The organism is Afipia birgiae 34632 (assembly GCF_000308295.2).
Taxonomy (GTDB): Bacteria; Pseudomonadota; Alphaproteobacteria; order Rhizobiales; family Xanthobacteraceae; genus Afipia; species Afipia birgiae.
In genome coordinates this window covers 789916-846266 of sequence record NZ_HG326652.1, presented here as the reverse complement: position 1 = coordinate 846266, position 56351 = coordinate 789916, and the positions used below count along the sequence as shown (strand labels likewise).

58 protein-coding genes, 1 tRNA gene and 3 pseudogenes (2 of these 62 only partly in view) are annotated in these 56351 nt (G+C 60.3%); 17 read left to right on the top strand and 45 right to left on the bottom strand.

Translation table 11 applies throughout. From position 1 onward, the window contains the following. The 3 genes from BN32_RS04115 to BN32_RS04105 all read left to right on the top strand — a co-directional run. Positions 1-644, top strand: partial view of an undecaprenyl-phosphate glucose phosphotransferase gene (locus BN32_RS04115; RefSeq protein ID WP_019196842.1) — the 3' end only. 907 nt of this gene lie to the left of the window's left edge; only the last 644 of its 1551 coding nucleotides appear in the window; the start codon falls outside the window, past its left edge; it ends in the stop codon at positions 642-644. A gap of 92 nt (positions 645-736) precedes the next feature. Then, positions 737-1990, top strand: coding sequence for an O-antigen ligase family protein (locus BN32_RS04110; RefSeq protein ID WP_019196841.1), 1254 nt, complete (start codon positions 737-739; stop codon positions 1988-1990). Between the two features lie 131 nt (positions 1991-2121). Then, a complete protein-coding gene (locus tag BN32_RS04105) occupies positions 2122-2790 on the top strand; it encodes a DUF1236 domain-containing protein (protein WP_040425958.1) in 669 nt (222 codons plus the stop codon). 74 nt (positions 2791-2864) lie between these two features. Here BN32_RS04105 and BN32_RS27535 read toward each other — a convergent pair whose 3' ends face one another. The 5 genes and pseudogenes from BN32_RS27535 to BN32_RS04085 all read right to left on the bottom strand — a co-directional run bounded on the left by BN32_RS27535 (position 2865) and on the right by BN32_RS04085 (position 6083). Further along, positions 2865-3182, bottom strand: coding sequence for a hypothetical protein (locus BN32_RS27535; protein WP_244438085.1), 318 nt, complete (start codon positions 3180-3182; stop codon positions 2865-2867). A 604-nt stretch (positions 3183-3786) separates the two neighbouring features. Then, positions 3787-4236: pseudogene (locus BN32_RS04095) on the bottom strand (thiolase family protein); the annotation flags it as partial. Positions 4237-4335: 99 nt separating this feature from the next. Beyond that, positions 4336-5079, bottom strand: a complete 744-nt coding sequence (locus BN32_RS04090) for an SDR family NAD(P)-dependent oxidoreductase (protein WP_019196837.1) — start codon at positions 5077-5079, stop codon at positions 4336-4338. A gap of 181 nt (positions 5080-5260) precedes the next feature. Further along, positions 5261-5359: pseudogene (locus tag BN32_RS25955) on the bottom strand (CoA transferase); the annotation flags it as partial. An 85-nt stretch (positions 5360-5444) separates the two neighbouring features. Next, positions 5445-6083 (bottom strand): 2-hydroxychromene-2-carboxylate isomerase, encoded by a 639-nt coding sequence (locus BN32_RS04085; protein ID WP_040425952.1) that lies wholly within the window; start codon positions 6081-6083, stop codon positions 5445-5447. Between the two features lie 254 nt (positions 6084-6337). Between BN32_RS04085 and BN32_RS04080 the strand changes: the two genes are divergently transcribed. Beyond that, on the top strand, positions 6338-6862 hold the full coding sequence (locus tag BN32_RS04080; protein ID WP_040425429.1) for a winged helix-turn-helix transcriptional regulator: 525 nt from the start codon (positions 6338-6340) through the stop codon (positions 6860-6862). 127 nt (positions 6863-6989) lie between these two features. On the opposite strand, the gene gmd is transcribed toward BN32_RS04080, so the two are convergent. Then, positions 6990-8078: a GDP-mannose 4,6-dehydratase gene (gmd, locus tag BN32_RS04075; RefSeq protein ID WP_019196834.1), complete on the bottom strand. Its 1089-nt coding sequence runs from the start codon at positions 8076-8078 to the stop codon at positions 6990-6992. Positions 8079-8170: 92 nt separating this feature from the next. Continuing rightward, complete coding sequence (gene lptF / locus BN32_RS04070) at positions 8171-9325, bottom strand: LPS export ABC transporter permease LptF (protein ID WP_019196833.1); 1155 nt, start codon at positions 9323-9325, stop codon at positions 8171-8173. Between the two features lie 107 nt (positions 9326-9432). Between lptF and BN32_RS27325 the strand changes: the two genes are divergently transcribed. Then, positions 9433-9837, top strand: coding sequence for a hypothetical protein (locus tag BN32_RS27325; RefSeq protein WP_179944845.1), 405 nt, complete (start codon positions 9433-9435; stop codon positions 9835-9837). A 399-nt stretch (positions 9838-10236) separates the two neighbouring features. Here BN32_RS27325 and BN32_RS04060 read toward each other — a convergent pair. Next, a pseudogene (locus tag BN32_RS04060) lies at positions 10237-10733 on the bottom strand (hypothetical protein). 221 nt (positions 10734-10954) lie between these two features. Between BN32_RS04060 and BN32_RS04055 the strand changes: the two are divergent. Further along, positions 10955-12034, top strand: coding sequence for a D-TA family PLP-dependent enzyme (locus BN32_RS04055; protein WP_019196829.1), 1080 nt, complete (start codon positions 10955-10957; stop codon positions 12032-12034). 29 nt (positions 12035-12063) lie between these two features. Here BN32_RS04055 and BN32_RS04050 read toward each other — a convergent pair whose 3' ends face one another. After that, positions 12064-12348 (bottom strand): hypothetical protein, encoded by a 285-nt coding sequence (locus tag BN32_RS04050; protein ID WP_019196828.1) that lies wholly within the window; start codon positions 12346-12348, stop codon positions 12064-12066. Between the two features lie 195 nt (positions 12349-12543). On the opposite strand from BN32_RS04050, the gene BN32_RS04045 reads away from it, so the two are divergent. Together BN32_RS04045 and BN32_RS04035 are read left to right on the top strand one after the other, a co-directional pair. Then, a tRNA-Pro gene (locus tag BN32_RS04045) sits at positions 12544-12621 on the top strand. Between the two features lie 555 nt (positions 12622-13176). Then, entirely contained in the window at positions 13177-13446 is a 270-nt protein-coding gene (locus BN32_RS04035; RefSeq protein ID WP_019196826.1) for a hypothetical protein, read from the top strand. Positions 13447-13527: 81 nt separating this feature from the next. Here BN32_RS04035 and BN32_RS04030 read toward each other — a convergent pair whose 3' ends face one another. The 6 genes from BN32_RS04030 to BN32_RS04005 form a co-directional block, all read right to left on the bottom strand. After that, positions 13528-14184 (bottom strand): MerR family transcriptional regulator, encoded by a 657-nt coding sequence (locus BN32_RS04030; protein WP_019196825.1) that lies wholly within the window; start codon positions 14182-14184, stop codon positions 13528-13530. A 35-nt stretch (positions 14185-14219) separates the two neighbouring features. Next, positions 14220-14555, bottom strand: a complete 336-nt coding sequence (locus BN32_RS04025; protein WP_019196824.1) for an integration host factor subunit alpha — start codon at positions 14553-14555, stop codon at positions 14220-14222. 128 nt (positions 14556-14683) lie between these two features. Beyond that, entirely contained in the window at positions 14684-15661 is a 978-nt protein-coding gene (locus BN32_RS04020) for a beta-ketoacyl-ACP synthase III (protein ID WP_040425427.1), read from the bottom strand. Next, positions 15658-16719, bottom strand: coding sequence for a phosphate acyltransferase PlsX (plsX, locus tag BN32_RS04015; protein WP_019196822.1), 1062 nt, complete (start codon positions 16717-16719; stop codon positions 15658-15660). The genes BN32_RS04020 and plsX overlap by 4 nt, the downstream gene beginning before the upstream one ends. 198 nt (positions 16720-16917) lie before the next feature. Continuing rightward, positions 16918-17508 carry a YceD family protein gene (locus BN32_RS04010; RefSeq protein ID WP_019196821.1) on the bottom strand — a complete coding sequence of 197 codons (591 nt, stop codon included), beginning with the start codon at positions 17506-17508 and terminating at the stop codon, positions 16918-16920. Further along, positions 17505-18059 carry a ubiquinol-cytochrome C chaperone family protein gene (locus tag BN32_RS04005; RefSeq protein WP_040425950.1) on the bottom strand — a complete coding sequence of 185 codons (555 nt, stop codon included), beginning with the start codon at positions 18057-18059 and terminating at the stop codon, positions 17505-17507. The genes BN32_RS04010 and BN32_RS04005 overlap by 4 nt, the downstream gene beginning before the upstream one ends. 133 nt (positions 18060-18192) lie before the next feature. On the opposite strand from BN32_RS04005, the gene BN32_RS04000 reads away from it, so the two are divergent. Together BN32_RS04000 and BN32_RS03995 are read left to right on the top strand one after the other, a co-directional pair. Then, complete coding sequence (locus BN32_RS04000; RefSeq protein WP_051488434.1) at positions 18193-18669, top strand: outer membrane protein assembly factor BamE; 477 nt, start codon at positions 18193-18195, stop codon at positions 18667-18669. A gap of 158 nt (positions 18670-18827) precedes the next feature. Then, complete coding sequence (locus tag BN32_RS03995; protein ID WP_019196818.1) at positions 18828-19829, top strand: Bug family tripartite tricarboxylate transporter substrate binding protein; 1002 nt, start codon at positions 18828-18830, stop codon at positions 19827-19829. Between the two features lie 87 nt (positions 19830-19916). On the opposite strand, the gene BN32_RS27205 is transcribed toward BN32_RS03995, so the two are convergent. The 13 genes from BN32_RS27205 to BN32_RS03935 form a co-directional block, all read right to left on the bottom strand. Beyond that, complete coding sequence (locus BN32_RS27205) at positions 19917-20069, bottom strand: hypothetical protein (RefSeq protein WP_019196817.1); 153 nt, start codon at positions 20067-20069, stop codon at positions 19917-19919. A 186-nt stretch (positions 20070-20255) separates the two neighbouring features. Continuing rightward, on the bottom strand, positions 20256-22379 hold the full coding sequence (locus tag BN32_RS03990) for a sodium-translocating pyrophosphatase (RefSeq protein WP_019196816.1): 2124 nt from the start codon (positions 22377-22379) through the stop codon (positions 20256-20258). Between the two features lie 234 nt (positions 22380-22613). After that, the gene (gene thiL / locus BN32_RS03985) at positions 22614-23606 is read right to left on the bottom strand and encodes a thiamine-phosphate kinase (RefSeq protein WP_019196815.1); all 993 of its coding nucleotides are present in this window, start codon (positions 23604-23606) and stop codon (positions 22614-22616) included. A gap of 2 nt (positions 23607-23608) precedes the next feature. Next, the gene (gene nusB, locus BN32_RS03980; RefSeq protein ID WP_019196814.1) at positions 23609-24115 is read right to left on the bottom strand and encodes a transcription antitermination factor NusB; all 507 of its coding nucleotides are present in this window, start codon (positions 24113-24115) and stop codon (positions 23609-23611) included. Beyond that, positions 24112-24606 (bottom strand): 6,7-dimethyl-8-ribityllumazine synthase, encoded by a 495-nt coding sequence (gene ribH, locus BN32_RS03975; protein ID WP_040425946.1) that lies wholly within the window; start codon positions 24604-24606, stop codon positions 24112-24114. The genes nusB and ribH overlap by 4 nt, the downstream gene beginning before the upstream one ends. 112 nt (positions 24607-24718) lie before the next feature. Next, a complete protein-coding gene (locus tag BN32_RS03970; protein ID WP_244438147.1) occupies positions 24719-26290 on the bottom strand; it encodes an AMP-binding protein in 1572 nt (523 codons plus the stop codon). A gap of 377 nt (positions 26291-26667) precedes the next feature. Next, positions 26668-27339 carry a TetR/AcrR family transcriptional regulator gene (locus tag BN32_RS03965; RefSeq protein WP_019196810.1) on the bottom strand — a complete coding sequence of 224 codons (672 nt, stop codon included), beginning with the start codon at positions 27337-27339 and terminating at the stop codon, positions 26668-26670. Positions 27340-27386: 47 nt separating this feature from the next. Then, complete coding sequence (locus BN32_RS03960; protein WP_019196809.1) at positions 27387-27995, bottom strand: riboflavin synthase; 609 nt, start codon at positions 27993-27995, stop codon at positions 27387-27389. A gap of 59 nt (positions 27996-28054) precedes the next feature. Beyond that, positions 28055-29158, bottom strand: coding sequence for a bifunctional diaminohydroxyphosphoribosylaminopyrimidine deaminase/5-amino-6-(5-phosphoribosylamino)uracil reductase RibD (gene ribD / locus BN32_RS03955; RefSeq protein ID WP_019196808.1), 1104 nt, complete (start codon positions 29156-29158; stop codon positions 28055-28057). Between the two features lie 56 nt (positions 29159-29214). Beyond that, positions 29215-29700 carry a transcriptional regulator NrdR gene (gene nrdR / locus BN32_RS03950; protein WP_019196807.1) on the bottom strand — a complete coding sequence of 162 codons (486 nt, stop codon included), beginning with the start codon at positions 29698-29700 and terminating at the stop codon, positions 29215-29217. A gap of 11 nt (positions 29701-29711) precedes the next feature. Continuing rightward, positions 29712-31013, bottom strand: coding sequence for a serine hydroxymethyltransferase (gene glyA / locus BN32_RS03945; protein WP_019196806.1), 1302 nt, complete (start codon positions 31011-31013; stop codon positions 29712-29714). A gap of 770 nt (positions 31014-31783) precedes the next feature. Continuing rightward, positions 31784-32296: a transcriptional regulator LdtR gene (ldtR, locus tag BN32_RS03940; protein WP_019196804.1), complete on the bottom strand. Its 513-nt coding sequence runs from the start codon at positions 32294-32296 to the stop codon at positions 31784-31786. A gap of 297 nt (positions 32297-32593) precedes the next feature. Beyond that, on the bottom strand, positions 32594-33091 hold the full coding sequence (locus tag BN32_RS03935) for a DUF6163 family protein (protein WP_019196803.1): 498 nt from the start codon (positions 33089-33091) through the stop codon (positions 32594-32596). 111 nt (positions 33092-33202) lie between these two features. On the opposite strand from BN32_RS03935, the gene hemB reads away from it, so the two are divergent. The 3 genes from hemB to BN32_RS03920 all read left to right on the top strand — a co-directional run bounded on the left by hemB (position 33203) and on the right by BN32_RS03920 (position 36028). After that, complete coding sequence (gene hemB, locus BN32_RS03930) at positions 33203-34261, top strand: porphobilinogen synthase (RefSeq protein ID WP_019196802.1); 1059 nt, start codon at positions 33203-33205, stop codon at positions 34259-34261. Between the two features lie 256 nt (positions 34262-34517). After that, positions 34518-35081, top strand: a complete 564-nt coding sequence (locus BN32_RS03925) for an RDD family protein (protein ID WP_019196801.1) — start codon at positions 34518-34520, stop codon at positions 35079-35081. A 170-nt stretch (positions 35082-35251) separates the two neighbouring features. Further along, complete coding sequence (locus BN32_RS03920) at positions 35252-36028, top strand: arginyltransferase (RefSeq protein ID WP_040425944.1); 777 nt, start codon at positions 35252-35254, stop codon at positions 36026-36028. 69 nt (positions 36029-36097) lie between these two features. Here BN32_RS03920 and BN32_RS03915 read toward each other — a convergent pair whose 3' ends face one another. Beyond that, the gene (locus BN32_RS03915; protein ID WP_019196799.1) at positions 36098-36727 is read right to left on the bottom strand and encodes an FMN-dependent NADH-azoreductase; all 630 of its coding nucleotides are present in this window, start codon (positions 36725-36727) and stop codon (positions 36098-36100) included. Positions 36728-36828: 101 nt separating this feature from the next. On the opposite strand from BN32_RS03915, the gene BN32_RS03910 reads away from it, so the two are divergent. Then, complete coding sequence (locus tag BN32_RS03910; RefSeq protein WP_040425942.1) at positions 36829-37227, top strand: winged helix-turn-helix transcriptional regulator; 399 nt, start codon at positions 36829-36831, stop codon at positions 37225-37227. A gap of 6 nt (positions 37228-37233) precedes the next feature. Here BN32_RS03910 and BN32_RS03905 read toward each other — a convergent pair whose 3' ends face one another. The 12 genes from BN32_RS03905 to rpoZ all read right to left on the bottom strand — a co-directional run bounded on the left by BN32_RS03905 (position 37234) and on the right by rpoZ (position 50045). Then, the gene (locus BN32_RS03905; RefSeq protein WP_019196797.1) at positions 37234-38604 is read right to left on the bottom strand and encodes an Nramp family divalent metal transporter; all 1371 of its coding nucleotides are present in this window, start codon (positions 38602-38604) and stop codon (positions 37234-37236) included. A 56-nt stretch (positions 38605-38660) separates the two neighbouring features. Next, positions 38661-39155, bottom strand: coding sequence for a tRNA (N6-threonylcarbamoyladenosine(37)-N6)-methyltransferase TrmO (gene tsaA / locus BN32_RS03900; RefSeq protein ID WP_019196796.1), 495 nt, complete (start codon positions 39153-39155; stop codon positions 38661-38663). A gap of 137 nt (positions 39156-39292) precedes the next feature. Further along, complete coding sequence (gene parC, locus BN32_RS03895) at positions 39293-41545, bottom strand: DNA topoisomerase IV subunit A (RefSeq protein ID WP_040425423.1); 2253 nt, start codon at positions 41543-41545, stop codon at positions 39293-39295. 540 nt (positions 41546-42085) lie between these two features. Next, positions 42086-42835 (bottom strand): DNA repair protein RecO, encoded by a 750-nt coding sequence (gene recO / locus BN32_RS03885; protein WP_019196793.1) that lies wholly within the window; start codon positions 42833-42835, stop codon positions 42086-42088. A gap of 58 nt (positions 42836-42893) precedes the next feature. Then, a complete protein-coding gene (locus tag BN32_RS03880) occupies positions 42894-43295 on the bottom strand; it encodes a hypothetical protein (RefSeq protein WP_019196792.1) in 402 nt (133 codons plus the stop codon). After that, the gene (gene era / locus BN32_RS03875; protein WP_019196791.1) at positions 43292-44218 is read right to left on the bottom strand and encodes a GTPase Era; all 927 of its coding nucleotides are present in this window, start codon (positions 44216-44218) and stop codon (positions 43292-43294) included. Before era ends, BN32_RS03880 begins: the two co-directional genes overlap by 4 nt. Continuing rightward, positions 44211-45014 (bottom strand): ribonuclease III, encoded by an 804-nt coding sequence (gene rnc / locus BN32_RS03870; RefSeq protein ID WP_019196790.1) that lies wholly within the window; start codon positions 45012-45014, stop codon positions 44211-44213. Before rnc ends, era begins: the two co-directional genes overlap by 8 nt. After that, a complete protein-coding gene (gene lepB / locus BN32_RS03865; protein WP_040425940.1) occupies positions 45011-45769 on the bottom strand; it encodes a signal peptidase I in 759 nt (252 codons plus the stop codon). Before lepB ends, rnc begins: the two co-directional genes overlap by 4 nt. A gap of 206 nt (positions 45770-45975) precedes the next feature. After that, complete coding sequence (gene acpS, locus BN32_RS03860; RefSeq protein WP_019196788.1) at positions 45976-46395, bottom strand: holo-ACP synthase; 420 nt, start codon at positions 46393-46395, stop codon at positions 45976-45978. After that, positions 46392-47165, bottom strand: a complete 774-nt coding sequence (locus BN32_RS03855) for a pyridoxine 5'-phosphate synthase (RefSeq protein ID WP_019196787.1) — start codon at positions 47163-47165, stop codon at positions 46392-46394. The genes acpS and BN32_RS03855 overlap by 4 nt, the downstream gene beginning before the upstream one ends. 23 nt (positions 47166-47188) lie before the next feature. After that, a complete protein-coding gene (locus tag BN32_RS03850; RefSeq protein WP_040425421.1) occupies positions 47189-49468 on the bottom strand; it encodes a RelA/SpoT family protein in 2280 nt (759 codons plus the stop codon). A gap of 184 nt (positions 49469-49652) precedes the next feature. Further along, positions 49653-50045, bottom strand: a complete 393-nt coding sequence (gene rpoZ / locus BN32_RS03845; protein WP_006020886.1) for a DNA-directed RNA polymerase subunit omega — start codon at positions 50043-50045, stop codon at positions 49653-49655. Positions 50046-50389: 344 nt separating this feature from the next. On the opposite strand from rpoZ, the gene BN32_RS03840 reads away from it, so the two are divergent. Beyond that, positions 50390-51031 (top strand): LabA-like NYN domain-containing protein, encoded by a 642-nt coding sequence (locus BN32_RS03840; RefSeq protein ID WP_019196784.1) that lies wholly within the window; start codon positions 50390-50392, stop codon positions 51029-51031. After that, positions 51012-51719 carry a uracil-DNA glycosylase gene (locus BN32_RS03835; protein ID WP_019196783.1) on the top strand — a complete coding sequence of 236 codons (708 nt, stop codon included), beginning with the start codon at positions 51012-51014 and terminating at the stop codon, positions 51717-51719. The genes BN32_RS03840 and BN32_RS03835 overlap by 20 nt, the downstream gene beginning before the upstream one ends. Here the strand turns inward: BN32_RS03835 and BN32_RS03830 are convergent. The 4 genes from BN32_RS03830 to dapA all read right to left on the bottom strand — a co-directional run bounded on the left by BN32_RS03830 (position 51716) and on the right by dapA (position 54287). Next, positions 51716-52291, bottom strand: coding sequence for a peroxiredoxin (locus BN32_RS03830; RefSeq protein ID WP_019196782.1), 576 nt, complete (start codon positions 52289-52291; stop codon positions 51716-51718). The two genes, BN32_RS03835 and BN32_RS03830, sit on opposite strands and share 4 nt — an antisense overlap. Before the next feature lie 72 nt (positions 52292-52363). Then, complete coding sequence (gene smpB / locus BN32_RS03825; RefSeq protein ID WP_019196781.1) at positions 52364-52837, bottom strand: SsrA-binding protein SmpB; 474 nt, start codon at positions 52835-52837, stop codon at positions 52364-52366. Between the two features lie 125 nt (positions 52838-52962). Next, the gene (mscL, locus tag BN32_RS03820) at positions 52963-53370 is read right to left on the bottom strand and encodes a large conductance mechanosensitive channel protein MscL (protein ID WP_019196780.1); all 408 of its coding nucleotides are present in this window, start codon (positions 53368-53370) and stop codon (positions 52963-52965) included. A 26-nt stretch (positions 53371-53396) separates the two neighbouring features. Beyond that, positions 53397-54287, bottom strand: a complete 891-nt coding sequence (gene dapA, locus BN32_RS03815) for a 4-hydroxy-tetrahydrodipicolinate synthase (protein ID WP_019196779.1) — start codon at positions 54285-54287, stop codon at positions 53397-53399. 248 nt (positions 54288-54535) lie between these two features. On the opposite strand from dapA, the gene BN32_RS03810 reads away from it, so the two are divergent. Continuing rightward, positions 54536-56351: the 5' portion of a lytic transglycosylase domain-containing protein gene (locus tag BN32_RS03810; RefSeq protein WP_040425418.1), read on the top strand. 386 nt of this gene lie beyond the right edge of the window; only the first 1816 of its 2202 coding nucleotides appear in the window; the start codon lies at positions 54536-54538; its stop codon lies beyond the right edge, outside the window.

The following is a 56351-nucleotide window of genomic DNA, read 5'->3' as shown; positions in this document are numbered from 1 at the left end:
TCCCGACCCTCGATGTGTTCGAGCAACCGATCACCGACTGGGACATGGTCTTGAAGTCGGCATTCGACCGCGTCGTCGGCGCGATCATCCTCATCCTGCTTGCGCCGATCATGGCGCTTGTCGCACTGGCGATCAAACTCGACAGTCCCGGTCCGGTACTCTTCCTGCAAAAGCGCTACGGCTTCAACAACGAGCGTATTGACGTTTACAAGTTTCGCTCGCTGTTTCACGATCAGGCGGATCCGCTGGCTTCCAAGGTCGTCACCAGGGGTGACAAGCGCGTCACCCGCGTCGGCCGCTTCATCCGCAAGACCAGCCTTGACGAGCTCCCGCAGCTTTTCAACGTTGTTTTCAAGGGGAACCTCTCGCTGGTCGGCCCGCGCCCGCATGCGGTGCAAGGCAAGCTGCAGAGCCGCCTGTTCGACGAGGCTGTCGATGGCTACTTCGCACGCCATCGCGTTAAACCCGGAATCACGGGATGGGCGCAGATCAACGGCTGGCGCGGTGAAGTGGACACCGACGAGAAGATCCAGAAGCGTGTCGAGTTCGACCTTTATTATATCGAGAACTGGTCGGTCCTGTTCGACCTCTACATCCTCTTCAAGACACCGTTCGCCCTGATCAAGGGGGAGAACGCATATTGAGCAAGATGTCGAATCGCACGACGCCAGCTTTCGACATCATACTCAAATCACTGAACTGACGCGCAGAAGGCGCGAAGAGGATTCCGGTTCGTATGGCTCTAGCCGCGACAGACTACGCCCTTCCCGCGACTGCGACGCCGCCCGGTATCGCGGCGATCCAGCGGGCGTTGATGTGGGCCGTTGGTGCCGGTGGAGCGATCGTATTCATCGAACCAAGTCCCTATGAGATCGTAACACTTGCCTCGGTGATCTTCTTCTTCGCCACCGGCCTGCGCATGCGTCCCGTCTTTATCCCGCTTCTAATCCTGCTATTCCTGCTGAACATCGGTTACACGATCTGTTCCATTTATTTGATTGACAAGAAAGAGGTGCTGAACTGGATTCTCACATCCTGGTACATGGCCGTCACCGCGCTGTTTTTCGCGATGGTTCTGTGCGAGGACACCGCCGAAAGGCTTGAATCCCTTCGCCGCGGACTGATCTTCGGGGCCCTGATCGCGTCCCTCGCCGCCATCGCCGGATACTTCCATCTCGCAGGGAGCGGCGGTTACGATCTCTTCACGCTGTACAGCCGCGCGCGAGGAACGTTCAAGGACCCCAACGTACTGGGTGCCTATTTGATCCTGCCAGCAATGTTCCTGCTGCAGAGCGTCGTCACCCAGCCTTTCGCCAAATCATTCCGGAGTGCGATCGCGTTGGGAATTGTCAGCCTTGCCGTGCTGCTCGCCTTCTCGCGCGCGTCCTGGGGCCAGTTGGTGGCCTGTTCGGCCTTCATGCTTGTCCTGATGTACCTCACGACACCTTCGCCGGCGCAAAGGACGCGCATCGTGACAGTGGCTATCGCAGCAACGATTTGCGCGACTTTGCTCCTTGTTGCGCTCCTGTCGTTCGAGTCCATCGGCGGTCTTTTCAAGGAACGGGCCAGCTTTAATCAAAGCTACGACGGCGGTCGCTTCGGCCGTTTCGGCCGCCACGCGCTCGGATTCCAGATGGCGCTCGAACTGCCGTTCGGGATCGGCCCCCTTCAATTCTCGAATTACTTTCCCGAGGACACCCATAACTCATTCCTGAACGCGTTCATGTCAGGCGGCTGGATCGCAGGTATCTGCTTCCCGGCGCTCGTGTTTATTACCATGATCATGGGGTTCAAGCTGGTCTTCGTCCGGGTGCCATGGCAGCGGGCTTATCTCGCGATCTTCGCCGCCTTCTTTGGCACCGTCAGCGAAGCCTTCATCATCGACGTCGACCATTGGCGTCACTTCTGGATGATGCTGGGAATTATGTGGGCGATGTTCGCGGCAGCGCATGCCCATACGTATCGCGCCCGAACGCCAGACCCTTTCTGATCTGCAAATAATCCGCGACTTTGCAGGGAATGTTCCACATGAACAGTTTGTTCACGCAACATCTCATTTTAGAGCGGAACAGAGCAGATCGCTTCTCGTTGAAGACCCGGGCAGACAACGAGGAGGATATTATGAGGAACAAGTTTTTGATTGGCGTTGCTACGGCTGCCCTGATCGGCAGTGCGGGATTTGTCTCGGCACAGACGCCGGGCAACGCACCGAACGCCCCTGCTGCATCGCAGGCCGCACCGTCAGCAGGCGCGCCTGCGGAAAGAGCCGCGCCAATGAAGCATGGCGATGCACCCGCCGGCGGCATGAAGGGCGATCAGGCTCAGATGCCGCGCGAGGGCCGCGACGCCCAACGCGCTCAGGACAATACCAAGGATGGCATGAAGCCGAAAGCCGCAGACACCCGCGATCAAAAGTCAGGCGGCAAAGCTGCGTCCGAGACCAACATGGACAGGTCGAAGGACGGCATGAAGGCCGACCAGAAGAATACCGGCGAAGGCAAGGCCGGAGCAACCACAGGTCAGGCTGGTGCCGGCGCGAAGCTGTCAGCAGAGCAGCGCACCACCATCCGCACGTCGATCACCAAGCAGAACATCAAGCCAGCGACGAATATCAACTTCTCGATCTCGGTCGGTACGCGAGTCCCACGAACAGTGGGCTTCCACCCGCTTCCCGCTGAAGTCGTCACGATCTATCCCGATTGGCGCGGATATGAGTTCTTCCTCGTCAACGGTGAAATCGTGGTCGTGAATCCGCGGACGCTTGAAATCGTAGCTGTGCTCGAAGCGTAGACGAAACAAGACGCACCTAAAGACAAAAGGGCCGGTCAAATGGACCGGCTCTTTTAAGACTTGATCTCCAAAATCTAGCGCAGCCTTCCGCGCGCAACGTCATAGCTCCAAGAGCGGCGTCCGCTGCTGAAAACCACCCGCCTGAACTGTAAGGCCTTGGCCTGTTCTGGAATCTTCGCTGTCTCGACCAATTGCATGGCCATCTGCCGGGTCATCTGTGGCGACACAAAGCGAACCGTACTGTTTCCACGGCCTGAAGCTGAAACCTGCATTCCGTCATCGCGCATCCGCTGCCCCATCTCATGCGCATAAAGCTCTCGGTTGGCGACGGCGGCGATCTGAAGGGATGGCTGAAGAATTGCGTATTGGATCATGCGCATGGCGTTGGCCATATCAAGCGCAGGCGCGTTTGCCGGATCAGCCGCAGCGGCCATTTGAAGGCGTAATTCCATGCTCCGGTATGTGGAGAGCGATAACGGCGTCTTGTTCCTGCCGCGCCTTGAGTTTTCATAACTCGCCTTCAACGCGGTCGCTTCGGCGAGCAGCGCGTCAAGAACGGCTTTGTTATCGGCGGCTTTCTGCTCCGACGGAGACAACGGCGCTGGAGCGGGCGTCGCCTCTGGCTGGACTGGCGCGGCATTGATCGGCTCAGACTTCGACGGAATCGTACCTGTTGCCTGAGTAGCCGCGTCCTGCGGCTTGTCGGTTTGCGTCGTTTGTGCGCTGGGCGGCGGCGTTTGGCCCAAAACGAGCCCGCCGGAAACCATGGTGAGCGAGATCAGCGATAAAGCAATGCTCTTGCGTCGCAACACATCCGCACCCAATCGTTCGGGATCGATGCCAAATATGGATCAACACCTTGCAACGCATCAAGCGGAGTTTTGTTCGGGATGAACGTGAAATATTTTTGCGTTTGGGGCTCTCAATAAAGGAGGCCCGGCGACCCTTTCGATAGCCGGGCCAGCTCAGACGCGAGGCAGGGAGACCAACGTACGCTCAAGGGACGATTTCGAAGAGCCCCGCCGCGCCCATGCCGCCGCCGATGCACATCGTTACAACGCCATACTTGGCCTTGCGACGGCGGCCTTCGATCAGAACGTGGCCGGCCAGCCGCGCGCCCGTCATGCCATAAGGATGCCCCATCGAGATCGAGCCGCCATTCAGCTCCCACAGATCAATGTCATCGATCTTGAGGCCGTGCCGCTTAAGCAAACGAGGAATCGCAGCCACCGGGCCGACACCCATCTCGTCCGGCTCAACGCCCGCGGCGACAAAACCACGGAAGATGCCGAACGGCTTGAGGCCCTTCTTGGCGGCGATCTTGTCGCTCATGATGACGCAGGCTGACGCGCCATCCGATAGCTGGCTGGCGTTGCCTGCGCTGATGGTCTTGCATTCAAACACCGGCCTGATGCTGACCAGACCTTCGGCGGTGGTATCGGCACGCTCATGTCCTGCGGATAGTTTTCCGCGATAAACGCCCTCACCTCATCCCGGAACGCCGCATCCTGGCTGGACAGCTTCAGCTCCATCGGACAGCTCCCGTTACCATTTCTCGCCGAAGGGGCGGATTTCGGTTTCGAATGTCCAGGCATCCCGCGGCTGCTGATAGAGCTGCCAATAAGTTTCAGCGACGGCGGCCGGACGCATCAGACGGTTCGGATCAAGATTCTCGATCGCTTCCTTGCCTTCGCGGTTGGCAATCAACTGGCGCACCCACTCAGTATCGACGCTGGAATCGATGATGAGATGCGCGACATGGATGTTCTTTGGTCCAAGTTCACGTGCGATCGACTGTGCGACTGCGCGCAGGCCGAATTTTGCGCTGGCGAAGGCAGCAAAACCAGAACCGCCGCGCAGGCTTGCAGTCGCACCTGTGAAGAAGATGGCTCCCTTGCCACGCGGCAGCATTACGCGGGCAGCTTCGCGTCCTGCGAGAAATCCGGAATAGCAGGCCATTTCCCAAACCTTGCGGAAGACGCGTTCCGTCGTCTCGAGAATCGGAAAATTGACGTTCGCACCAATGTTGAAGATGCAGGCTTCAAGCGGCGCATGCTTGTCAGCATCGGAAATGAAGGAGATCATTTCCTCTTCCTTGCGTGCATCGAGCGAGCGAGCGAATACAGTACCGCCTGCCGCCTCGATCTCCTTGACAAGAGGGACAAGCTTTTCGCCCTGCCGCCGTCCCGCAAAGACAGTGAAACCCTCCGATGCGAATTTCTTGGCGATCTCGCCGCCGATGAAATCCCCGGCGCCGATCACCGCCACGGTCGCGTTTCGTTTCTGCAAGGTCCTTCTCCCGAGCCAGAGTAAGTTTCAAAGATCGTAGTCTGTGCCCGACGCCAATGGAGGCATCAGGTTTCCCGCAAAGATTCAGCCAGCTTATGCTTCAGGATCTTGCCCGTCGATGTTGCGGGCAGCGCCTCGAGGACGATGATTTGGGACGGCCGCTTGTACGATGTGAGCTGCGGACGTCGGCGCCCTGGTCCGCAAGAAACATTGTCGCAAATGGACCCGACACAACGCCGGTCAAATCGAGCACGCGCACACCACTCAAAGGACCGGACATTTGTTCTTCCCTATAGATGTCGCGGACGGCTGCTGCTACCTCACGCTGCATTCAGAAGAAGTCTTTCAGTGAAAGACCTGAGGTCTCAGGCAGATTTCGCTTTCGCTGCGACGAGTTGTTCGACAATCGACTCCTCGACATCGCGAAGCTGGTCCTTGCCGAAAAACATTTCCGTACCGACGAAGAAGGTCGGTGAGCCGAACGCACCGCGATTGACGGCATCTGTCGTGACGTCGATCAGCTTTTTCTTCACATCGTCCTGCTGCGCACGCGCGATCAGCTTGTCGATGTCGATGCCGGACGAAATGAACGCCGCGCGGAAGGTTTCGACGTCATCCATTTTCTTCGGCTCTTCCCACATGTGATGATAGGCGGCGCGGAAGTATGGCTCGAACACGTTTTCGAATTGGGCTGCGACTGCGCCGCGCATCAACATCAGTGTGTTGACCGGGAAGAACGGATTCGGTTTGAACTTGGTGATGTTGTGCCGGCGAATGAACCGCTGGGTCTCAAGCGCGTTGTATTCCGGCTTGTTCTTGATGCCGCGCAGTGAATCGAACGGCGACATGTTGTTGGTCGCCTTGTAGATGCCTCCAAGAAGAACAGGAACATAGTCGAACTTGACGCCGGTGCGCTGCTCGATGCCCGGAAGCGCATACTCCGCCAAGTAGGCATTGGGGCTGCCGAAATCGAACTGAAACTCGACCTTCAAGGGACTGGCCACCGCGCTTCTCCTCTGCAATTTTTCTGTCTGGCGTACACTCTTGTCCGGCGAATTTAGATCGCCAACCTTGTCGAGAGCGATGGCCATTCATATAGTTCTAAAATTGAACTGTCAATTCTAACGGCCGGGATCCACCAAATTTTGCCCACAGAGCTTGAACTAGGACTTTTGTCCAACTCAGTGCCTATTTAGAATGGTATCTGAGCCAGCTATAAGCGTATCTGACGATCTGATTTGCGAAACCGGAGACGACCATGAGATGGGACGAACTTGAGGAAGAGCCGTGTTCCATGGCCCGCACCATCGGGGTCATCGGCGACCGCTGGAGCCTGCTTATCCTGCGGGAGTGCTTCCTGCGGACCCGCCGCTTCGAAGCCTTCCAGTCCGCCCTCGGTATCACCCGGCATCTCCTGGCCGAACGCCTGAAAAAGCTGGTCCGCCTTGGCGTGCTCCGCCGGGTTGCCTATCAGGAATCTCCCAAGCGGCATGAATATATCCTGACCCAGAAGGGGCTCGACCTTTACCCGATCATGATGGCGATCGTTCACTGGGGCGACATCCACATGGTGGACGAACGTGGCCGGCCGCTGCTTCATGAACATCAGAAGTGCGGGCATCAGTTCAATCCGGTCATGACGTGCTCCGAATGCGGCGAACCGTTGCTCGCCAAGGAAGTTCACGTCCATCCCGGTCCTGGTGCCCGTCCGAAGGTTGCACCGCCGAAGCCAGCTAAGATCGCCAAGGCCAAGTCGACGCGGTCGAAAGCCCGCGCCGCGTAGCTACGATCAATCGCAGCTCCCTATCAGGCCGTGATTGGCGAAAACTGGCTGCTTTCAATCAGATACTAAAATCCTCCGAAAGGCTGCTGCATTGCCACGCTGGCGTGGTGGGGTGCCGCTCCTGAAATTACTCGTTATAATTAAAATGCTTAAAGCCGTGCTGCTTCACAAGTTCGTCTCGTTGCGCTGTCTTCATATCCTCTCTCATCATCTCCGTGACCAGATCGACAAACGATGTTGTCGGTGACCACCCGAGTTTCTGATATGCCTTTGCCGGATCGCCCAAAAGCGTTTCCACCTCCGTAGGCCGGAAATATCGCGGATCGACCTCAACGATACATCGTCCCGTGGAAGCATCGTACCCCTTTTCGTCAACGCCTTTGCCTTCCCAACGAATGGTGATGTCTACTTCTCTTGCAGCGACTTCCAGAAACTCGCGGACGGAGTGCTGTTCGCCGGTCGCGATGACGTAATCCTCTGCTACATCCTGCTGCAACATCCGCCATTGCATCTCAACGTAATCACGCGCGTGTCCCCAATCGCGCAGCGCATTCAGGTTTCCGAGATAGACCCTCTCCTGAAGCCCGAGCTTGATGCGCGCCAAAGCGCGCGTAATTTTTCGCGTAACGAAGGTCTCTCCGCGGATCGGCGATTCATGATTGAAAAGAATGCCGTTGCACGCGAACAGGCCATAAGCCTCGCGATAGTTCACAGTGATCCAGTATGCGTACAGCTTGGCGACCGCATACGGCGATCTGGGGTAAAATGGCGTCGTTTCCTTCTGAGGAGTTTCCTGAACGAGTCCGTACAGCTCAGAAGTCGAGGCCTGATAAAATCGGGTCTTCTTCTCAAGTCCGAGAATGCGGATCGCTTCGAGAATACGCAGCGGACCGAGCGCATCCGAATTGGCGGTATACTCAGGCTCTTCGAACGAAACCGCGACATGGCTCTGCGCGGCGAGATTATAAATCTCATCCGGCTGAACTTCCTGCACGATGCGGATGAGGCTCGACGAGTCGGTCAGGTCGCCGTGATGAAGCGTCAGATCGTAACCCCTGTCATGGGGATCGTGATAGAGATGGTCAATGCGGTCCGTATTGAAAAGCGATGTGCGCCGTTTGATCCCGTGGACAGAATATCCCTTGGATAGCAACAACTCCGCAAGGTATGCGCCGTCCTGGCCAGTGACCCCTGTAATGAGCGCGGTTTTCTTCATCTAGTAACCGATCTTCATTTTCGCCAAAGCGCCATCTGCATCATGATGACATCATCGACAGTCAAATGATACTGGCATGGCTTCTGCCAAAGTTACTGCGGCCTCAGCGAAGCACCGCGGCCGAACAAATCACGAATGCGCCCCAACAGGTTCGTCGGCACGTCGATAATTACACCCTGCATGATCATCCAGAAACTTGCCGCACTGACACCCGCCAACATGAAGTATTGGACGAGGATCGCAGCAGGCCGCGATGTCGATATCGTTGAAAGGCCAAATCCCGCGATACGCAAAACGAGAATGCCCACGATAAGAACCGCGATGGCAAAATTGCGATTCTGCCGCGTCGTACGAGGGGCGCCGAGAATGGCAACGGCCATCAAGATGAAGACGAATGGATAGATCGGAGCGAAAATCCGGTCGTGCAGTTCAGATCGAAACTCTCCCGGAATCCGCTTGAAGACAGGATCGTCGGGCGGCGGCGAGATCAAATCACTGGTCGACCTCTCGCGTGGGCCATACGTCACGCTCTGGACCACGTTCGAGAACTGGGACAAATCGAATGCGTAGCTGGCGAACGCAACAAGCGCTGGGTCGCGCTTGCCGGTTTCGAAACGCTGCAGATTACCGTCCTGGAGAATGAGGAACGAGCCCCGCTCATTCTTCTGAACCGTGCCGCGATCAGCGAGAATATCGATCCGCTCCGCCGGGTTGCGCTGGTCATCGATGAAAATCCCGACGAGAAGTCCGCCGGGTTGCCGCCCCTGAATGCGGATCGTCAGCGGACCGAGTTTTTGGAATTCGCCGGGCCGGAGGATATTAGTGAGGACGTCGGCACCAATCTCGGTTTGCCATCGCCGCAAGGCGCGCAGGCATTCCGGCGCGAAATAGAGCGAGAGAAATGCCACCAGCGAACTGACCACGCATGTCGCGAACAGAAACGGGCGAAGAAACCTGCCTGGCGACAGGCCTGCAGCATTCATCACGATGATTTCGGAGTCCGTTGCGAGCCTGTTGAGGGTATGCATCACCGCAATCAGCAACGCGATCGGCGCAATGATCATCGCCAGTAGCGGTATCGCCAACCCGGTGACCCCGAGGAACACAAGTATCGACTGGCCCTGCCCTGTCATCAAATCGATGCCGCGCAGCGCTTGCGTGATCCATATGACTCCCGTCAATGAGACGACAATCAACAAGAACGCCAACAATGTCGTTCGCACGATATAGCCGTCGATTGCGCTCATCCAGCTTCCGGTAAAGTCCGATTCACGGGCGATCACGACCGCCGCATAAGAGTTATCATCTTGAGCTATATCGCATATTTCCCGTCATCTGCACCTTAAAAATTGGAATGTCGAAGGATAATGTACGCCATAATCAAGCGGGAATTGTACGACGTCTGGATCGGCTTTTTTCGTTTGGACCCGGCCGAATCGGCCTGTCGCACGGGCTGCGCGGCAAAACGGCACGGAGAACTTCGCAACTATCTCCGCGCTGCGTTGCCGTGGTCAACCTCTGTCGCATCATCCGTGGCGCTTGCATTCTTTCTTGGCTTCTGAACACGGTGAGGCTGGCGGCGTTCTTTCGATCGCTAAAGCATCCCGCAAGCATGGCGGCATTAATCCTGTGCTTCATTGCCGTGCTCGGCGTATTTTGGGCGGACGGCATTTCCTGGCCCGACAGGCTTCGCGGCCTGACTCCGATAGAGAAGCTACTCGGCATCCCCATACTGATTTACTACTTCAGCCAATCGTAACGCGGCCGATATGTGTTCTACGCCTTTGTTATGTCTTGCACAGTTCTGATGCTGTACTCATGGGTCGTGCTGTATTGGCCGAACCTATCGATCTACTACAAAGCGGACCAGCCTGCATTCCGGTGAGAAACTATATCGACCAGAGTCAGGGATTTGCGTGTTTGCGGTCGCAGCCATCGCTGCCGAAGCATTCCGCAAGCAAAAGCGCGCAATCGCCATTACAGCCACTATTATTGCCGCCGCTTTGCTGTCGAGCCTTGCTTTCGTCAACGTCTCTCAGCGATTTCTATCAGGGCTGGCTTTACGTGCTCGCCGTCGGCATCGCTGCTGGAACGATAGAGAAAGAGGCAAACTCTCAACGAGAGGCAGCCGTTCCAATCTGAATCACTCTGATTTGAATCAGGTCCGCGTCAGCGTGATGTTTGCACCCTTGAACTCGCTCCCTGATGAGCGGATCATAACCGATTGGGAATTTCCCTTTGTGGTTGCTACGAGATCCGCTGAAAACGCCCCGGCGCTCACGACGACCTGAAACCGGCCACCCGCCGTGTGCCTTGAACGTCGCCGCTGACATTCCGGGTGGATTCGCTCCAGGTGCCGGACAATTTTCCACCATTGGCAACAACGTTGCTGGTCAGCTCGATCTTGTAGCTGTCGCTTGCGCAGCGCAGGATTTGTTGAAGAGCATTCCCATCCTCTCGGACGGCATAGGTTGCGCGGCAGCGAATGGCCTCCCGCGCGCCGCTCTCGAACGAGATCGTCCCCTTGCCTGACCAGACGCCCGACATGCCGGCGAAAGGATGGGCCGACTGCGCCTGCACATCGATGGAGATGAATGATAAGCCAAGAGCACCGGCCATCGCCGCGCGCCGGCCGATTAATCCAAATGAAAACATTGAACCTCGCATTGTGACAAGTCCGCGCGACGAAAGGCGCAGAAATCTGGATCGCTAACTTCGCAAGAGCGAGAACGGTTCCCATCATCGGGGAGGAATAAGTTTGAATTTGGGAGGGGCCAATGTCCGGCCAGGATCAATCACTTGTGAAACTGCCACCTATACCGGCAAAGTCGGGAATTAGTACCGACGCCTCCACGGCCGTCCGAAAGGAATTGTCCTTGACCAACCCACTCGCCTTGAAAATCGCCCGTGAATACGGAACGCCTGCCCTCGTCATCGACATGGATCGCGTCGAACGCAACATCGCGCGGGCCCAGGAAATCTGCGATACCGCCGGCGTCGCCAATCGGCCCCATATCAAGACCCACAAAAGCCCCCTGCTCGCGCAACTTCAGATCAAGGCCGGTGCAAAGGGCATCACGTGCCAGAAGCTCGGAGAAGCAGAAGTGATGGCGCAAGACGGCATCGACGACATCCTCATCAGCTACAACCTCATTGGCGAAGAAAAGATAGCGCGTCTCGGTGCCCTGCTCGCCCGAACAAACATCACGGTCGCCGCAGACAATGAAGTCGTCATCGCGGGATTGCCAGCCGCGGCAGCGATTGCAGGGCGCTCCCTGCCGATCGTGATCGAGTGCGACACCGGCCGCAAGCGTGCGGGCGTGGAGACGCCTGCGGAGGTCATCGCGCTCGCCAGCCAGATTGCTCGCACACCCGGACTCTCATTTGCAGGGCTGTTGATGTATCCAACGGAAACGGGCTGGACCGAGGCGCAGCGGTTCTTTGACGATGCAACGGCCGGCCTTCGACAGCTTGGGCTCGATCCGGCCATCGTATCGACCGGCGGATCGCCAAATCTGAAAAACGTCGGCAAGCTAAAGGGGGCGACCGAGCATCGGCCCGGCACCTACATTTACAACGATCGCATGCAGGTCGCTGCCGGCGTTGCCACATGGGACGACTGCGCGTTGCATGTCTATTCGACCGTGGTCAGCCGCGCCGCTCCCGATCGCGGAATTCTCGACGCAGGCTCAAAGACGCTCACAGCCGATACCGGCGGACTCGACGGTTACGGGCTGATCCTCGAACATCCGCAAGCCAGGATCGCCCGCTTCGCCGAGGAGCATGGCTTTCTCGATCTGGCGAAGAGCAACACTCGGCCGGCTGTGGGCGACGTTGTCCGTATCGTGCCGAACCATGTCTGCGTTGTGGTGAACATGTCCGATGAAGTCGTTATGGTCCGCGGCGATGAAATCATCGGCATCCTCCCTGTCGCAGCGCGGGGGAAGCTTAGATAATCTCAGGAAAGAAACGGGCGACGGCAGTGTCAGCGCCGATTGTATCCCGGGCTGACCATGTTCTTGAGCTGGATGAGAAGTGTAAAAATCCACGCAAGACCGTAGAGACCGGCGAGCCCGAGCGCCGTCCTGCGATCCAATAGCGACAAGCCGGCCCAATACCAGACGCGATAGATCCATAGCCCCGCGGTCGCCACTCCCATGACGCAAACGAGCAGCTTCAGACCTTGGCTGTTCGCGACGCCTACCGCGGCAAAGAGGATCGTTGCCGGGATGAGAAACATCTGGCAGGCGGAAATCAAAGTCTCGTTCATGGAAGCTCCCCGGCGAATCGCACGAATTTTAGATCATTCGCCGGCCGAGCGGCGAATGCGGCGATGTGATCCGGGGACGTCCGCAACGGGGCCTGAGTGCCCGGAAAGAGGCCTGCGGTATCATAAATCGCAGGCTTCCCCTTCTTGCGCGGTGGCCTGAAGGAGGCTACAGGATCGGGGCCTCTTGGCACGGTTCGGAGCGTAGCGCAGCCCGGTTAGCGCACTAGTCTGGGGGACTAGGGGTCGGAGGTTCAAATCCTCTCGCTCCGACCATTTATCTCAGCAAAACAAGGCTCTTTTGACCCAGAGCCGGGATTCGCGAGCCGCCCTGCAAGGATCGGCACGGAAGTCCTTGCGAACGCATGCCCGGTTTGCTGCTTCGAAAGACTCCTTCACTGTGCATACTGATTAGTCCGATTGTAACCGCGTGTAACCACAGCAGGAGCAGTTTAATGTCCCGCTGCTGCATCGTAACGGCATATCAGGGCGATGGCTTTGCCCAGTTCGCCACCCTGACGTACGGATGAAGGCCTTCGCGGCCCGCCATGGATACGAATTGATCGTCCACAAACCGGATGGTTCGGGTTTCACGGATTCCTGGATGAAGATCCCGGCGATCATAGCCGCCCTGCGTAGCGATTTTGATTTTGTTCTTTAGCTGGATATCGACGCGGTGATCCTGCGGACCGGTCGCGATATTCAGGAGGACGCTCAACCGGGCGCCGATCTTTTGGTGTCTTGGCACGAACCGGAGACCCGTGACAGTCATCGAAAATAAGAACCTGCGGTAATCCCCATTCCGTTGCGTTCACTCCGCAGACCAACCACTTGATTGTAACCAACGCTGGCAGAAATTTCTTCAGTGTCTATGAGCCGCGCAGAAGTCACTTCGGCTTGAACTGGAGTCAGGTTTCGGCGGCACAAACGACTGTTGGCGACGACCAAACCTTTCAAGCGATCAACGGGGAAAACAAGATGGAAGGTGGGCCAAAGGACCTCACGGTGCATGGAAACATGATTGCGGTTTGCAGCCCAGAGTTGGAATCAAGCTTTATTCTTTCCAGGAAGCTTTATCATCCAACCATGATTGTTGGCTGATGGCCCGGCGATCCGTTGCGCTCGCAAGCCGCGATGCCGCATTGCTCCGCTGACAGCCTGCTGGCTGCCTCGCGCAACGTCTCAATTATCCTTCAGCACCTGGTCGATCAGCGCGCGTGCGCCGATCAGGTCGTCGAGCGCTTCCTGCAGCTTGCCGCGATCGGTCGGCTTGGCGCTTTTCCGGACACTTGGGGGAGCATAGGCCTCGGCGCCGGACGGCCCGGCCGGAACCGGATGCACGGGTTTGGGCACGACCGCTTTCGGAGGCGCCATGTCCGTCAACGGCGGTCCAAGGTCCCGCAACGACAGCGGGGATGCGTAATTAGCTTCCCGAGGGTCAGCAGTTTCGTGAGAATCCAGATCGTCATCGCCGTCGAGGTCGGGGCTCGCCAGGTCCGGCGCGCCGTCGTCTTCTCTGTCCCCGTCGAACGACGGTCCATCGAACAGAGCAGTGGCATGATCGACCGAGCCATCGGTCAGGCCCTGGACTGATTTGATCCCGTGCTCGCGCAGAATGCGCTGCACACCGCGGATGGTGTAGCCCTCGCCGTAGAGCAGCCGCCGGATGCCACGCAACAGGTTGACGTCATCGGGACGGTAATAGCGGCGGCCGCCGCTCCGCTTCATCGGCTTGATCTGGTTGAAGCGCGTCTCCCAGAACCTCAGGACGTGCTGTGGCACATCAAGGTCATCAGCAACTTCGCTGATTGTCCGAAACGCGTCCGGCGCCTTGTCCAATTGCAGGCTCCCCGTTGAAAGCCGCTGTTCTAAAGTCAGTCGTCAGCGCCGTTGGCACTGTCACTGCCGCTGCCATTCCCGTTGATACGCTGCTTTAGAATCGCAGATGGCTTGAACACCATAACCCGGCGCGGCGAGATAGGCACTTCCGTTCCGGTCTTGGGATTGCGGCCGATACGCTGGCCCTTTTTGCGTACCATGAACGAGCCGAACGAAGACAATTTCACCGTCTCGCCCTTCTCGAGGCAATCAGTGATCTCCTTCAGCACAAGTTCCACGAACGCAGACGACTCTGTGCGCGAAAGCCCTACCTTTTGGTAGACGGCTTCGCACAGATCAACGCGTGTGACTGTCTTCCCGGTTCCGGTCATCGCCTGCCCCGCTCACGGCGAAAAATTTATGTTCTGAAATTATGAGCTTAGCGACCGAGGGTCAACCTTGCTCATCAATGCAACAGCATGAAATTGTTTTCAATTATCGACAAACTTTAGCAAAAGACTCACCAGCGCAAAAGCGCAGATCCCCAAGTGAAGCCGCCTCCCATCGCTTCCAGCATCAAAAGATCGTTCTTCCTGATGCGTCCGTCGTCGACGGCTACCGCGAGCGCTAACGGAATAGAGGCTGCCGAGGTGTTTCCATGACGATCGACCGTCAGCACCACTTTCTGCGGCGCAATATGCAGTTTCTTGGCCGAGGCATCGATGATGCGCTTGTTGGCCTGATGGGGAACCAGCCAGTCGACATCGTCTGCGGTCGTGCCTGTCGCCTGGAAAGCGTCGATAATGACGTCCGTGATCATGCCGACGGCATGCTTGAACACTTCGCGCCCTTCCATCCGCAGATGGCCCACGGTTTGGGTACTGGACGGCCCGCCATCGACGAACAATTTATCCTTGTGACGGCCGTCGGAACGTAGATGCGTGGTGAGGATGCCGCGATCCGCGGTGGTTCCCGCCTGCGGCTGCGCCTCCAGAACCACTGCGCCCGCACCATCGCCGAACAGAACGCAGGTTCCACGGTCGTTCCAGTCCAGGATGCGCGAAAAGGTTTCCGCCCCGATCACCAGCGCGCGCTTGAATGCACCGCTTTTCAGGAAATTGTCGGCGGTCGCCAGCGCGAAAATGAAACCCGTACAGACAGCCTGTAGATCGAATGCAGCACCGTGATTGATGCCAAGGCCGTGCTGGATCGCAACCGCTGTCGCCGGGAAGGTGTTGTCCGGGGTCGAGGTCGCCAGAACGATCAGGTCAATCGATTGTGCATCGATCCCGGCATTGGCGAGCGCCGCCTGCGCCGCCTTCAGGCCCAGATGGGAGGTGAACTCTCCCTCGGCCGCGATGTGGCGTTCCTTGATTCCCGTGCGCTGAACGATCCACTCATCCGACGTGTCGACCATCTTCGCCAATTCGGCGTTGGTCAGAATGCGCTCCGGCAAGTAAGCACCGTGGCCGAGCACAACCGAACGCATCATAGTCACGAGACAGCCTCCTGCGCATTCGGCACGATCGAAAGAGCGTGGCCGTCGCGGTTGAGTGTTTGATGGATCTTGGGCAGGAGATCGTAGCGGACCATGTCATAACCAACATCAACTGCCGACGCAAAGCCCTCAGCGTCAGTGCCGCCGTGGCTCTTGATGACCACCCCGTTCAGCCCAAGAAAGACGCCACCGTTGACCTTGCGGGGGTCCATCTTGTCGCGCAACGCGTTGAAGGCACCGCGCGCGAAAATATATCCAAGCTTGGAGCGCCAGGTCCGGCTCATGGCGCTGCGCAGATATTCCGCGATCTGCCGTGCCGTTCCCTCAGCAGTCTTCAGGGCGATGTTGCCGCTGAATCCCTCGGTCACGATGACGTCGGCAGCACCCTTGCCGATGCCGTCGCCCTCGACGAAACCGATGAAGTCAAGCTGCGACAGGTTCATGGCCCGGAGCAGTTCGGCAGCCCCGCGCACTTCCTCGACGCCCTTTACTTCCTCGACGCCGATGTTGAGCAGACCTACAGTCGGACGTTCGAGATCGAACAGAACGCGCGCCATTGCGCTGCCCATGATCGCGAGCGACGCAAGATGACGGGCATCGCCGCCGATCGAGGCACCGACGTCCAGCACAACGGACTCGCCGCGCACCGTCGGCCACACCGCCGCGATCGCCGGGCGATCAATGCCGGGCATCATCCGTAGATTGAGCCGCGACATCGCCATCAGCGCCCCGGTGTTGCCGGCCGACACCACGACATCAGCGTCGCCTCTCTTCACGGCGTCGATCGCCAGCCACATCGACGACGACTTGCGGCCCCGGCGCAACGCCTGGCTCGGCTTCTCGTCCATGCTGATCGCAATGTCGGCGTGAAAGACCTTTGAGACGGCCTTGAGGGCGGGATGTGCGTCGAGTTGCGCACCGATCAGGGCACTGTCGCCAAACAACAGGAATTCGACGTCGGTGTGTCGCATCAACGCGAGCGCCGCACCCGGAACGATGACCGATGCACCGAAATCGCCGCCCATGGCGTCAAGCGCGATTCGAACCTTCTGCGGCATAAGCGTCCCGGAAACCTGATCGTTGCGGCCTCGAAGCGACTGGCCGCGAGCTGGAAGCCATCGTTGTGACAGCGGTTGACCGAAGTCTTCGCTATTGCGAGCGCAACCCCAGCCGGGCAGCGACAATAGCGTTTTTGTGGTGCGATACAACGGCTTGACCCAAGCTACAGGTTTGGTCAAGCGCTCCCCGCAGCAGCGTCATTTTCCTTTGGGTTTTTTACCTCGGGAGACGCCCGGCTTATCCTTGAGTGCCTTCAGGGCTGCAAACGGGTGTTCGTCCGGGTCTTCAGGGGTCTCAGGCGGAGCGAACGCCACGCCCGGCTTACGCGGATAGGGATCTATTCCCAGAGCCAGAAATTCAGCTGCCAGTTGGCCGAGGTCGATAGCACCATTGACGATGGGCTCCGGAGGATCTGGGATTTCGGCATCCTCGCCCTGCTCCTTCTGGATGGATTTCCGACTTGATGAAATTTGCGATGGCGGCGCGAAAACCGCCGTAATGGCCTCATCGATATCGTTCTCGACCGGATCAAGCGATACGACGCAGTTTTGCTCCACCCGCGCCCTGACCGTGCCGGTGACAGTCACGATGCCTCCGGCCTCGGGAATGACGTCGAATGTCGCTACGGCTTGCAGGACGGCATTCACGCCGGCAGCAGCAGCCAACAGACCGCGTTGAACCGGAGTGGCCTCCAGCACCTGATGCAGCCCCGCTTCTGGCAGCTGGGTCACCAGAACGGAGAAGCTCCAGGGAAGATCGCTATTCGGCATATGACCCGCCTTGCTCATGATGCCCCGCCTTGGGAGGCGGCCATAGGCTGTGGAAACGTCCACGCTCCCTTGCGAACGGCCTCCTCAGCCAATTTTGCGAGACCGCTGCTGGCTTCACGAACGTACGATGCCAGCGCCCTCGCGCCATCCACGGCCTCTCCGTTGAAGACATTCTTGGACAACGCCTGCGCCAATTCCTCGTCACCGGCCTCAAAGGCCAGATCGTAGGCCGCAGAGCGTCCATAAAACGCCTCCCCGAACGCCTGCATGCGCTTCGGGACGGTCAGGTCGCCCACCCCCATCTCCCGGAGATTGTCGTCCATGTCAGCGCAGAATCGGTCGAAAAGCGCTTGAGACATACTGTTTCCACCCTCCACTGCTTGCAGCCGGCGCAGCACTAGCCACAGATGCAGGATCAGCATGTCGAATCGGCCATTAACCGTGTCGCGCACGCCGAGGCTCGCGTAAAACGCCGGTTCTCGCGCTTGCGCCACGATCATGCCATAGATGGCTTCAATGGTGCCGCGCGGGACTGTGGGATTCCTGAAGCGATTGAATGGCCAAAGCATTTTTGGTTCCACGTCGAAGCCGGCGGCGATCCCAGATCGCCCTGACGGCCCCCGGTGTGTTGAAATCGGAAGCTCTGCCCGGTACGTCAACGCTTCGGCTGATGCAAGAGGCAAGAGGAAGGCCACGCGCGACATGACTGTTTTCAGACGGCCCGGTCTTCAAATCACCGGAGAGCGACGGTTCGTGGCGCGGTTGCGTGCGGCGGCTGCGATGATGTTCGTCTGCGCCGCTCTGGCCGCCTGCACCGGCGAGCAGTTCCAGAAGGGCTACATCCTGCCCCCAGGCGCGCTTGAGCAAATCCCGATCGGCGCCAGCCAGGATCAGGTTCTGATCGTGATGGGAACGCCGTCCACCGTCGCCACCCTGAGCGGCGAGGTCTTCTATTACATCTCCCAGCGCTCGGAACGCAAAGTCGCCTTCATGCAGCAAAGTGTCATCGACCAGCGGGTGATTGCGATCTACTTCGACAAGAACCGTACGGTCCAGCGCGTCGCCAACTATGGACTCCAGGACGGCAAGATCTTCGACTTCATCAGCCGCACCACGCCGACCAGCGGTCAGGAAATGAGCTACCTGACGCCGATCTTCAAGCTGCTCAGCCCGCGCTGATTTGGCCGCCCAGCATACCGGCAGTTCAACTGTCGGTATTTTGCTGAGCGAAATACGCCCGCCGCGCTGCGAATAGCTGCGCTTGCAGCCACGGAACCTGCCCGTTAGCTTCCTTCCAACAGTATCTCGCAAACGAGATGTATCTGGGAGGATAACCGATGACGCGCTCACTATCGCGCCGCGCCGTGCTGTCAGGCACTGCTGCCCTCTCCACAAGCCCACTCTGGCCGCGTCCGGCAAAATCCGCCGACTGGCGTCCGACCGACACGGTGCGGATTATCGTGCCGACAGCACCCGGCGGCAGTACGGATGTCATCGGCCGCTACCTCGCGCAACATCTGCAGCAGGCGTGGGGCATATCCGCCGTCGTTGAAAACAAGTCAGGCGGTGGTGGCACGATCGGCACCGCCTACTACGTGCAACAGAAACCCGACGGCAACAGCATCCTCGTCGGCAATCCAGGGCCGAACGCTGTGGCGTTCAGCATCTTCCGCTCCCTGCCCTACAAAGCCGATCAGTTGCAACCGGTGAGCAATGCGATCCGCATTCCAAACATCGTGTCGGCGCATCCTTCCAGCGGCATCAAGTCGATCAAGGAGCTGATCACCTATCTCAGGGCTAATCCCGACAAACTGAACTACGGCACGTCAGGCGTTGGACAAAGCCCGCACCTGACCGCCGTCTGGTTCATGCAATTGACCGGCGTGAAGATGACTCATATTCCGTTCCGGGGCGCCGGCCCCGCTCTCACCGGGGCGCTGGGCGGGGACGTGGCGATCCTGTTCGACAATCTCTATCCATCGCTGCCGCAGACCGAGGATGGAAAGCTCGTCGCATTGGCCGTCACGACGCCGGAGCGCAGCTTCAAGGCGCCCAACATCCCGACCATGCGCGAGAGCGCGCCGGAGCTTGCCAACTTCGACGTCTCATCCTGGTTCGGAATGTTCATGCAGGCCGGAACGCCGCGGCCGATCGTCGATGCGTACAACGCCGCGATCAAGACGATGCTGGAACGCGACGATATCAAGAGGAACATCGCCGCGATAGGGGCCGTGCCCGATTACGGAACGCCTGAGCAATACAGCGCCTTTATCGATGCCGAGATCAAGAAGTTCGCGGGCATCATCAACAAGGAAGGCCTCAAGATGGACGTCAACTGACGTCCCCGACGTGATCCTTCCAAAGGTAAAACGTTCTTCCAAAAGTGAAACGGCCGCCCTGCAAGGCGGCCGTTCACAAGCGTGAAGTCAGACAGACATCAATCCCTGTTCGACGAATCTGTAGCCCGCCTCCCAGCGTTGATGCTGCTCGGTATTTTCCGGATACGGATTGTCTTGCGGCTCGTTGTTGAATCGCGCGAGTTTCCCCTGTTCGAACGGATCGCCATCGTCTGCTGCCATGTGTAGCCTCCCTTGTTTAACCGGAGACAACGCACGCAGTCGCGACCGGGTTTCCTCGTCTTTCAAAATTTTCGGCGTGGATAACGATTCAACCTGTCATCAAATCGCAACAATCGCGTGTGGCATCTGCGCAAAGAAGAACCCCGCGGCTCGCGCCGCGGGGTTTTCGATTCAGAAATACGACGATCAGTGCGCCAGGATCGCGAGCAGCAGGAGTGCCACGATGTTGGTGATCTTGATCATCGGGTTCACGGCAGGACCTGCCGTATCCTTGTAGGGATCGCCGACGGTGTCGCCGGTCACGGCTGCCTTGTGGGCATCCGAACCCTTTCCGCCGAAGTGGCCATCTTCGATGTACTTCTTGGCGTTGTCCCACGCGCCGCCACCCGAGGTCATCGAGATAGCAACGAACAGGCCGGTGACGATCACGCCGAGCAACATTGCGCCGACCGCCGAGAACGCTGCCGACTTGCCAGCCGCGCCGCCGCCCGCAATCGCGTAAATCGCGAAGTAGACGAAGATCGGCGACAGCACCGGCAGCAACGACGGAATGATCATTTCCTTGATCGCAGCCTTGGTCAGAAGGTCGACGGCCTTGCCGTAATCCGGCTTGTCGGTGCCCTTCATGATGCCTGGCTTTTCGCGGAACTGACGACGCACTTCCTCGACGATCGCACCGGCGGCACGACCGACAGCGGTCATGCCCATCGCGCCGAACAGATACGGAAGCAGACCGCCAAACAGCAGGCCGACCACGACGTAGGGGTTGTTGAGCGAGAAGTCAGGAATGACACCCTGGAAGTATGGATACTTCGCAGCGTTGGCGATGAAGAACTTGAGATCTTCATTGTAAGCCGCGAACAGCACCAGCGCGCCGAGACCAGCCGAACCAATGGCGTAGCCCTTGGTGACAGCCTTGGTGGTGTTGCCGACGGCGTCGAGCGCGTCGGTCGCCTTGCGCACTTCCTTCGGCAGGCCGGCCATTTCGGCAATGCCGCCGGCATTGTCAGTGACTGGGCCGAAAGCGTCGAGCGCGACGATCATGCCGGCCAGCGCCAGCATCGTCGTGGTGGCAATCGCAATGCCGAACAGGCCCGCGAGGCTGTAGGTGACGAGGATGCCCGCGATGATCACGATCGCCGGGCCGGCGGTCGATTCCATCGAGATCGCGAGACCCTGGATCACGTTGGTGCCGTGGCCGGTCACTGACGATTGCGCGATCGACTTCACCGGACGGAAATCGGTTCCGGTGTAGTATTCGGTGATCCAGATGATGAGACCCGTCACCACGAGACCGACGACGCCGCACTCGAACAGTGCAAGGCCGGTGTACTTCACGCCCGCGAGCGGACCGAAGCCGATCAGCTGATGGATCACGAAGGCCACGCCGAACAGCGACAGAATGCCGGTAGCAATCAGGCCCTTGTACAGCGCGCCCATGATCGACTGGCTTGCGCCGAGCTTCACGAAGAAGGTGCCGACAATCGAGGTCAGGATGCAGATGCCGCCGATAGCGAGCGGCAGGATCATCATGTTGGGCAGCAACGCAGGCGCGCCAGCGAAGAAGATCGCCGCAAGTACCATGGTGGCGACAGCCGTCACCGCGTAGGTCTCGAACAGATCGGCCGCCATGCCGGCGCAGTCGCCGACGTTGTCGCCGACGTTGTCAGCGATGGTGGCGGGGTTGCGCGGATCGTCTTCCGGGATACCAGCTTCGACCTTGCCGACGAGATCGCCGCCGACGTCCGCACCCTTGGTGAAGATGCCGCCGCCGAGACGGGCGAAGATCGAGATCAGCGATGCGCCGAAGCCGAGCGCCACCAGCGAATCGACCACGATGCGGTCGTTCACGGCGAGCCCGCGGCCCTGCGTCAGGTAGATGAAGTAAAGCGTCACGCCGAGCAGCGCGAGACCAGCCACCAGCATGCCGGTGATGGCACCGGCCTTGAACGCCAGTTCAAGACCGCCAGCGAGCGACTTGGTCGCCGCCTGCGCTGTGCGGACATTGGCACGCACCGACACGTTCATGCCGATGAAGCCGGCAGCGCCTGAGAGCACTGCGCCGATCAGAAACCCGATCGCCACGAGAATGCCGAGGAAGTAAGCCAGCAGCGCGAAGATCACGATGCCGACGACACCGATCGTCATGTACTGGCGCTTGAGATAAGCCTGCGCACCTTCGCGCACCGCCGCTGCGATTTCCTGCATGCGGGCGTTGCCCGCGTCTGCCCCGAGCACCGACGAGGTTGCCCACGCGGCGTAGACAATGGAAAGCGCTCCCGCGAGCACGATCAACCATAATGCTGTCATTGATTTTTGCCTCAGATCCCTGTTGTTTCCCCAGTAACGCCCCACCGGCCGTACAGGGTGGCCGGGCGCGCAAAAAAGGAGGCATGCTTCGTCAAAGGGCGAAATGCTGCCTCAATTCGGCGCGGACATTGCCAAAATCATATCCGTGACGCAACGCCGCCAAAGCCCCGCAAGCCCCTTTTCGGGCAATTCAACGAATGCCGCACAGGGCATTTGTGTGCAGTGCGAAAAATCTCAGAAATGGCTGTAGGACAGGCGTTTCAACGCCACTGGCTTGCCCGCCGCATCGAGGAACTGCGGAGCAGCCGCACCAGCCTCGACCCTGCCGATGCCTGTAACCTGCACATTGGTCAGTCTTGCGGCGGCGAGAAACGAATCCCAGCGATTCTCCGGAACAGCGCAGGCGACCTCGTAATCGTCGCCACCCGACACGATGGCTTCCATGCTGGAGCTTCCCTTAGTGACCAGCGCGCGCGCCTGCTCCGAAAGCGGAACATCTGCCAGATTGATCGCTGCGGAAATGCCAGATGCAGCGCACAGTTTAGCGAGATCACCGGCCAGTCCGTCCGACACGTCCATCGCTGCGCTCGCATGTTCGCGGATCACAACAGCGAGCGCATTGCGCGGCTGTGGTACGCGATAGCGCTGGATCAGGAATTCGCGGGACAGCATATCGAGCCCCTCACCCGCCTGCTCCTTGAGAAGACGCAGGCCCAGTGCTGCATCGCCGATTGTGCCAGTCACCGCAATCCGGTCGCCAGGCTTCGCGCCGCTGCGGCGAACCATTTTGCCCGGCGGCACGCGACCGAAGGCCGTGATCGAGATCATGAGCGGCCCGGGCGTCGACACCGTATCGCCGCCCAGCACCGGACAATTGAACGTCGCAGCATCTTCGCCGAGGGCGCGCGCGAATGGCGCCAGCCATTCTTCCTTCGCTTCGCGCAACGCCAGCGTCAGGACGAATCCTGCGGGGACTGCGCCCTTAGCCGCCAGATCTGACAGGTTCACCCGCAACGCCTTGCGCGCGATGGTGTCCGGCGGATCGCCGGAGAGAAAATGAACGCCTTCAACGATGGCGTCCGTCGTCAAGACAAGATCGTCACCCGTATGATTCAGTAACGCCGCATCATCGATAAGGCCGAACGCGCCGGGATCGGTCGCGAGCGGACGGAAGTAGCGCGCGATCAGATCGTCCTCGCCCGATGCTGCGGCACCCGGCGTCGTCATTGTTAATGCCCCGTCCGTGCGAATTCAGGCGCACGGAACTGCCGCGCGATCTGGTCGAGCACGGCATTCACCATGCCGGTTTCGTCCTTATCCACGAAAGCATGGGCAACATCGACATATTCCGACACCACGACACGCGCCGGAATATCCTTGCGGTGTTCGAGCTCATAGGCCCCCGCCCGGAGCGTTGCGCGCAGGATCGCGTCAATGCGCTTCAGCGGCCAGCCGCTTTCGAGTGCCTTGTCGATCAAAGGGTCGAGCTTGCTCTGGTCGCGCACCACACCGGACACCACGTCCTTGAAGAACGCGGCTTCAGCCGGCAGATAGGTGTCGCCCTCGACTTCGCTGCCAAGCCAATGGCTTTCAAACTCGGCGAAGATGTCCTCAATGCCAGCGCCGGCGATGTCCATCTGGTACAGGGCCTGCACGGCGGCAAGACGCGCAGCGCCGCGCCGGTTGGCCTTGCGATCGCCCGGTCCCTTGTCGCCGGCTTTTTTAGCGTCGCTCATAGCGGTTTCGCCAAACGCTTCTTGATGCGCATCATGGTGAGCGCCGCACGGGCCGCGTCGCCGCCCTTGTTCAGCTTGTCGGCGCGGGCGCGCTCCCACGCCTGTTCCGTGGTGTTGACGGTGATGATGCCGTTGCCGAGCGGCAGGCTGCGTGCCACGGCGAGGTCCATCAGTGCCCGCGACGATTCCATCGAGACGATCTCGAAGTGGATGGTGTCGCCGCGCACCACGCAGCCCAGCGCGATGGCTCCATCATATTGCCGACCATTCTTCTTCGATGCGTCGAGCGCGATAGCGATCGCTGCCGGAATTTCGAGAGCGCCCGGAACACTGATCACATCGTAGCCGACGCCCGCAGCCTCCAGCTCCTTGATCGCACCCTGAAGCAGCGCTTCCTGAATATCGTCGTAAAACCGGGCTTCGATAATGACGACGGTCGCGCCGCTAATGTCGGTTGGATCCTTGAGTTCTGCGCGGCGCGGTTCAGCCATCATTCCATCCAGTCAAAAGGGTTTCGGTGTTTGCGCGTTTGTAGTCGCTGAGCGCTACAAAGCCAAGCACAACAGCCCCTTTTCAAGGCAGGGATGCAGCTCCGAATCCGCCTCAATTGGCCTGTGTCACCTTGTAATCGAACAGATAGCCGGCCAGCGCCTTCTCAACCGCGGCGTGCTGACTTGCCATCGCACGGGGCAACGTCACCGTCACGTCGATGCCGCGTTTGCCGCCCGCTGCGACATCGATCGCAGCGTCGGCCGCTCCGGCGGCTTCCGCAATCACCTGGGCGACGAGCCGGTGGACGGCGTCGGTGCGCAATTGCGGCTTGAAAATCTTGCCGACACTGGTGACCGGAATGGCGTCGATGACAATGATCTGCTTGGGCCATGCCGGACGCTCCGCGATCAGCGGCTCGGCATAGGCTTTGAGTTCGTCGGCGGTCACCTGCGCGCCCGGCTTGAGGGCGACGTAACACACCGGCAGTTCGCCTGCGTATTTGTCCGGTTGCCCGACGGCAGCCGCAAGAGCCACTGCCGGATGGGACTGCAATGCGTCCTCGATCAGAACGGGATCGATATTGTGGCCACTGCGGATAATGAGATCTTTCGAGCGCCCGGCGATGAACAACCGCCCCTGCTCGTCGGTGTAAGCCAGGTCGCCGCTGTCGAGATGACCGTCGCGCAGCGCGCTGCTGTTATGGCTCTGGTCCTTGTAGCCCGGCGTGACGTTCGGGCCAGACACGGTCGTGACGCCAACCTCGTGCGGCGCGCAGGCCTCGCCCAGCGAACCGTCAGCGCCGAGTTTCCGAACCACGACCTGCGTATACGGCAACCGGACGCCGACAGAGCCTAGCACCGGCTCCGCAGCGGCGGGATCGATGGACACCAGCCCGCCGGTTTCGGTCATGCCTAGGATTTCGTGGATCTGGGTCCCGGTCATCTTCTGGTACTGCAGAGCAACCGCACGCGGCAGCAATGACGCGCCAGAGATGCTGTAACGAGCCGATGAAATGTCGGCATCGACCGGTACATTCAGCAGCGCAGCCAATGCGGTGGGCACACCACCGATCACGGTCGCGCGATAGCGTTCAACGATTTTCCAGAAATTCTTGATGATGACCGGATTGCGCATCCCCGCCGGCGACAGCACGAGGATGTTCGCGCCCGCGATGAAAAACGACAGCCCGCAGGAAATCGTCGCCGCGACATGAAACAGAGGCAGACCGTTGGTGATGACATCGGTCTCGCTCAAATCCTGCAATACTGTTCCACCGAACCCCGCCGCGATCTGCATGCGATGGGTATGGGTAACGAGTTTCGGCGAACCGGTGGTACCGCCGGTGTGGAAATAGGCGGCAACGTCATCGCCACCCCTTGCCTTGCCGAACGACAGCGCATTGCCGTCCTGCGACTTCAGCTCCGGGCCAAAGCCGAAGACACCTTCCGGTAACGGCGCATCAGACAGCGAGACCTGTACCAGCTTGACGTCCGGCAGCAGTTTTCCGACCTCAACCGCTTTCTGCCAGATATCCAGCTGCGGATGCGGACCCAATGCCACCAAAATCTTTGCGCCAGACGCCTGGACGAGATCGGCGATGTTCTGTGCCTGGAGCAGGAAGTTGATCGGCACCGCGTAACCGGCGGCCTCCGCGCCCCAGAGCGTGAAATGGGTCTCGACCAGACTGGGAAGGATGTAGGCAACGCCCGCACCCGCCCCCCAAGGCTCGCGAAGAAATTCGCCGCGCGGGTGACGCCATCGAGCATCTGCCGGTACGTGACGAGACGCGGCGTCTCATCTTCGGCACCGGTCATCAGCATGGTCAGCGCGATGCGATCAGGATGCTCCGCCGCACTCTTCGCAAAAATGTCGTAGACGCTGCGCGCATCGTAGCGCTGCTCCAGCGTCTTCTCCGATTCAAACTTGATGACGTCCTTGAGCGTGGCAACCGGATAATCGCTGAAAAGCGGCATCTGAATCCCCCTTGAACTGGTCTCAGTCGATCACGCGGAGCGTGTCCCCGATTTTGGGCGGCAAGCTATTTAATTAATTTAACAGCGTCAAGTTTTGCGGGAAACGGTACGCCCATTCGCAGCAATCCTGACAGGCTTTTTCAAGTTGCCTTCCGGGACGCCGGACATCCCCGCGCCGCTCGCGATGAGACGCATCGAGGCAAGATGCAATGCATCCCTCTCGCGGACCGTGCGTAACAGGCCGCTCATGTGCATCATGACGATACCATGCGCAGCGGAGAAAAATGCCTCGGCCAATGTTTTCACGTCACCCTCGATATGTCCGGCATCCACAAGTGCCTGCACGTAGGTGGTCATGGTGGCGCGGAAACGCGTCATCGTCGCCGAAAACTGCGGCGCAATCGCCTCCTCAAGATTCTCCGTAAAGAAAATCAGCCGATAGGTGTCGGGATGTTTCAGCGCAAAATCCAGAAAGGCCTGCCCGACGGCACGCGCGTTCTTGCGCGCATCCCTTGCCGGGTCGAACGCCGCCTCAAGGTGGCCGCAGAAGCGATCGAGGGCCGCCGCCCGCATCGCCACAAGAATTTCGTCCTTGTTGGCGAAATAGCGATAGGCCGCCGTCTGACTATAGCCGAGCGCTTGCGCGATCTGGCGCATCGAAACGCCCGCGACGCCGTGCATAGCAAAGAGCTTCTCGGCCGCGCGAAGCAGCCGCTCCCGGAAGACCTCGACCTGGTGATCGGTGAGTTGCTTACGCATGCCAATCCCGTCGCTCTGCCCTGCCGGCCCGCGCCATCAGGCGCCTTCTATTTCATTTCGATCAATCGCGCGGCGTAACGTGCCATCAAATCGATTTCGAGATTGACTTCCGATCCCACGCGCCAGTCGCTCAGCGTCGTGACGTGTAGCGTGTGCGGAATGATGAGAACGGAAAATACATCGTCAACGGCGGTATTGACCGTCAGCGAAGCGCCATCGAGCACCACCGATCCCTTCGCCGCAATGAATTTTGCAAGATCGCGCGGCGCATGCAACTCGAACCTCGCCATGTCCGGCAGGTCATCGCGCGTGATAATCGTCGCAATGCCATCGACATGCCCGGCAACGATGTGTCCGCCGATTTCGTCGCCGATCTTGAGCGCGCGCTCGAGGTTGAGGCGCGTCCCCTTGCCCCAGCCCTTTGCCGTTGTCAGCCGCAGTGTTTCAGCAGCCGCATCGACGTCGAACCATGTCCTGTCCTGGTCCATACCGGACTGCACCACTGTCAGGCACACGCCGTTGCAGGCGATCGACGCACCGTCCGCGATGGTCGCCTGATCGTAGCGGCATGCGATGCGCAGCCGGTGCAACTGTCCTTGCGCCGTCGGCGTGACGCTGGTGATTTCGCCAAGGTCCGTGATGATGCCGGTGAACATCTAGGTCTCTTCTTAATTGATCATGATCTAATCGGAAAACCGGTTCCCACCTTTCCGGATCATGATCGTTCATAGATCGTGAGTGTGTCTTTATCCAAGGCCTCGGTAGCACGCGCGCGCCAGCGAGGCGACTGGGTGATGACCGACAGCGGCTGCGTATCGAGCGCCGAAATACCGTCCATGCCGATGTCACTCGGCCCTCGCAGCAGCCAGACCTCGTCGACCAAGCCCGCGCTCAGGAACGACGACGCCACCCGTGCGCCACCTTCGACCATCAGCCGCGTGATGCCGCGCTCGGCTAGCGCGCTTAAAGCGGATGTGAGATCGAGGCCCGGCGTGGGTGCGTTCGCCACGGGCACGCGGATGACCTGCGCACCCGCTGCGCCCAGCTTCATTGCCGCTGGGGCTTCAGACAGATCGGACGTCATCGCCCAGAGCGGCGTCTGCCGCGCGGAATGAACCAGCTTGCTGGCGCCCGGCAGCCGCAGCGCACGATCCAGCACCACGCGCACCGGCGATTGTGCTTCCAACCCCGGCAGACGCACCGTGAGCAGCGGATCGTCGGCGAGCACCGTGCCAATGCCGACCAGGATCGCGTCGCTCTGTGCGCGCAGCAGATGCACCCGCGCCTTCGCCGCCTCGCCGGTAATTGCAACCGGCTGGTGACCCGCAGCCGCGATCTTGTCGTCGGCGGATACGGCCAACTTCAAAATAACGAACGGGCGTTTCTCGCTGACGCGCAGGAAGTGCCCGGCATGATCGCGCGCGGCTTCGTCCTTGCAAAGGCCGACGTCAACGACAATGCCTGCCGCGCGCAGCCGCGCGTGTCCCTGCCCGCCAACTTCTGGATTTGGATCTTCAACAGCGGAGACGACCCGCGCGATACCCGCAGCGATGATCGCATCCGCGCATGGCGGCGATTTCCCGAAATGCGAACACGGCTCCAGCGTGACGTAGAGCGTCGCGCCACGCGTCGCCTCGCCCGCTCGTTTCAAAGCCTCGGGCTCGGCATGAGGCCGCCCGCCGGGCTGGGTCCAGCCGCGCCCGGCAATAACACCATCCTTGACGATGACCGCGCCCACCGCCGGATTCGGCCACGTACGGCCCTGCCCGCGCCGGCCGAGCGCCAGCGCAAGCTGCATGTAACGAAAATCTTCAGCCATTGAGTCCCGCACAGCTGTCAAGCTAGCGGATTAGCGAATGCTGCGCCGTGAAAAAATCACTTGCGCACCACTGCCGGCCGCGGCGGTTCGTCCTCGCCCGACAATTCACCAAGCACAGCCTCGAAGTCCTTGGCCTCGCGGAAGTTACGATAGACCGAGGCGAAGCGGACATAGGCCACATCGTCGAGCTGACGCAAATGCTCCATCACGGTCTCGCCGATGACCTCCGAGGAAATCTCCGCCTCGCCGCCGCTTTCAAGCTCGCGCACGATGGCCGAGACCATCTTCTCGACGCGCTCGGGATCGACCGGACGCTTGCGGAGGCTGATCTGGAGCGAGCGCACCAGCTTGTCGCGGTCGAACGGAACGCGACGGCTGTTGCGCTTGATGACGGTGAGTTCGCGAAGCTGCACCCGCTCGAAGGTAGTGAAGCGGAAATTGCACGCCATGCAGACGCGCCGCCGCCGAATCACGGCCGAATCTTCCGTCGGCCGTGAATCTTTCACCTGCGTATCGAGACTGTTGCAGCTTGGGCAGCGCATTCAGCGTCCCCTTAACTGTAGATCGGGAAACGGCTGGTGAGTTCCTTCACCTTCTCCTTCACCGACGCCTCAACCAGAGGCGCTGAGCCTTCGCCCGACTGAGCGACGGCGTTGAGCACTTCCGAGATCAGCGCACCGACCTGCTTGAATTCAGCGACGCCGAAGCCGCGTGTGGTCGCAGCCGGCGTACCAAGACGCAGACCCGAGGTCACGAACGGCTTCTCAGGGTCGAACGGAATACCGTTCTTGTTGCAGGTGAGACCGGCGCGGACCAGCGCCTTCTCGGACACATTGCCCTTGAGCCCCTTCGGTCGCAGGTCGACCAGCATCAGGTGATTGTCGGTGCCGCCCGAGACAATTTCGAATCCGTTGGAGCGCAGCGTTTCAGCCAGCGCCTTGGCGTTCTCGACCACGTTCTTGGCGTAGATCTTGAAGTCCGGCTGCAGCGCTTCCTTGAACGCGACAGCCTTCGCGGCGATCACGTGCATCAGCGGGCCGCCTTGCAGGCCGGGGAAGATCGCAGAGTTTATTTTCTTGGCGATGGCTTCGTCGTTGCTGAGGATCAAACCGCCGCGCGGACCGCGCAGCGACTTGTGCGTCGTGGTCGTGGTGACATGGGCGTGCGGCACCGGCGACGCATGGACACCGCCCGCAACGAGGCCGGCGAAATGTGCCATGTCCACCATCAAGTAGGCGCCGATGCTGTCGGCGATCTCACGGAAGCGCTTGAAGTCCCACGCACGCGAATAGGCAGAGCCGCCGGCGATGATCAACTTCGGCTTGATCTCCTCCGCCTGCTTCGCCACCGCGTCCATATCGATGATCTGGTCTTCGCGGCGCACAGTGTAGTGCGCTGGCTTGAACCACTTGCCGGACATATTGACCGGCGCGCCATGAGTGAGATGTCCGCCAGCTGCGAGGTCTAGGCCCATGAAGGTGTCGCCCGGCTGCAAGAGCGCGAGGAAGACGGCCTGATTCATCTGGCTGCCGGAGTTCGGCTGCACGTTGGCGAAATTCGCACCGAACAATTTCTTGGCGCGCTCGATGGCGAGGTTCTCGGCGACATCGACGAATTCACAACCGCCGTAATAGCGTGCGCCCGGATAGCCTTCCGCATACTTATTGGTCATCACCGAGCCCTGCGCCTCGAGAACGGCGCGGCTGACGATGTTCTCCGACGCGATCAGCTCGATCTCGTGCTGCTGGCGACCGAGCTCACCCTTGATCGCGTTCGCGATCTCAGGATCGGCCTGCGCAAGCGAAGCCGTGAAAAACGAGTCGGGAGCGGAAGCAGTCTTGGCAGATGAACTCATTGCGGAATATCTCCACCGCCGCAGCCTTCAGGCGGCTACGGGCGGCTATTGAGGGTCTCAAGGGCGGCAGCCGCGAGATACCATATCTGGCGGGGGTGGCCAAGTTCCAAGCCCGTGGGCCGCTATTTATGCCGGGCAGCCCTGTTCCAAGCCGCCCCCGTGGGCGGTGTGCCAACCGTTATAGTGCCAAGTCGCTCTGGGAGCGCTGTTTGTGCTGCTTCCGCCCCCGCCCGGGGGCCGCAAGGCGCCTTTTTGCCCACATTCCCGGGCTGGAACCTTCCGGGTTGGGCAAATAAAATTCGCACCGGGAGGCACGATCCGGAAAACGGAGACGGTGTGCGAAGAAAACCGCCCAAACGGGCGACGCGCCTACAGCCGCGCGCAAAGGAACATCACGTTCAGCGAGCACGCAGCCAGCAGAACGAGCATCAGTGCGACCTGCAGCCGGTCGCCGGCAAATTTGAGAATCGGCCTCATGATTTGAGGATGATGGAAAGAGTCCGCGCAAGAGTCTCGGACGATATTTTTGGCTTTGGCGCCTCCGGATTCAGGACTCGTTTACGAGTCGATTCTCTGGAGCCTGAACGCGAAAAGGCGCCCGAAGGCGCCTAGTCGCATATCCCACACCAGGGGAAACTCGTGCGGAATTCTTCCGCGTGCATCTTCGCGCACTTCGGTAAAGCCGGAGGGCACCGGCGTAAACTGTGAAAGGTAAGTGCAGGCCGCCGGTCTTTTTAAGTTAGCCGACTGACCCGAAATTTGTGAAAGGCTCAGAGCCGATACAGGATCTGGTCGGTCCAGAAGCGCTCGAGGCGATGCAGCGACTTGTTCAGCGTCGCGAACTCGGCGTTCGAGATCCCGCCCACCTGCTCGACCGTCTTGACGTGCTTCTGATACAGCGCGTCGACGATGTGGCGGATTTCCTGGCCCTGTGCGGTCAGACGAATCCGGACCGATCGGCGATCAACGCGCGAGCGCTGATGATCGAGGAAGCCCATCTCGACAAGCTTCTTCAGATTGTACGAGACGTTGGAGCCGAGGTAGTAGCCGCGCGTACGCAGCTCGCCGGCGGTCAATTCCTTGTCGCCGATGTTATAGAGCAGCAGAGCCTGCACCGAATTGATATCGGCGCGGCCGCGACGATCGAATTCATCCTTGATGACGTCGAGCAGACGACGATGCAGACGTTCGACCAGCGTAAGAGCTTCGAGATAAAGCGGCTGCACGGGTGCAGCGGCGTTGTCGCGAGCAGGTTCAACTGCCGTAGCGGCGGCTTTGATCATGACACTTCCCCTGTTGTCGTTTTTACGACTTATTCGACGAAACTTTTGTCTCGCCTGATAGGTGCAAACTAAGGGAGGCGTTTGAAGATCAGCTTAAATAACAGCATAAAGAGATGGTTTATTTGAAACGGTGAATCGTATGTTACATCGATAAAATAAGGGCTTTTTGTTAGTTTTGATTCACCCAAACAGCCCGATGTTCACGCTTCGTCACAAGCGCTGTCGCATTCCAGCACACGTTCGTTCAAATTTGAAAGACTTCGTAAAACATCAAGGCGAGCGGCAGCCGGCGGCGTACTACGGCGGCCGTTCCCGCGCCGAAAACCACGCCAGGACAAGGTAGGCCGCGAGCAGGATCAGGGAGACGAGAACCGCAAACAGGTTGCCACCGTAGATCGCGGGAAACATCAACTCGATCACTGCGGTTGAAACGATCGTCGTCAACCACACCACCGCGCCCCATGGCGTGGCAAGCCACAGTCCCACCGCCGCGACCAGTTCGATCACCGCAAAATAGACCGTAGCGGTTTGCCACTGCGTGGTCTGCGCCTCGAATGCACTCTCCTCGCCGCCGACGAAGCCGGTGATCTGCGCCCAATGATAGAGTCCCTTGATCATCGACAGCACGGCCATGACGCGCAGGAACAACACAAGCCGGGTGGTCCAGGTGCTTTCGCCCGTTTCCGCGTCTGGCGATGTCATTGGCGTGACCAGATTGACCTGATCGCGCGGCATGTCGTCGTTCGCGCCTCGGGTCATGCGCGCCGCCATCGATTGCCGGGTGTCCTTGTTCATGCCGCCTGTTTGACGCCTAACACCGGCAAAATCAATCGCCTCCGTGCGGTGACGGACGGGCCCGCAGATGCTACATGTGGCGACATCTGTTTGCGCGGGAGTGGTAACAAGATGGCGATCAAGTTTGGGCGGCCGATTGAATTGCGGGATGGTCCGCGGGACGCGGCCACTGCCGCCCCTTCCCTCGATCTGACCACCCGCATGCGCCGCAACCGCAAGTCCGAATGGGCGCGGCGGCTGGTGCGCGAGAATGTGCTCACTACCGACGATCTGATCTGGCCGCTGTTCGTGGTCGACGGGAACAATCTGCGTGCGCCGATCGCCTCGATGCCCGGTGTCGACCGCCTCAGCGTCGATCAGTGCGTCCGCGATGCCGAGCGCGCGATGAAACTCGACATTCCGTGCATCGCACTGTTTCCCTACACCGAGCCGTCGCTGCGCGACGAAACCGGTTCCGAAGCGCTGAACGTCAACAATCTGGTCTGCCAGTCAGTGCGCGCGATCAAGAAGGAATTCCCCGACCTCGGCGTCCTCTGCGATGTGGCGCTCGATCCGTTCACCAGCCACGGTCACGACGGGCTGTTGCAGGACGGCAAAATCCTGAACGACGAAACGGTTGCGATCCTCGTCCGCCAGGCACTTGTGCAGGCCGAAGCCGGCTGCGACATCATCGCCCCAAGCGACATGATGGACGGCCGCGTCGCCGCGATCCGCGACGGCCTTGATCGCGCCGGGTTCGGCGACGTACAGATCATGGCCTATGCCGCGAAGTATGCTTCCGCATTCTACGGCCCGTTCCGAGACGCTATCGGCTCGGCGAAAACGCTCACCGGCGACAAGCGCACCTATCAGATGGATTCGGCCAATTCAGATGAAGCGCTGCGCGAGGTCGAACTCGATATCGCCGAAGGCGCCGACATGGTGATGGTCAAGCCCGGCATGCCCTATCTCGATATCGTACGGCGCGTAAAAGACACCTTCGCGATGCCGACCTTCGCCTATCAGGTGTCCGGCGAATACGCGATGATCGCAGGGGCTGCCAATAACGGCTGGATCGACGGCGAGCGTGCGATGATGGAAAGCCTGGTCGCATTCAAGCGCGCGGGTGCCGACGGCGTGCTGACCTACTTCGCGCCTGCGGCGGCGGAAAAGCTCAAGGCCGGTAGATAAGAATAGGAACAGCCACCGTCATCCTGAGGTGCGAGCCGCGCTTGCGGCGAGCCTCGAAGGATGAACGGACGTAAGGCCTCGCAGCCCTTCGAGGCGCGCAAGTGCGCGCACCTCGGGGTGACGGCGCCTCGAAAAGTCCGGAACCAAGCCAGATAACTTTTTCTCCATATGAGCCTAAGCCGTCTTGCGCACGCAATCCGGCGGGGCCATGTGCGCAGCGAGCGGCCCGGGCATACGGCCGCTGAGGAGGGTTTCCATGTCTGACACGAGAAACACCGGCGGCTCGACATCAGGTGCGACCTGGCGGAACAATCCATCAGCCAGCGCGAGCGCGCAGCAGGCCTACGATCCGTGGTTGCAGCCCGAACTGTTTCGCGGCGTACTGACCAAGCGGTTCTTCGCGTTTCTGATTGACCTCGTGATCCTGTCGATCCCGATCATCCTCGCCGTCATCTTTGTCACCCTGTTCGGCATTGTCACGCTGGGACTGGGCTGGTTCCTGTTCTGGCTGATCTCGCCGTTCTCGGTGATCTGGGCACTGCTCTATTACGGCATGTCGCTCGGCGGCCCGAACGGTGCCACCGTGGGCATGCGCATGATGGACATCGAGATGCGGACATGGACCGGCGAACGGCCCTACTTCATCCTCGGCGCGGTTCACGCCGTTCTCTACTGGGTGTCGGTTTCGTTCCTGACCCCGCTGGTGCTGCTGGTCGGCCTGTTCAATGGTCGCCGCCGGCTGCTGCATGACGTCGTGCTGGGCACGGTGTTCATCAACAGCAATGTTCAGGCTTCGGTGGTCCAGACCACGCGCGTCTAACCGATTCAGCCCGGGCAGATCACATCAGTGGGGTCTGTCCGGGTGCTGTACAGTTTGCCGCTTGATCTCGGGGTTATTCTAGCGGCAGCGCAGTCAAATTCGTTGACCCATGACCTCCGTGGCGCGATGCTGTGAAAGGAATCGCGCAGACCGGAGACAAACGGCCACACGTGACACAACATTCGCGCAATACGCCGCAATTTTATCTGACGGCGCCCTCGCCCTGCCCCTACCTGGAGGGCAAGCAGGAGCGCAAGGTTTTCACGCATCTGGTCGGCGACAAGGCCGGCGAGTTGAACGATCTCCTCACCCATGGCGGCTTCCGCCGCAGCCAGTCCATCGCCTACCGTCCTGCCTGCGATCAGTGCCGCGCCTGCGTGTCGGTACGCGTCATCGCCAACGAATTCCGGCCCTCGCGCAACTTCCGCAAGATCCAGGCGCGCAATGCCGACATCGTCAGCGAATTGCGCACGGCGGTGCCGACATCCGAACAGTATTCGGTGTTCCGCGCTTATCTCGATGCCCGTCATCGCGACGGCGGGATGGCGGATATGACCGTGCTCGATTACGCGATGATGGTTGAGGACAGCCACGTCTCGACCCGCATCATCGAGTATCGCCGCCGCACCGCCGACAGCGGCATCACCGGCAAGGGCGGCGACCTGATCGCCGTGGCATTGACCGACATTCTCAGTGACGGATTGTCGATGGTCTACTCGTTCTTCGAGCCCGGTGAGGAAAGCCGCTCGATGGGGACGTTCATGATCCTCGACCACATCGCCCGCGCTCGGCGGCTTGGCCTGCCTTACGTCTATCTTGGCTACTGGATCGATGGCTCGCGCAAGATGGACTACAAGGCCCGCTTCCTGCCGCAGCAGCGGCTGGCGCCCAGCGGCTGGCTGCGCGTCGACGCCACCGGATCGATGGCGCCCGAGCCGCAGGACTAACGCACTTTCACATCTCCCGAAGCTAACATCGCCACGCCGGGCACAGCGCCGGGCATGGCGATAGTTCATCTACGCTGCTTGCTGACCGGATGCGGCCTGCAATGCATTCGCCGCCCGCAACGCTCCCGCAACGGCCTTTTCACGCTGCTCGGGGCCGATCTGGATTCCATCAGCTGCGATGATCTCAAGGTTCGTGATGCCGATGAAGCCGAACACCCAGCGCAGATAGGTTTCGAGGTGTTCGCCCGCCGCTGCCGGCGTGTCCGCGCCGTAGAAGCCGCCGCGCGAGATGGCCACGATCACCCGCTTGTTGCCCGCGAGGCCCTCAACGCCCTTCTCCGAGTACTTGAAGGTCTTTCCCGCAACGAGAATACGATCGATCCAGGCCTTGAGCTGGCTCGGAATGGTGAAGTTGTACATAGGCGCTCCGATGACAACGATGTCGGCGGCAAGGAAGTCATCCAGCGCAGCGGCGCTGGCAGCGATGTCCTCGCGCACAGCCGGCGTTTCCGGCGTCGCACCGTGGGCGGCGGCGAGATGTTCTCCGGTGAGATGCGCCAGCGGCGTCGCGCTGATGTCGCGATAGATGACGTCCAGATTGGGTGTGGTCTTGCGCGGGCGCTCGACGGCCGCGGCCGAGAGTTGCCGGGAGACGGAATTGCCGCCGAGGATGCTGGCGTCGATATAGAGCAGTTTCATAGGTTCACCTTTAGCTCTAGTATCAGATTGACACCTGGACACTAATGGTGACCATTGATAAACCGCACAAGAAGGCACATTTTCTGAACCCGAGCACAGCCGTGACACCCGAGCACACCGATGTAACCGCCGCACCCGACCAGCATCTGCCAGGCAATTGCTTGGCGGTGGGGTCCATTTTGTCGCGCATCGGCGACAAATGGAGTGTGCTGATCATCATGCTGCTCAGCGACGGTCCGCGCCGCTTCAATGAGATCAAGCGCATGGTGGGCGGCATCTCGCAGCGGATGCTGACGCTGACGCTCAGGGGGCTGGAGCGCGATGGCCTGGTCACCCGGACGATCTATCCAACCATTCCGCCGCGCGTGGATTACGAACTCACAGAGCTTGGCCACTCGCTCAAGGAGCCCGTGCAGCATCTCGGCTCATGGGCGTTCGCACATCTGGCGAAGATCCAAACCGCGCGCGAACACTTCGACAAAAGGGCCGGCGGCCAGTAAGCGCAATCAGCCCGTCACGAAATCGACCAGCAACTTTACGTTGAGCGTCACGACAATCCCTGCGATCAGCACGGCCATCGCGGTGAGCCAGCGCGGCGCGACGAATTCGCCCATCTTGGCCTTGCTCGCGGTGAACATCACCAGCGGAATGATCGCGAACGGCAACTGCAAACTCAGGATCACCTGACTGAAAATCAGAAGCTGCGCGGTCCCCTTTTCGCCGGCATAGATCGTCACCAGCGCCGCCGGAACGATCGCCACCATGCGCGTGGTCAGCCGCCGCAGCCACGGCGCAAGGCGGATGTTGATGAAACCTTCCATCACAATCTGGCCCGACAGCGTTGCTGTCACGGTCGAACTCAGGCCGCAACACAACAGTGCAATCGCAAACAGCGTCGGCGCCAGCGTCGATCCCAGCAGCGGCGCCAGAAACGAGTGCACCTGCTCCAGTTCGGCGACATCGGTCTTGCCCGCCTTGTAGAAGGTCGATGCCGCCAGAATGAGGATCGACGCATTGATCAGCAGCGCAAGGCAAAGCGCGATCGTGGAATCGATGGTCGCAAGCTTGATCGCCTCCTTCTTCTCCGGAACGGAATCGCCATAGTTGCGCGTCTGCACCAGGCCCGAGTGCAGATACAGATTGTGGGGCATCACCGTCGCGCCGAGAATACCGAGCGCGAGATAAAGCATGTCGCGGTTGGCGACAATTTGCGTGGTCGGCGCGAAGCCCCGGATCACTTCGCCCCAGTTCGGATCGGCCATCGCGATCTGAATTGCGAAACATGCGGAAATGATTCCAAGCATGCCGACGATGAAGGCTTCGATCCATCGGAAACCGACGGCCTGCAGCGCGAGAATTAGAAACACGTCGAGAGCCGTGACGATGACGCCGATCTCGAGCGGAATACCGAACAGCAGATTGAGCCCGATGGCGGTGCCAATGATTTCCGCGAGATCCGTCGCCGCGATGGCGATTTCGGCCAGCAGCCATAGCGGCCATGCCAAGGCTTTTGGAAACGCATCGCGGCAAGCTTGCGCAAGATCCCGGCCCGATCCGACACCAAGCCGCGCGCACAGCGCCTGCAGAATGATCGCCATGATGTTGGAAATCAGCGCGACTGCGAGCAGTGCGTAACCGAACTTGGAACCGCCCGCGAGCGACGTCGCCCAGTTGCCGGGGTCCATGTAGCCCGTGGCGACCAGATAGCCCGGGCCCATGAAGGCTGCGAGCTTGCGCCAGAACGAGCCGGTCTTGGCGACCCGGATCGAGGCGAACATGCCGGAGAGCGAAGGTTCGCCGCGCGGCTTCCGCCACCCGCCCGGCACAGGCGGGATGGCAGCCTGATCAGGCGGCAATGACGGAGAACGTGCGTCCATATTGGCAATATGCACAGCATTGGCGCCAGTTGCAAGTGAGTTGCAACAGCAGATGCCTACGCGCCAGTCTCAAAATCCCCGGGCTGCGGCGGCGCGATCGGCGTGAACTGGCAGCTGTCCGGCTTGAGATCAACCAGCGGCGTGCCGTCGAGGCAATCAAGGCCGCGCACCAGAACGGTGTTGCCTTCGATGCCGACGAGCTTGGCGACCGACGTGCCGAGCGGATTGGGCCGCACCGGCGACCTCAGCGCGAACGTGCCATGTGTCTGGGAGTCATTAGCGGGGCTTTGATGGACGAGATCGCGGCGCGACTCGTGCAGCCAGTAGATCACCTCGACCTGCGTAAACCGGTCGAGCCCTTTCAGGGCAGGCACCCAAGGATCGAAAATCTCGATCCTGCAGATCGGCCCATCGTGACGGCCCTGTCGCGGCGTCATCAGCCGGTCGGTCCACGGCGTGCGGATGCGGCCAATGAAAACGAGGCCCGCATCGGTCGGTGACGGCGGATCGACGGCCACCTCGCCTTCGCGGATTTCATTGTAGCGGACCATGAGCCTCCTTGAAATATCCCGGTCATTCCGGGGCGCGAGCACCGCGAGCGAACCCGGAATCTCGACTTGAGGGGGCACTTTGTCAAACCAGATCGAGATTCCGGATCAGACCGCTTTACGGTCTGTCCGGAATGACACTATTCGATCACCTTGCCGAACTTGTTCGACTTCGGGAAACCGTGCGCCAGGCGGCCTGCATCCGCGCGATTGCCGCGCCAATCGGCGAGTTCTTTCCAGGTCGAACTCTGGTCGCGGCCTGCCGAATCCTTCCAGGTCATGCCGTCCTTCGCAGTGAACGTCATCACGTCCGACAGCTTGCCGCCGCTGTATTTCTGCAAGCGAACGCCACGGCCGCGCGCCATCTCGGGCACCTGCTCGAGCGGAAAGATCACCATCTTGTGGTTGCTGCCGATCACAGCGACGGTGTCGCCGCTTACGGTCGCGATCGCCACGGCCTCGTTCGGCGCGGTGACATTGAGAACCTGCTTGCCCTTGCGGGTGTTGGCGACGCAATCGTCTTCGTTGACAACAAAGCCCTGCCCGTCGCCGCTGGCGACGAGGAATTTGCGGCCACCCTTCTGCACGAACATCGAAACGATGTTGGCATCACCTTCCATGTCGATGGTCATGCGGATCGGATCGCCGTGGCCACGGCCGCCGGGCAGCTTCTGCGCGTCGAGCGTGTAGAAGCGTCCGTTGCTGGCGAACAGCGTCAGCTTGGAGGTGCTCTCGGCAAAGAACGAGAAGCCCATGCTGTCATCGGTCTTGAAGACGAGGTTCGACAGATCCTCGACATGCCCCTTCAGCGTGCGCACCCAACCCTTGTCGGACACAACCACGGTGATCGGTTCCCGCTCGATCAGAGCCTCTTCGATAGCGGCCAGATCGTGTTCCGGCGCATCGGCGAACTGCGTACGCCGTTTGCCGAGCGGTGTCTTGGAACCGAAGATGTCGCGCACCTTCTTGACCTGCTCGCCGACCTTCTTCCACTGTTCTTCTTCAGACGCGAGAACAGCCTTAATGCCTTTCAGCTCGTTGCGAAGATCCTTATCCTCGCCTCGAATTTCCATTTCCTCAAGCTTACGCAAATTACGCAGCCGCATGTTGAGGATGGAGTCGGCCTGCAAGTCGGTCAGCTTGAAGGTCTTGATCAGCACCGGCTTCGGCTCATCCTCGGTGCGGATGATCTTGATGACCTTGTCGAGGTTGAGATAGGCGATCAGATAGCCACCGAGCACCTCGAGGCGGTGCTCGATCTGGCTCTTTCGGTAATTCGCCCGGCGGACGAGCACATCACGCAGATGGTCGAGCCATTCGCGCAGGCACTCGGCAAGGCCCAGCACCTTCGGCACCCGGCCCTTGACCAGCACATTGAGGTTCAGCGAAATCTTGCTTTCAAGCTCGGTCTGCTTGAACAGCGTTTCCATTAATACTTCGGGATCGACATTGCGCGACTTCGGCTCGATGACGATGCGCACATCTTCTGCCGACTCGTCGCGGATATCGCCGACCAACAACAGCTTCTTCTCGTTAAGCAGTTCGGCGATGCGCTCGATCAAACGCGACTTCTGCACCAGCCACGGAATTTCCGTGACGACGATGTTCCAAGTGCCGCGCGCGCCCTCCTCCTGAGTCCACTTCGCGCGCACGCGGAATGAACCACGCCCGGTTGCATAGGCCTCGGCAATGCTCTCGTGGGAGTCCACCACGATCCCGCCGGTCGGAAAGTCCGGACCCTTCACATATTTCAGCAGACCGCGCGACTTGGTGGCGGGCTTGTCGATCAGATGCAGCGCCGCGTCGCAAAGCTCCGCCGCGTTGTGCGGCGGGATCGAGGTCGCCATACCGACGGCGATGCCCTGAGAGCCATTCGCCAGCAAATTCGGGAATGCACCGGGGAGAACGATCGGCTCCTTCGACTGACCGTCGTAATTGGCGCGGAATTCAACCGCGTCCTCGTCGATGCCTTCCAGCAGAAGCCGCCCGACTTCCGTCATACGCGCTTCGGTATAGCGGTAGGCAGCAGGGTTATCGCCGTCGATGTTGCCGAAGTTGCCCTGCCCGTCCACCAGCGGATAACGCGAGGAGAAGTCCTGCGCGAGGCGCACCAGCGCATCGTAGATCGACTGGTCGCCATGCGGATGGAACGAACCCATCACGTCGCCGACGATCTTGGCGGATTTCTTGAACGGTGTGCCGGGGTCAAGCCGCAGCAACCGCATACCGTACAGGATGCGGCGATGAACCGGCTTCAGGCCGTCGCGCGCATCCGGTAGAGCGCGGTGCATGATGGTCGAGAGCGCATAGGCGAGATAGCGCTCCTCGAGCGCCTCGCGGAGTGCGACCTCCTGAATGTCCATCGGCTCCGGTGGAATCAGTCTTTTACCCATGGAGAGGGGTTAACTCCGCTGCGCGCGATGAACAATAGATGAATTAGACGGTCACTTGCGGTTCGCAATCCCCCTGCCACATTGCGGGGCTCCGCCCGTCGGCGTCATGGATCATCCTTCGATTCATGCCACCGGCCCAGGCCGGGTACAGTACCCGACGGCGAGGTGCCGGAGGGCTTCAATGAAGGAAATGCAATGCGTCGTTTGATTTTCGCAGCCGCGGCACTGACGCACTGACCGGAGCCGTGTCGTTGAGTGGTACCCGCGCCGAAGCCATGCCTTCCGGGCGTGGTGACAGGGGCGACCCAGCAGACCGAGCAGGTCCGCCTCGTCTGCTCCATGAGGCGTTCCGGCCACCGGATGGTTCGCGTCTGCCGCGACGTACGCCCGAGCTACCACCGGCCGCATCGGCATTATGCCCCCCGCCATCGTCACGGCCATGGCCACGGCCACGGCCATGGTCACTGCCATTGATTTGAAGTCTACCGGTCTTCAGACCACCAGTTCAGGAAACAGGCCGGACATTGCCCGGCCTGTTTTTTATTCCGCAGCCACTGTCGCGCGTGGCCGTATGACTGCATTGATAAAGCCCTCCCGCGCATCAGAGTGGCCCTGCCCGCGCGGCTCCAGCACGTTGCGCAGCAGGAACAGCCCGGTCAGCCGGAAGCCATCCTCAATGTCCTGCCCGGACCAGCCGTTGGTGCCGTCATCACTTTCCCGCAGGAACGGCGGCAACCGCAACAGCCGGTCGCGCCATGGCTCACCCGCCTGCCGCGAGACCGCAGCACCCGACTTCGGCGAGACGTAAATCAGGTCGTTCATCGCTCCGCTCGCGGCGCAGGATGACAGATCGAGGCCGAAGCCAAGCTCGGTCAGCATTGCGAGTTCGAATTTTACCAGCTGGACGCCCGCCGCAGCGACGTCATCGAAATCATCGAGAATGGATTCCAGCATTTCATAGATGTCTTCGTGGGGATCTCGCTCGGGCAACAGCCGCACCAGCGACCCCAGATGCGTCACGCCATAAACCGCATGCGAGGATCCAAACATCGTGGCGGCGCGCAGCCGAACGCCTTCAAGCGCGTAGTATCCAAGATGCTCGTCGAGACGCGCACGCCAGACCGCACTCACGGTATTTCCGGGCTGCAGCAGCGGACGCATTCGCGAGCCGGCGCCGCCGCGCACCAGCCCGAGATGGCGGCCATGGCTGCGCGTCAGCAGTTCAACGATGGCGCTGGATTCGCCATGCCGCCGCACGCCCAGAACGATGCCCTCGTCGATCCATTCCATGGCCGGAGCTTACAGGATTCTGCGCACATTCGCAGCGAAGTCGCCCACGAAAGTGCGATCAGTCCGGTTGCCGGAACCAGTCCTGAGCATCACCGGTAAATGAGAAATACAGGCCAAAAGCAGTCAGGGCCGTCGAGATCACGTCCACAAAAGTGCTGAACTGCATGCCGGTTTCACCCACCGTGGTGACGATGGAGGCCACAGATAACATCAGCGCCACTGCCAGGATCATCCGCGCCCAATTCTTGCGCCGGTGCGCCGCAAGCCAGACCAGCTGGACAAATCCCAGCGTCATCATGACGGCGATGAAATTGACGGCCAGTTTCGTCGACTCTGTGACGTCATCTGGGATGCGGTCCAGAAACGCCGCCGACAGCACGTCAATGAGCAGCGACACATACAGCAGCACCTGGAAGTAGAAGATATTCTTGGGAACGCTGGCGCCGGGATCGTTGATCATTCCTTGGGAAACTCCAGACCCATCTCGCGGTAACGCTCCGGATCGTCGCCCCAGCCGTCCCTGACCTTCACAAACAGGAAGAGATGCACCGGCTGGCCGACGATCTCCGCGATCTCCTTGCGCGAATCCGCGCCGATGGCCTTGATCGTCGCCCCGCCCTTGCCGAGCACGATCTTGCGCTGGCTATCGCGCTCCACATAGATCGTCTGCTCAATCCGTACCGACTTGTCCTTTCGGTCGGTCCATGAGTCGGTTTCGACCGTGGACTGATACGGCAATTCCTGATGCAGATGGCGGTAAATTTTCTCGCGCGTGATTTCCGCCGCGAGGTGCCGCAGCGGCGCATCCGACATCTGATCTTCGGGATAATGGAACGGACCTGCAGGCACGTCCTTGGCCAACGCGCGACGCAGGTCGTCGACGCCGTCGCCCGAGAGCGCCGCGACCATGAAGGTCTGGGTGAATTCCAGCCGCTCGTTGGCCTTCTGGGCCAGCACCAGCAGTTTCTCGCGCGGCACCAGATCGATCTTGTTCAACACCAGAATTTTCGGGTGATTGACGGATGAAAGCTTGCTCAGGATCGCATCAGCCTCGTCGTCAATGCCGGCACGGGCATCGAGCAGCACACAGACGAGATCGGCGTCGTGCGCCCCGCTCCACGCGGTCGACACCATGGCGCGGTCAAGCCGCCGCTTGGGCGCGAAGATGCCCGGTGTATCGACGAGAATGATCTGCGCGTTGTCCTCGATCACAATGCCACGGATCAGCGCGCGAGTCGTCTGCACCTTCTTCGAAACGATGGTGACCTTCGAGCCGACCAGCGCATTGACCAGTGTGGACTTGCCGACGTTCGGCGCACCGATCAGCGCGACGAAGCCGCAGCGCGTTTCGCGGGTTGAATTCTCTTGCAGTTCGTCAGGCATCATTGCCGCCCGTTACGCCTTCCCGCTTCAGCAGCGCCGTGGCTGCGAGCTTTTCAGCGGCGCGCTTGCTGCCGCCGACACCTTCCGCCGGGGTTAGTCCCGGCAACTCGACCGCGACGCGAAACTGCGGATCATGATGCGGACCGGTGCGCTCGACCTCGCGATAAACCGGCGTCGGCAATCCTTTGCCTTGCGCCCATTCCTGCAAAATCGTCTTCGGATCGCGCAGCGGGCGCACCGGCTTGCGCATGCGCTCGGTCCAGTTGCGCTCGACGAATTGCGACGCCGCCGCATAGCCACCGTCCAAAAATACCGCGCCGATCACCGCTTCGCAGATGTCGCCCAGCACTGAATTGCGCAACCGCGCACCGGCGCCCGCGCCCACCGATCCGAGCTTGATAGCCTCGTCCAGTCCGAGCGACTTGGCGACATCGGCGCAGGCCTCGCGGCGCACCAGATCGGCGAGGCGCTTCGACAATTCGCCCTCGTCAGCTTTCGGAAACGCCCGGTAAAGCATATCCGAAACGATCAGCCCCAGCACGTGATCGCCGAGAAACTCCAGCCGCTGATAGCTGTCGGCGCGGCGAGCGGATTTCAATGCCGAGACATGAGTGAAAGCCGTCGCCAGCAGCGCGGGATCAGCAAACGTATGGCCGATGCGTTGTTCGATGATCTTGGCCGCCGCCTTGGCACTCGGGCGGCGAGTCTTCTTTGCAGGCTTGACCTCTGCGACGCCAGCATCCGCGGCGTCGTCCGTAGTCGCAGGAGTTTTGACGATTGCGGGTTCGCCGCTCATCGCACAATAGAGAAAATGCGGTTCCAGCGCACCGAGACCGGCCAGCGCCAGAACTGCCAGGCCTGTTCGCCTTCGGCAATGGAGAAGAAGATCATCTGCGCGCGGCCGATCAGATTTTCGGATGGCACATAACCCACCGCGGACAGGACACGGCTGTCGGTGGAGTTGTCGCGGTTGTCGCCCATCATGAAGAAATGACCGGGCGGTACGGTGTAGACGTTGGTGTTGTCGTAGAAGCCGTTATCGACGCAATCGAGCGACTTGTAGCTCACGCCGTTCGGCAGCGTTTCCTTCCACTGCTTGACCCGCGCCGTCGCGTCAGACCCGCAAGGATCTTCGCCGACGAAATCCGGCAGCCGTTCGCGGTGCACCGGCTTGTCGTTGATGTAGAGCAGCCCCTCCTTCATCTGGATGCGGTCGCCGGGCAGCCCGATGACGCGCTTGATGTAGTCGGTGGTGTCGTCCTTCGGCAGACGGAACACGACGATGTCGCCGCGCTCGGGATCGGAGCCAAAGATGCGGCCGGTGAACAGCCGCGGCGACAGCGGGATCGAATAGTGGCTGTAGCCGTACGAGTATTTCGATACGAACAGGTAGTCGCCGACCAGCAGCGTCGCCTTCATCGATCCGGAGGGAATGTTGAAGGGTTGAAACAGGAAGGTGCGGATCACCAGCGCGATAATGAGCGCGTGAATGACGACGCGGACGGTCTCGCCGACGCCGCCTTCGGATTTGGCCGGTGTTGTCACACTCATCTGCTCTTTCGAATCCTGGTTTTTCATGCCTCGGAAAGGGACCCTTTATGCCCAACAGAGGCGAAGACGCCGCCCAAATCACCCGCGCGGGTTTTAGACCGTTGTCGCAGGGGGTGCAATCAACGGGTCCATGAAAACTTGCTAATCGTCTGACAGTTCAGTGAATTTTAGATTTTCAGGCAGTCCGGAACCGGCATTTACGCCTGTCAGACCTTGGCGGAAGGTACCGCCGAAATAATGACGAAGGCCTGAGCCAACGGCCAGTCATCGGTAATGGTGAGGTCGATCCGCGCCTCATGGCCCGGCGGGGTCAGGGATTCCAGCCGCGCTAGCGCGCCGCCGGTCAGTTTCATGGTCGGGCGTCCACCCGGCATGTTGACCACCCCCATGTCCCGCCACCACACCCCGCGCCGGATACCGGTGCCGAGGGCCTTCGAGCAGGCTTCCTTGGCAGCGAATCGCTTGGCGTAGGTCGCCCAGATCAGTTTGGGCATCTTCGAGCGGCGCTCGGCCTTGGCCCGCTCCGCCTCGGTGAAAATGCGATCGATAAACCGGTCGCCATGACGCCCGATCACCTTTTCGATCCGTGTGATGTCGATAATATCCGACCCGATGCCGATAATCATGACCTGACGTGACCCCGAAGCGACTTCCGGCCACGGTCCATCGCCGCGCGCATATCGCGAATGGTCTGGGCCAGTCCGACGAACATCGCCTCGCCCATCATGAAATGTCCGATGTTGAGTTCGACAATCTGCGGCAGCGCCGAAATGGTTTCCGCCGTCACGTAATCGAGACCGTGTCCGGCATGAACTTCAAGCCCCGCAGACTGCGCAAGCTTGGCACCGGTGACAATTCGCTGCCATTCGGCTTCGGCCTTTTGGTTTTGTCCCTCAGCCACGGCATCGCACCACGCGCCGACGTGAATTTCGATGACCGGCGATTTTAGTTTGGCCGCCATCTCGATCTGGGCGGGATCGGCGGCGATAAACAGCGAGACGCGGATTTCAGCGTCGTTCAGCCGCGCAATGAAAGGGCCGAGTGCGTCGCGCTGTCCGACGACGTCCAGCCCGCCCTCCGTGGTGACCTCGGTACGCCGCTCCGGCACGAGACAGGCCGCATGCGGCTTTGTCGCGAGCGCGATTTGCAGCATTTCGGCGGTCGCGGCCATTTCAAAATTCAGCGGCTTGGAGATTTGAGCTTTCAGCCGCGCCATATCATCGTCGCGAATATGACGGCGATCTTCACGCAGATGCGCGGTAATGCCGTCGGCGCCGGCTTCGATAGCCAGCAGCGCCGCGCGCACCGGGTCCGGTGCACGCCCTCCGCGCGCGTTGCGCAAGGTTGCAACGTGATCGACATTGACCCCGAGACGCAGCGACGGAATGGCTGACATGGACAATCCAGAAAACGATGAGATTAGCCGTTGATGCGATCGACGCTGGCGACGACCGCCTTGGCGCGAAGCTGAGCGATAATACCGTTCAAATGCTTCAGGTCATAGACCTCAAGATCGATGGTGAGCTCTGTGAAATCGGGAGATCGGCGGCTCATGCTGATGTTGTCAATGTTGCCGTCATGCTCCGCGATCACCGATGCGACCTGAGCGAGGCTGCCCGGCTCGTTCACATTATGCACAAGCAAACGTGCCGGAAAACGCCGCGGCGTGGCTTCGTCCGTGTCCCAGCGGACATCTAGCCAGCGCTCCGGCTCTTCCTCGAAATCCTTCAGCGCCGGCGACTGGATCGGATAGATCGTGATGCCCTCGCCCGGCGTGACAATACCGACAATGCGGTCGCCAGGCACGGCGCCGCCATTCGGCGCGAACTTCACCGGCAGATCGCTGTTGATACCGCGGATCGGAATCGCGCTCGACGCCTTGGCATCGCTTGCGGGTTTCGGATTCGCAGCACTGCTCTTCTTGCCGCTGAGCCTCGCCTCTTCCTTGTAGTCGGGGTACATTGCACGCGCGACGTCTGACGCCTTCATCTCGCCGCGACCAACCGCCGCCATCACGTCATCGATCGAAGCGCGCGCCAGACGCGGCAACGCACCCTTGAGCTTGTCGTCGGCATAGACAATCTTCGCACGCATGAACAAACGCTCGACGATGCGACGCCCAAGTCCCGCATACTGATCGCGAACGGCCGTGCGGGTGGCACGGCGGATGGCCGCCCGCGCCTTGCCGGTGACAGCAAGGGATTCCCACGCGGTCGGCGGCGCTGATTGTGCCTGCGAGGTCAAGACCTCGACTTCGTCGCCGTTCTGCAATTCGGACGACAGCGGCGCGAACTTGCCGTTGATCTTGCAGCCGACGGCGCTGTTGCCGACGTCAGTATGCACGGCATAAGCGAAGTCGATTACGTTAGCATGGCGTGGCAGCGCAATCAGCTTGCCCTTCGGCGTGAAGCAGAACACCTGATCGTGGAACAGCTCCATCTTGGTGTGTTCGAGGAATTCCTCCGGATTGGCGCTCTCCGAAAGTACTTCCACAGTGTGCCGCAGCCATGCGAACGCGTTGGATTCGCGTTCGAGACGTTCGGTCGGCGATCCGACGCCGTCCTTGTAGAACGCATGCGCGGCGATACCGTATTCGTTGACGCGGTCCATCTCCTCGGTGCGGATCTGCAGTTCGACACGCTGCTTGCCCGGACCGATCACGGTGGTGTGGATCGAGCGATAGTCGTTCTGCTTCGGCGTCGAGATGTAATCCTTGAAGCGCCCCGGCACCACCGGCCACGTCGTATGGACGATGCCAACGGTCCGGTAGACCTCTGCAATGCTGTTGACGATAATGCGAAAACCGAAGATGTCGGACAACTGCTCGAAGCCGACGGACTTGCGCTCCATTTTCATCCAGATCGAGAATGGCTGCTTGCGGCGGCCTCTCACCTGCGCGTTGACCCCGTTCTTGGCGAGCTTGGCGGAGAGCTGGGCTTCGATCTCCCCGATCAGATTGCGATCACGCGCTTCGAGCGCGTCCAGCCGCTGCACGACTACGGCGTGGGCATCCGGATCGATCACCTTGAATGACAGATCCTCAAGCTCTTCGCGCATTTCCTGCATACCCATGCGGCCGGCGAGCGGCGCATAGATGTCGAGAGTTTCTTCCGCGATCCGGTGACGCGAGGCTGGAGGCACGAATTCCAGCGTCCGCATGTTGTGCAGCCGGTCGGCGAGCTTGACGAGCAGAACGCGCACGTCGTCGGCGATCGCGAGCAAAAGCTTGCGCAGGTTTTCGGCCTGCTTGGCTTCGCGCGACACCAGTTCGAGCCGCTTGAGCTTGGTCAGCCCCTCCACCAGCGCGCCGATCTCCGGGCCGAACATCTGGTCGATCTCGGCGCGGGTCGATTCGGTATCCTCGATGGTGTCGTGAAGCAGCGCCGCGACGATGGTCGCGTCGTCCAGCTTCAGATTGGTGAGGATCGCCGCGACCTCGAGGGGGTGAGAAAAGTACGGATCGCCCGAGGCGCGCTTCTGCTCCCCATGGGCCATCATGGCGTAGACATAGGCCCGGTTGAGCAAATCCTCGTCGGTGTTCGGATTATAGGCCCGAACCCGGTCCACCAGATCGTATTGGCGCATTATCTTGCCCCGGACCGGCTTTTTGGCCAGCGCGGCCGGGGGCACAGACGAAACCGCTGCGACCGCCTCGGTCGCCGCCTGCATTTGGGGCTGGTTTCGCCGCCCGATCGCCATCCGCTTGCTCGCCTCGAACTGCCGATTCCGAAAAAGGAACCGTCATTCACAATATCGCCGGTTCGCCAACAATCGCAAGGAAGACCCTAAAAATGTCAATAAATGCAAAGGCCCGGGCGATCTGCCCGGGCCTTTGGGGAAAACCAGCGCTGAGCGCCGGAAAGTCGCTCCGAAAGCGACGACCTTACTCGTCTTCCTCGGGCTGCTCCTCGGGCGGAGCAAGGCCTTCCAGGCCCTTCAAAAGCTCTTCTTCCGTCATGCGCTCAACGGCGACCTCGGTGTCATCCGCATCGACAGAGGCCCCGGCGGAGCCGATCAGCGGCACCGTATCGGGTTCCGGTTCGTCCACTTCGACGAATTTCTGCAGGGAATGAACGAGTTCCTCGCGCAAATCCTCTGGAGAAATGGTCGTATCGGCAATTTCGCGTAGCGAAACGACTGGATTCTTGTCATTATCGCGGTCGATGGTCAGGGGCGACCCTGAAGAAATCATCCGCGCACGGTGCGCGGCCAGCAGAACGAGGTCGAACCGGTTGTCGACCTTATCGATACAATCTTCAACAGTGACGCGCGCCATCGGCTGTCGCTCCGGGTCTGGGTCAGAAAATATGTCGCTATGCGCGCTAGGTATAGCGACCCGGGCCTTTCCGCAAGCATCAATTTCGAAAAGGCGCATAAAACGCCCGTTTCGGATGACCGCCGCGGAAGCATGGCTGAGGGGCAATTAGTCCCATGGACAAGAATTCGCTTCATTGCTTCATCAGAAATGCTTCGCGGTGCGACGCCACCACCGCAAACAATATTTCTGACCTTTATCTTCTCTAAACCCTCTGGCGAATAACAACTGAAATTTAATGGGAATGCGCGGTGATGGATACGCGCCAAGAATACATACGATAACAACGATGCGAGTAAAAACTGATGCCTTCTGCCACGAACAAGATCGCGCTGTTTATTGACGGTGCAAACCTATACGCAACAGCAAAGACGCTTGGTTTCGACATAGATTATAAAAGGCTGCTGCTTGAATTTCAGAGTCGTGGCACTCTGGTCCGCGCCTTCTACTACACCGCAATCATCGAAGATCAGGAATACTCATCGATCCGTCCGTTGATCGATTGGCTCGATTACAACGGCTATACCGTCGTGACCAAGGCGACGAAGGAGTTCATCGACGCGTCCGGACGCCGCAAGGTAAAAGGCAACATGGACATCGAACTTGCCGTCGACGCCATGGAGCTGGCCGAGAACATCGACCAGATGGTGCTGTTCTCGGGCGACGGCGATTTCCGCTCGCTGGTCGAGGCCGTGCAGCGCCGCGGTGTCCGCGTCACGGTGGTTTCTACCATCTCGAGCCAGCCTCCAATGATTGCCGACGAATTGCGCCGCCAGGCGGATGTCTTTACAGATCTGGTCCAGCTACAATCCAAGCTTGGCCGCGATCCGAGCGAGCGACCTGCTCCTCGTGAACCGCGCGAACCTCGTCAGCACACGCCGCAATTCCTGCAGCGGACGACGACCAGCTCAATGGCTCCAAGGGGCGATGACGAATTCGACGATTGAGGACAAGACCAAGGAGAGCCGGCGCAGCGGTGCCGGCCCTTCCTCTTCTGTTTCAGGGCAGTCGAACGAACCCGGTCCGGATTGCCCTCTCTGCCCCCGCCTGAAGAACTATCGGGATGCTAATCGCGCGCAGCATCCGCATTGGTTCAATGCACCTGTCTACTCCTTTGGACCGATCGACGCGCAGCTTGTGATCGTAGGGCTCGCGCCCGGTCTTCAGGGGGCCAACCGCACGGGGCGACCCTTTACCGGGGATTTTGCCGGTGATCTTCTCTACGGGACACTCGTCGAATTCGGCTTTGCGCAAGGTTCATACGAGGCTCGCCCGGACGACGGCCTGATGCTGATCGATTGCCGCATCACCAATGCCGTGCGCTGTGTGCCACCGCAGAACAAACCCCTGCCCGCTGAAATCAAGACCTGCCGCACATTCTTCAATGCAACGCTGGACGAGATGCCGCGCCTGCGCGCAATCGTCATGCTGGGCCGTGTGGCGCACGATTCAACACTGAAGACACTCGGCATCCGCGCACCGGATGCGCCGTTCGCCCATGGCGCGGAATTCCAGGCCGGGGCCGTACGGCTGTTCGATAGCTATCACTGCTCACGCTACAACACGAACACTCGCCGCTTGACGCCCGAGATGTTCAGGGCGGTATTTACCAGCGTGCGGAAATATATCGGCTAGCGCGGGTTGGCCTGCAGCCACGCCAGGACATCGCCTGCGTTCCGGTCCGGCGGAAACACCGGATAAAACACGTGCGTGATCGCCGCGTCATCGACGATCAGCGCCAGCCGCTTGATCAGTGTCAGCCCGGCGACATCCATGGATGGCAGCTTGAGCGCACGTGTCAAAGCGAGTTCGCTGTCCGACAGAACCTGAAACGGCACATGCAGCCGCTCGACCATGTCGCGCTGATAGGCGCTGTCCTGCGTCGAAATCCCGAACACGTGCTGCGCGCCGGAGTCCTTCAGATCCTTGAACAGATCGCGAAAGGAACAGGTCTGCGGCGTGCAGCCCCGTGCGCCGGGGATCATGTCCCAGTCATCGACAAGCCCGATCTTGCCGGGCTCGCCCGTGCGCGGATAGGCGAACAGCACCACCCGCCCCGGCAGCGACGCCAGCATGACCGACGCGCCGTCGGTCGCTTGCAATGCGACAGGTGGAATCTTCATGCCAATCAGATGTTTCGCTGCGCCGTCGTCGACCGGTGCCGGGATCTTGCTCCAGTCCACATCCATCAGGTTCGGCTGGTTCATCGCGTTATCTCTTATATTCTGGAGGTTTTTAGAGGATGACGTTGTCCGAAAACCGCTTCGCACTTTTCGGCGTCAACCTCTCGCCCTCAAGAGTCGGCCCTTCTCGCGCGCCCAATCCCGCTTCTTCTCGGTATCGCGCTTGTCGTGCAGCTTCTTGCCCTTCGCCAGAGCCAGTTGAAGCTTCACCCTGCCGCGCTCGTTGAAATACATCTTGAGCGGAATGAGCGTCATTCCCTCGCGTTCGATCGCGCCGATCAGCTTGTTGATCTGCTTCTTGTGCAGCAGCAGTTTACGATCCCGCTTCGGTTCGTGATTGAAGCGATTGGCCTGCAGATATTCGGGAATGTTGGCGTTGACGAGCCAGATTTCCCCGTCTTTGGAGTCCGCGTAGGACTCGGCAATCGTGGTCTTGCCGCTGCGTGAGGACTTGACCTCGGTGCCGGTCAGCACAATGCCCGCCTCGACGGTATCCTCGATGGCGTAGTTGAACCGCGCCTTGCGGTTCTCCGCGATGACCTTGATCGTAGGCTCTTTCTTCTCAGCCATCAGGTGCCTCGGTGCGAGTACATGCGAAAAGTATGGCTCGCGTGAATACGCAATCCTTCAGTACGATCTGACGGTACTGGAAGACCTTGCGCCGTCAGAATGTCTGACTGGTGATAGATAGTGATTTACTTCGACTTCAGAAGATCGCGGATTTCGGTCAGCAACTCCTGGTCCTTCGTCGGCTTCTCGGGCGCAGCCTCTTCCTTCGCTTTCAGGCGGTTCATCAGACGGATCACGATAAACAACACAAACGCCACGATGAGGAAATTCAGCGTCAGTGTGAGGAAGTTGCCCCATGCCAGCACAGCGCCCTGCTTCTTGGCATCCGCGAGGTTGGTGGCCGTGACCGATTTAGAGAGGCCGGTGAAGTAGTTGGAGAAATCCAGCCCGCCGGTGATCGCGCCGATGATCGGCATGATGAGGTCACCAACCATCGAGGTGACGATCCCTCCGAACGCCGCACCGATGATGACGCCGACCGCAAGATCGACGACATTACCCTTCAGGGCAAATTTCTTGAACTCCTCAAGCATCGGCAATTTCCCTTCCTGCTGCGTCGTCAGTTGAGCAACCCGGCGTACACCATCGCGTCGCGAATGACCTTGCCGGTCGGCGGCGTCACCGTCACCAGCGGCAGACGCACCTCCTCATGCACGCGGCCCAGCAGTTTGAGGCCATGCTTGGCGCCTGCAAGGCCTGGCTCCTTGAAGATGGCATCGTGCAGCGGCGTCAGCCGATCCTGGATCTTGAGCGCGGCCGCATAATCGCCCTTCATCACGGCAGACATCAGTTCCGCGCACGGCTTGGGCGCTACGTTGGCGACGACAGAAATGCAGCCGTGCCCGCCCGCCGCCATATAGGCGAGCGCGGTCATGTCCTCGCCCGAGAGCTGGATGAAATCCGGACCCATCGCGTGACGCTGCTGCGACACCCGGGCGAGATTGGCGGTGGCATCTTTCACACCGGCGATGTTCTTCAGCTCGAACAGCCGCGTCATGGTCTCAACGGAGAGATCCACGACCGAGCGCGGCGGGATGTTGTAAATGATGATCGGAATACCGATGGCATCGTTCACCGCCTTGAAGTGATGATACATCCCTTCCTGCGTGGGCTTGTTGTAGTAGGGCGTCACCACAAGCACAGCATCGGCGCCCGCCTTCTCGGCATGCTTCGCGAGTGCAACGGCTTCGCGCGTGGAATTCGAGCCGGCACCAGCGATGACCGGGACGCGGCCCTTCGCCTCCTCGACACACCACTCGGTGACCTTGTTGTGCTCTTCGTGGCTCAGCGTCGGGCTTTCGCCGGTGGTTCCCACCGGGACAAGGCCGTGCGAGCCCTGCTCGATCTGCCAGTTCACCAGGTCACGCAGGCCGGCCTCGTCCAGCGCTCCGTTTTTGAACGGCGTCACCAAGGCGGTAAGGGATCCCCTGAAATTCGTCTTGGTTGCCATTGTCAGTCTCCGAACGCTCGCAAACACCGCGATTTATGATTGATTGATAACGAGTCCCGAAGCGCGATGAAAGTCCCGGGCGCTCCCATACCGCGCCTGCCGCCTGGATGACCCTGCGTTAGCCGCGATTTTGCCGCGGTGTTGCGGCATTGTGCCTGTTCTAACACATTTGATGTTTTGTCCACATATTCAATGCACTACACCGAGGGTGAAGGCCCTTGAATGATTCGCCGCATAGGCTGCCCGTGATGCCATCTGCTCCTTCATCCGCGGGGCTTCCCCGTTTGGCGCGCTGGACCGCTGTTTTCCTCGGCGCAGGCGGTCTTGCGCTGATTTCATATGCTGCGTCAGCAGTACCGTTGCCGAAGCCGCGTCCGATATCCCGTAACGTGACGCCGCAAACCACGCCAGCGAAGCCCGCTCAGCCACCGGCCCCATCTGCCGCGAAACCTACACCTGAGGCGCCTGCGCCCAAGGCTCTGGCTGCGCGCCCTGCTCAGCCACGGAAGCCTTCCGTGCCTCTGGCGATGTCCACCACATCGTCCACCTCGAAGGCGGACATGGAGACGCTCGAGCAGATCATCGAATTCGTGCGCAAGCGGAAGCCGCTCGACGCTACGCAGCTTCAGGCCTCGATCTCGGATCCCGTTGCGCGCAAACTTGCCGAGTGGATGATCCTGCGCAGCGACGACAATGGTGCCTCATCTGATCGCTACAAGGCCTTCGTCACCGAGAACCCGAGTTGGCCAAGCGTGATATTCCTGCGGCGGCGTGGCGAAGCAGCCTTGTGGGACGACAAACGCGACGATTCCGTAGTCCTCTCGTTTTTCAATGGCGAACAACCGATCTCCGCCAAAGGCCGGTTTATGCTGGCACGCGCACTGTTGGCGCGCGGTGACCGGGCGAGCGCGGAACGGCTGGTGCGTGAGGCATGGCGGGGCGATCCATTCTCCTCCGACACCGAAGACACCGCGCTCGAGAGATTCGGGTCGCTGCTGACGCCGGGCGACATCAAGGTCCGGATGGATATGCTGTTGTACAGCGGCGATAACGCTGAGGCCGCGCAGCGCTCCGCCAAGCGGCTCGGCAGCGGTCATGTTGCGCTCGCAAAGGCACGCACCGCCCTCAACAAGAAGGCCTCGAATGCGAAGGCTCTTCTGGATGCTGTTCCCAGCGATCTGCACAACGATCCGCTCTATCTCTTCAGCAAAGCGCAATGGCTGCGGCGCGAGGACAAGTTCCAGGAAGCCGCACGCGCCATGCAGGCTGCGCCGCGCGATCCCGCACGGCTGGTCAATGCGGACGAATGGTGGATCGAACGGCGGCTGTTGGCGCGCAAGCTGCTCGATACCAACGAGCCACGCCTTGCCTATGCCGTCGCGCGCGATGCATCGCTGCCGGCACGCGACATCTACAAGACAGAACAGGAGTTCACCGCAGGCTGGATCGCGCTGCGATTCCTCAACGACCCAAATCTTGCGGCCCAGCATTTCGCGCGGATCGGCGTTGGTAGCGTTAATCCGACCGCCCTCGCCCGCGCCGGCTACTGGCAGGGCCGCGCAGCGGAAGCCGCCGGGCGGTCCCAGGAGGCACGTGCCGCGTATGAATCGGCGGCGGCGCAATCCACAAGCTATTACGGCCAGCTCGCGCGGGCGAAGCTGGGACTGCCGCAGATCGCATTGAACGGCGTGCCGGGCCGCTCACGCGGCGGCGAGCGGCTGGAGATTGTCCGCGCCGTCGAGCTTCTCTACGCGCTGGACGAACGCGAGATCGCCATCCCCATTCTTGCCGACATGGGCGATCGCGCCGACATGGACGGCCTGCTCGCGCTGTGCGAGCTAACCCAGCGGCACAACGATGCGCGGGGCATGCTCCTTGTCGGCAAGGCAGCGCTGAATCGCGGCATGCCGTTCGATCACTATGCTTATCCGGTGATCGGCATTCCGCCCTACAAGGACTTCGGACCCGAGGTGGAGAAGGCTATCGTCTTTGCCATTGCCCGGCAGGAAAGCGCGTTCAATCCCTCCGTGGTGTCGCCCGCCCAGGCTTACGGCCTGATGCAGG

Coding starts and splice junctions, on each gene's coding strand:
- BN32_RS04110 (WP_019196841.1), top strand. CDS start 737: ATGGCTCTAGCCGCGACAGACTACGCCCTTCCCGCGACTGCGACGCCG.
- BN32_RS03855 (WP_019196787.1), bottom strand. CDS start 47,165: ATGTCAGCCATTCCGTCGCTGCGTCTCGGGGTCAATGTCGATCACGTT.
- BN32_RS03835 (WP_019196783.1), top strand. CDS start 51,012: ATGACGAATTCGACGATTGAGGACAAGACCAAGGAGAGCCGGCGCAGC.
- lptF (WP_019196833.1), bottom strand. CDS start 9,325: ATGAGCGCAATCGACGGCTATATCGTGCGAACGACATTGTTGGCGTTC.
- BN32_RS04000 (WP_051488434.1), top strand. CDS start 18,193: ATGACTGTTTTCAGACGGCCCGGTCTTCAAATCACCGGAGAGCGACGG.
- nusB (WP_019196814.1), bottom strand. CDS start 24,115: ATGAGCGACGCTAAAAAAGCCGGCGACAAGGGACCGGGCGATCGCAAG.
- BN32_RS03925 (WP_019196801.1), top strand. CDS start 34,518: ATGTCTGACACGAGAAACACCGGCGGCTCGACATCAGGTGCGACCTGG.
- BN32_RS04105 (WP_040425958.1), top strand. CDS start 2,122: ATGAGGAACAAGTTTTTGATTGGCGTTGCTACGGCTGCCCTGATCGGC.
- recO (WP_019196793.1), bottom strand. CDS start 42,835: ATGGAATGGATCGACGAGGGCATCGTTCTGGGCGTGCGGCGGCATGGC.
- BN32_RS27535 (WP_244438085.1), bottom strand. CDS start 3,182: ATGGCCAACGCCATGCGCATGATCCAATACGCAATTCTTCAGCCATCC.
- BN32_RS03830 (WP_019196782.1), bottom strand. CDS start 52,291: ATGAACCAGCCGAACCTGATGGATGTGGACTGGAGCAAGATCCCGGCA.
- acpS (WP_019196788.1), bottom strand. CDS start 46,395: ATGATTATCGGCATCGGGTCGGATATTATCGACATCACACGGATCGAA.
- BN32_RS03965 (WP_019196810.1), bottom strand. CDS start 27,339: ATGCGTAAGCAACTCACCGATCACCAGGTCGAGGTCTTCCGGGAGCGG.
- era (WP_019196791.1), bottom strand. CDS start 44,218: ATGCCTGACGAACTGCAAGAGAATTCAACCCGCGAAACGCGCTGCGGC.
- BN32_RS03840 (WP_019196784.1), top strand. CDS start 50,390: ATGCCTTCTGCCACGAACAAGATCGCGCTGTTTATTGACGGTGCAAAC.
- plsX (WP_019196822.1), bottom strand. CDS start 16,719: ATGCCGCAGAAGGTTCGAATCGCGCTTGACGCCATGGGCGGCGATTTC.
- BN32_RS03850 (WP_040425421.1), bottom strand. CDS start 49,468: ATGGCGATCGGGCGGCGAAACCAGCCCCAAATGCAGGCGGCGACCGAG.
- BN32_RS03960 (WP_019196809.1), bottom strand. CDS start 27,995: ATGTTCACCGGCATCATCACGGACCTTGGCGAAATCACCAGCGTCACG.
- BN32_RS03905 (WP_019196797.1), bottom strand. CDS start 38,604: ATGGACGCACGTTCTCCGTCATTGCCGCCTGATCAGGCTGCCATCCCG.
- BN32_RS04025 (WP_019196824.1), bottom strand. CDS start 14,555: ATGACCGGAACCGGGAAGACAGTCACACGCGTTGATCTGTGCGAAGCC.
- BN32_RS27205 (WP_019196817.1), bottom strand. CDS start 20,069: ATGGCAGCAGACGATGGCGATCCGTTCGAACAGGGGAAACTCGCGCGA.
- BN32_RS04080 (WP_040425429.1), top strand. CDS start 6,338: ATGAGATGGGACGAACTTGAGGAAGAGCCGTGTTCCATGGCCCGCACC.
- BN32_RS03915 (WP_019196799.1), bottom strand. CDS start 36,727: ATGAAACTGCTCTATATCGACGCCAGCATCCTCGGCGGCAATTCCGTC.
- BN32_RS04050 (WP_019196828.1), bottom strand. CDS start 12,348: ATGAACGAGACTTTGATTTCCGCCTGCCAGATGTTTCTCATCCCGGCA.
- ribD (WP_019196808.1), bottom strand. CDS start 29,158: ATGGCTGAAGATTTTCGTTACATGCAGCTTGCGCTGGCGCTCGGCCGG.
- parC (WP_040425423.1), bottom strand. CDS start 41,545: ATGGGTAAAAGACTGATTCCACCGGAGCCGATGGACATTCAGGAGGTC.
- BN32_RS03880 (WP_019196792.1), bottom strand. CDS start 43,295: ATGATCAACGATCCCGGCGCCAGCGTTCCCAAGAATATCTTCTACTTC.
- tsaA (WP_019196796.1), bottom strand. CDS start 39,155: ATGGTCCGCTACAATGAAATCCGCGAAGGCGAGGTGGCCGTCGATCCG.
- rpoZ (WP_006020886.1), bottom strand. CDS start 50,045: ATGGCGCGCGTCACTGTTGAAGATTGTATCGATAAGGTCGACAACCGG.
- thiL (WP_019196815.1), bottom strand. CDS start 23,606: ATGACGACGCCGGGTGCCGCAGCATCGGGCGAGGACGATCTGATCGCG.
- BN32_RS03990 (WP_019196816.1), bottom strand. CDS start 22,379: ATGACAGCATTATGGTTGATCGTGCTCGCGGGAGCGCTTTCCATTGTC.
- glyA (WP_019196806.1), bottom strand. CDS start 31,013: ATGAGTTCATCTGCCAAGACTGCTTCCGCTCCCGACTCGTTTTTCACG.
- BN32_RS04005 (WP_040425950.1), bottom strand. CDS start 18,059: ATGCTTTGGCCATTCAATCGCTTCAGGAATCCCACAGTCCCGCGCGGC.
- rnc (WP_019196790.1), bottom strand. CDS start 45,014: ATGAGCGGCGAACCCGCAATCGTCAAAACTCCTGCGACTACGGACGAC.
- BN32_RS27325 (WP_179944845.1), top strand. CDS start 9,433: ATGTCGAAGGATAATGTACGCCATAATCAAGCGGGAATTGTACGACGT.
- gmd (WP_019196834.1), bottom strand. CDS start 8,078: ATGAAGAAAACCGCGCTCATTACAGGGGTCACTGGCCAGGACGGCGCA.
- ldtR (WP_019196804.1), bottom strand. CDS start 32,296: ATGATCAAAGCCGCCGCTACGGCAGTTGAACCTGCTCGCGACAACGCC.
- mscL (WP_019196780.1), bottom strand. CDS start 53,370: ATGCTTGAGGAGTTCAAGAAATTTGCCCTGAAGGGTAATGTCGTCGAT.
- BN32_RS04010 (WP_019196821.1), bottom strand. CDS start 17,508: ATGAGCAAGGCGGGTCATATGCCGAATAGCGATCTTCCCTGGAGCTTC.
- nrdR (WP_019196807.1), bottom strand. CDS start 29,700: ATGCGCTGCCCAAGCTGCAACAGTCTCGATACGCAGGTGAAAGATTCA.
- ribH (WP_040425946.1), bottom strand. CDS start 24,606: ATGGCTGAACCGCGCCGCGCAGAACTCAAGGATCCAACCGACATTAGC.
- BN32_RS03995 (WP_019196818.1), top strand. CDS start 18,828: ATGACGCGCTCACTATCGCGCCGCGCCGTGCTGTCAGGCACTGCTGCC.
- dapA (WP_019196779.1), bottom strand. CDS start 54,287: ATGGCAACCAAGACGAATTTCAGGGGATCCCTTACCGCCTTGGTGACG.
- BN32_RS03935 (WP_019196803.1), bottom strand. CDS start 33,091: ATGAACAAGGACACCCGGCAATCGATGGCGGCGCGCATGACCCGAGGC.
- hemB (WP_019196802.1), top strand. CDS start 33,203: ATGGCGATCAAGTTTGGGCGGCCGATTGAATTGCGGGATGGTCCGCGG.
- smpB (WP_019196781.1), bottom strand. CDS start 52,837: ATGGCTGAGAAGAAAGAGCCTACGATCAAGGTCATCGCGGAGAACCGC.
- lepB (WP_040425940.1), bottom strand. CDS start 45,769: ATGAGTGTGACAACACCGGCCAAATCCGAAGGCGGCGTCGGCGAGACC.